The organism is Nostoc sp. ChiQUE01b (genome assembly GCF_034531255.1).
Lineage (GTDB): Bacteria > Cyanobacteriota > Cyanobacteriia > Cyanobacteriales > Nostocaceae > Nostoc.
Genome location: NZ_JAVRBM010000010.1, coordinates 57,672 through 114,957 on the forward strand (window position 1 = coordinate 57,672; position 57,286 = coordinate 114,957).

Sequence of the window (57,286 nt, forward strand, 5' to 3'; positions counted from 1 at the left end):
GTATCTTAATACAAAATTAATTCATGAAACACTTTTGTAATTTTATCACTTAAGTAAATTTAACACTAGTCTACAGTATTTAAACTGTGGGCAGAAAATAATATTCAGGAATCAGGATATTTATTTTAATTTTTAAGTATTTTTACTTGCAAAACCTTGGACAGTGGAACTTTAAGGCACAAATACTCTTACAGTGTTCGCTACAATTTTGTTACCAGATTTGAGTCATTACTAAGCGCGATCGCGTTGTCAGCTCAATATGAGTAAGTTCGACGAAAAAACTAAAAAAGATCGGGTAACTTCTTGAGGTAAATATCGAGTGATGGTTTTTGAAGTAAATTAGGTGTAACTTTTCAATCAATCAGACATTTTATGATCTCGATCTACTCGTAATTCTGGCAAATCTGTAATGCGTATTCGCTTCCATAAACTACCACAATTAATATGTGATATCAATTGTTAAAAAAGAATCCACCCCTAACCTACCTTTAGCAAGGCGAGAGTGCCCGTCAGTGCAAGTTGGGTTATCTGTCGTAAACATTTTTTGAATTGATACGAGCTACTTAAAGGAGAAAGCAAAATGGCGAATTACAATGATTGCAATCTCTGGCAGAACTTCAAGTTTCCACTTTTGTGACTAGAAGAAATATTAGGATTGCATTTACTGAAAGAAATTAAATCCGCATAAATTTGCGAATTTTCTTTATTTATTGGTTTACTCAGTCCTGAGAATATCAATTTACAGTATATTAACTGGTTATTCAATGCTTTCTTCAAAACATCCTACTTTTCCGACTTTTCCCACCTTTTACTTTAATCGTATTAATATCACTTGCAATAACTCAGTTGCATCTAGCAAAAGTAATAGTGGGAATAGTCTAAGCTTGTTTTAATATATTTTTTATTTAACTTTTTTAGGTAAACGATAAATATGCATTATCCATAACCCTTGTAGAGAGATAGCACTGCTACTTCTCTACAATAGACCTGCCTTAAAAATAGAGACTGGAGAAGGTGGGGCCCCCTCTGGGGAAAGGGGTAATGGGGATTGGGGATTGGGAAAGAGGTATTTTCATTGTTCCTTGTGAGCCCGCTCATGGAGTTTCTTGCAAAAGTCCCCCTAACACCCCACCCCCAACCCCTAAGAGCTTGCGGGGAGGGAAGAATTTGACGTAAGTCAAAGGCGGGGTGGGGTTCTTTTTTTGATTTATGCAAGAAGTCTAATCTTTTTCACTGATATAGGAATTATATTTGATTTCCGAAATTATCTACGTAGCTGGGGATGGTGGGGCCCCCTCTGGGGATAAGGGGTAATGGGGAGTAGGGAATAGGGCTGAAGGCTTTTCGAGTTGTGCGGAGTTTTTTCACGCAATCAAATCATAGTCCTATATTTTTATTCTGTTAATTAAAAAAGCCCCCTAGTGGGGGCTTATTAAGTTGTCCGCGTGGAATGAACAACTAGTTAATTAATACTCACAGTAGATACAGTAATCCGAACAAAATAATCCAAATTACGTCAACGAAGTGCCAGTAGATTTCGGCTGCTTCAATACCGAAGTGCTTTTCGTTACTATAGTGACCCGGAACGCGCGATCGCCACAACACAGCAACAATTGCCAAAACGCCGATAGTAACGTGCAATCCGTGAAAACCAGTCAAAACGTAAAATGCACTAGCAAATAAATTGGTAGTTAAACCAAATTCTAAATGGGTATATTCATATACTTGACCCACCAAGAAGATAGCACCCATTGCAGCCGTAATTGCTAACCAAATCTGGGCACCCCGCGCATCGTTCTTTTTGATAGCAGTATCGGCATTGTGCATGACAAAACTACTAGAAATTAGATTGATGGTGTTGACTCCAGGTAGCAATAGTTCTAACTCTGGGGTACCTGCTGGGGGCCATGCAGGTAAAGTAGCACGGAAAGCCAAATAGGCTCCGAACAACCCCAAAAAAATCATCCCTTCAGCAATCAGGAAGACAATTAGCCCAAACATACGATGGTCTGGATGTTCTTCGTGATGACCGACGGACGCTTGTGCCGCGTGGTGATGATTCAGTTCGGTTTTAGCTGGGTCAATAGTTTGACTTTGCATGAATTTTGATAAGTGGGGAATGAGGAGTTAAAAGTTAGGAGTTAAAAGTTAGGAGTTAAAAATTTTGAACTAACAACTTTATTAAAGTCATAACTCATCATTCATAACTCATAACTCCTAACTCTATTTCCGGTCTTCGGGATTGGCGGCAACCGCTGGGTCGGGTTCTGCTCTTAATACCGAGTTCGGGCCGCCAGACAAGACTGGATTAGGATCAGATAAGGGTACACCTTCTTTAGCCTTTTCCAAACCGTAGTCGTAGGGGCCTGTAGCCAGTACTGGGGTTTGATCGAAATTCTCGATCGCAGGTGGTGAAGTTGTCATCCACTCTAAGGTAAGTGCCTTCCAGGGATTATTACTAGCTTTCTCACCGTATAACCAACTCCAAATCGCATTGATGATGAAGGGGAGTGTCGAAACTGCTAGTATGTAAGCGCCATAAGTACAGATTTCGTTGATAAAGGTAAATTTGGGGTCATACTGGGCGACGCGGCGGTTCATGCCCATTAATCCCAGCTTGTGCATGGGTAAGAAGGTCATGTTTAGACCAACTATTGTTAAGGCAAAGTGAACCTTACCCCAAAATTCGTTTACCATCCGTCCCGTCATTTTCGGGAACCAGTGGTAAATCGCCGCATAAATACCGAGAACACTACCACCAAATAGGACATAGTGCAAGTGGGCAACTACAAAATAGGTATCGTGAACGTGAATATCAAAGGGCACTGCTGCCAACATCACGCCACTGATCCCGCCAATTACAAAGGTACCGACAAACCCCATTGCAAACAGCATGGCACTGTTAAGCCGGATTTTTCCACCCCACATGGTTCCTAACCAACTGAAAATTTTAATTCCCGTGGGTACGGCAATGATCATAGTGGTGATCATAAAGAACATCCGCAACCAACCGGGGATACCACTGGTAAACATGTGGTGTGCCCAAACAATTAGCCCCAAAAAGCTAATGGCAAGAGAGGAATAAGCGATCGCTTTATAGCCAAAAATCGGCTTGCGGGAATGCACGGGGATAATTTCTGAAATTGCTCCAAAGAAGGGCAAAATCATGATGTAAACGGCTGGGTGGGAGTAAAACCAGAACATGTGCTGATACACAACTGGGTCACCACCCCCAGTTGGGTTAAAAAATGTCGTCCCGGCAATTAAGTCAAAAGCCAGCAGAATTAGACCTGCTGCTAAGACTGGCGTAGATACCAGAGTCAGTGCCGAGGTAGCAAACATTGCCCAGCAGAACAAGGGCATTTGGTGAACCCCCATACCAGGGATACGCATCTTGAGCAATGTGACGAGGAAATTGATTGCTCCTAAAATCGATGACGTACCTAGTAGGAGGACGCTCATAATCCAAATTCCCTCACCTACTTGACCTGTTACCAAGCTCAGGGGAGGGTAGGAAGTCCAACCCGCATCCGGTGCATCGCCTACCACTAAACTAGCTATCAACAATAAACCCGCAGGGGGAATCATCCAAAAGGCAACAGCATTCAAGCGCGGAAATGCCATATCCTTTGCCCCAATCATCAAAGGAATGAGGAAGTTAGCAAAACCCGCACCAGCTGGCACTATCCACAAGAAAATCATGATCGTGGCGTGCAGCGTAAATAAACTGTTGTAGACTTCAGGGGTGACGAAATCGACTTCTGGAGTTCGCAGTTCTGTACGAACCAAGTCAGCCATCACCCCACCGATACAGTAAAAAATGAATGTAGTGACTAAGTATTGAATCCCAATCACCTTATGGTCGGTGTTGAAACTAAAATAGTCTTGCCATTTTCTGATCCCTGGCTCCTCAACAAGAGCAGGGACATTGGCAGTTTCTTGCACTTGAGCTTGGGTCATTTGTCATTTGTCCTTTGTCATTTGTTCTTTGTCATTTGTCCTTTGTCCTTTGTCCTTTGTCATTTGTCCTTTGTCATTTGTCGTTTGTCATTTGTATGAGTACTAATGACCAGTGACTAATGACTAATGACTAATGACTAATGACCAGTGACTAATGACCAATGACTAATGACCAATGACTATTTGTGAACTTGATGGAGGATTTCTGGCTGAATTCCCATGTCCTTAGTGTAAGGAGCGAGAAATTCATTTGGGGATAGATTGGCAGGGTTAACCCTTCGGGTTCGCGAGTTCCCCATCGCCGGAAACCGCCAAGACGGGGACTCGCTCACAGCAACGGCTTGATTTAGTGTTTCTTTGCTGGCAACTAGCTGCTCTTGCACCCATTTGTCAAAGGCTTCTTCTGGCTCAACGACTACTGTTGCTCTCATTGCACCGTGGTAGGGGCCACAAAGTTCAGCACAGATTAGGGCATAATCGCCTGCTTTTTTGGGGGTGAAGCGAATTTCACTTTGCCTACCGGGGATCGCATCTTGTTTCAGGCGGAACTCTGGCACCCAGAAGGCGTGGATGACATCATTGGCTGTCATATTGATTTCCACTTCTCGCCCGATGGGGACGTGCATTTCACCTGTAGTTATACCAGTTTCAGGATAGGTGAAAAGCCAAGCATATTGTAGACCAGTGACGTTGACCTGTAATTGTGCTGGTTTGCCTGCTTTATCAGGAGTTCCCCCAATTGTCGGAGCAACACTACCAACACCAGGAGCATTCCGCAGTTGGGGAATTTGGTCAGCATTACGAACTTCTGCTGTAGCTGGGTCTTGCATTGCCTCATCAGATTTTTCTTGATTGAGGTTGGGTTCAGTGCTGGGAGGAGTATCGCTTAAAGTTGCAGCGAGTGCGGTTCCCGCACGCTGCGCGAACGCACTCCCTGGCATTACCATTGACTCCTGATTCATCGGCGCTTCATGGATAGCATGGGGATCAAAGCCACCGATTTCGTTGTAGACATCAAAGCTGTAAACAGAAATACCGATAACGATAATTGCTGGGATCGCTGTCCAGAGGATTTCTAAAGGTACATTGCCCTCAACTGGTGGGCCGTCTTCATTGTCACCTGCACGCCGACGGTATTTAAATGCGGAGTAAATTAAAACACCTTCGACGATTAGGAATATACCTGTAGAAACGATCATCATCGCGTTGAACAGACCATCTACTAAGACGGCTTCATCCGTTGCTGCTGCTGGCAACAGACCGTGATTTTGACCGTACCAAAGGCTGGCTAGCGTTAGCACGATGCCAATGAGTAATGTCCAGATTGAACTTGGAATCTTCACGGCTTACTTAATTGAATTTACTACGTTATCTCAAAGCTGCCCACTTACTAAGGTAGTCTAGGCTGTCAGACATGGGGGAAAAAGGTCTGAAATTTTTATTAATTTTTTTGGCTATTTCACTAATTTTGAGTATGAGTTTACTATCATACAACGCCAAAAATAGATGCAAATCTGGAAAAAAATTTCAGGAAAAATTTAGAATGCTTAAATTAATTGTGATTAATCAATTTTTGACATCTTGAAAAATACCTAAAGCTTCAGGCAAAACCTTGCTGGAGTGATTCAAAGTATAAGTGAGTGCTGATCTATAAACCCATAGCCTATACGCTAGGGTGGAGATGGGACACTAAAAGAAAATTGAAAATTTTAACAGATCCACCAAGAGCGGGCAGAAGGTATCATTCATGAGCGAATTTGTCCTACAACAACAAAATGAAGCGGCGCTTCAGCAGCAAAAGCCCAAGGAAATGATTCGTCGCTTGGTGTGGAAAATATGCATAGCCACCTTAATTTTGATGGCAATAGGCAGTGCCACCCGCGTGATGAATGCTGGACTTGCTTGCCCAGACTGGCCTTTATGTTATGGGGAACTGCTGCCAGCCAAGCAAATGAATCTCCAAGTGTTTTTAGAGTGGTTTCACAGATTGGATGCGGCTTTAATTGGTGTAAGCGCGATCGCACTTTTCGGTTTGTCCTGGTGGCATCGTCGTTTCTTACCCTCTTGGCTACCTTGGGCATCCACATTCGCCCTGTTTTTAATAGTCTTCCAAGGCATCTTGGGGGGACTCACCGTTACCGAACTGTTGCGGTTTGATATTGTTACCGCTCATTTAGGAACGGCGCTGTTGTTTTTTACCACCCTCCTGATTATCGGCACAGCACTCACACCCTATCAGGGGAATGGAACCGTTGGTAAGTTGCCTTGGGTCGGTTTAACTGCTGCTGTTCTGGTTTACCTGCAAAGTCTCTTGGGTGCTTTGGTAGGCTCTCGCTGGGCGCTACACCAATGCCTTGGGGGTTCTCAACTTTGTACTGTAATGTACAGCCATATTGCTGGTTTGGTGCCGCCTTCCTTGGCAACCTTGGCAATGGTATTTATCTGTTGGCGGACACCAGCGCTACATCCAGCCTTGCGGCGACTGGCAAATATAGCTGGTGGATTGTTGATCTTACAAATCTTGTTGGGATTCGCCACCTTCAAATTACACCTCCAAGTCGAGCCTCTCACCGTCTCTCACCAAGCTATAGGAGCTACTTTACTAGGTACTTTGGTGGCTTTCACAGTTCTTGCCCTGCGTGATTCAGTTAGTGCTGAGTAGGGAGTGGGGAGTGGGGAGTGGGGACTGGGAAAGAGTTCTTTTAATCCTAATCTTTAGTTCTTAATTTCTAATCCCTAATCCCCATTCCCCACTTTCCACTAAACGACGAAAGCCGCAACGGCGAGTATTGCGACCCACGCAGGTGCAGAAAATCTGTGTTTTCGTTTGCCTGAAAAAGCCAGCTTGAGCGGGGGCTGCATATAAGTTTTTGAAAAATAAGGAAACAGAGCCAAAATGATTGAGACTAATGTCTCTCGCCACCACGAAACATTTTTACAGGTAGTTCAAAGTTATTATCAGCTAACCAAGCCTCGGATTATTCCGTTGCTTTTGATTACCACGGCTGGAAGTATGTGGATTGCTGCTAAGGGAGAAGTAGACCCATTGCTATTGCTAGTAACTCTCACTGGTGGCACTTTAGCTGCTGCAAGCGCCCAGACGATTAACTGTGTCTATGACCGGGATATTGATTATGACATGGAGCGGACGCGCCATCGTCCGATGCCTTCCGGTAAGGTACAGCCACGCGATGCTCTAATTTTTGCGATCGCACTGGCGACAATTTCCTTTACACTCCTAGCAGTATTTGCCAACCTGTTAGCCGCGCTTTTAGCTTTCTCTGGTATCGTCTTTTATATTTTGGTCTATACCCACTGGCTCAAACGTCACAGCACCCAGAATATCGTTATTGGTGGGGCTGCTGGAGCAATTCCGGCGTTAGTCGGTTGGGCTGCTGTCACAGGTACTTTAAGCTGGTCAGCATGGTTAATTTTTGCCATCGTCTTTTTGTGGACACCACCCCATTTCTGGGCTTTAGCTCTGATGATTCGGGACGATTACGCAAAGGTGGGGATACCAATGCTACCTGTGATTGAAGGTGATACGGCAACAGTGCGGCAGATTTGGTATTATACGCTGATCACTGTAGTTGCAACCCTGTTATTGGTTTATCCTTTAGGCGTAAGTGGAATTCTTTATGCTGCGATCGCCCTAATTCTGGGAGGATTATTTATCCACAAATCTTGGCGTTTGTTGCAAAATCCAGAGGATCGCACTGTAGCTAAAGAGTTGTTTCTTTATTCCATTTCCTACATGATGGTGTTGTGTCTGGGGATGGTAGTGGATAGCCTTCCCGTTACCCATAATCTAATTAATGCGGTGATTAATCATCTGCATTTTATTGGTTAGGGGATGCAAAATTTTGCGATCGCGTTGGTAAATTAACGCGATCGCATATCAACATTTCCATTCAGATTCAGGAATTTTTGCCCCTTGAAAGATACTCCGTAATGTACCGATAGGTAAAGTGCGGCCTAGATGTTCAGGGACAATTACTTGTAGTCCCAGGTCTTCACTTCTCCATTTGCGGTGGCTACCTTTTTGAGAAATCAATTGAAATCCATATTGTCTCAGGATAGTTTCAACTTCTCTAGATGTCATGCGCCGGATACGAGCGCTTATGAGACAATAATCTCTCGTGCGATCGCACCAGGGGCTAACTCAATTGATTCCGGTTGTAAATACAATTGAATTGCTTCTTTAATATTTTCCAAAGCTTCTTCTTCAGTTTCTCCTGCTGAAGTACAGCCAGGTAATTCTGGACACCATACAGCCCAATCGCCTGTTTCTAGGTCTGATTCAAGAATCATGCGCCATTTCATAGCTATTCCTCTGGGATGTAATTATTGTAAATTGGAACAGCGATGTCTACGATGGTCACTGAGCGGCTGGTGAGCAGAGTCGAACTCATTCATTAATCTTGCTGATATCTTGGCAATGTTGACAAATTACATTCGTACAGCAATGCACAAAGCAACCTACGAGTTGCTTGAGGATGGAACTTTCTATGGCGAAATTTCAGAGTGTCAAGGAGTGTGGGCAAACGCTGCAACATTAGAAGCTTGCCGAGAGGATTTGCAAGATACTCTTGAAGGATGGATTATTTTAGGATTGCGTTTGGGTCATACTCTACCGATACTTGATAGTATTGACCTGAATTTCACCAAAGAGGTCGCCTAATGCCACCCTTTGGATCGATTAATCGGCGGGATCTGATTCGTTATTTAAAAGATGCAGGTTTTGATGGGCCTTACTCAGGTGGTAAACATCAATACATGGTAAAAGGTGAATTAAAGCTGACAATTCCCAATCCGCATCAGGGAGACATCAGCCCAAGCTTATTAAATAGAATATTACGTCAAGCTAATATCAGCAGAGATGAGTGGGAGGCGTTATAAATTATATGCGCGATCACTCATGAGACAATAATCTCTCTACGCTCTTTAAGGTTTTGGGATTTAACCCAAGCGTATTGTCTCTAAAACTTAAAATCCAAAACTGAAAATTTTTAATACCTTATTTTACATTTACCTTATGTATAGGACTATGATTTGATTGCGTGAAAAAACTCCGTACAACTCGAAAAGCCTTCAGCCCTATTCCCTACTCCCTACTCCCTACTCCCTAGCTACGTAGATAATTTCAGAAATCAAATATGATTCCTATAGTACCAAATTATTCATTCCTAAACCCAGATTCAGTTTATTTTTGTACTAACGAAAGAATATAAAAAGACAATATACAATATGATTTGTTAGAAAATTATTAAAATAAAACTGAACCCCTTGCTATTTATTAAAATTTTAAGTATGATGCCAAACAAAGATACTACCAAAAAAATTACTTTTTGAAAAAGAGAAACTTCGTTAAATAATGTATAGTTTTTAAGCATTTGTTTGATGAGAAATATATTTACAAAATGAGCAGTAGCACCCATTTATTATTCTAATAACTTCTAAATAGCTTTTAAAGGAAATTTATGAAATTTACAAAAAATATATCACTATTCAGTTCAGGTATTTTAGGAAGTCTTTTTCTTTTGTATCCTCCAGCTTATGCTGCTATATTGGTAGAGCCAATTATTACCACAGCTAATAAAAACTTTCCTAATGGAGAAACACTAGGAGCAAATTTTCAACCATTGATAAATATCTTAGGAAGTAATGCTCCTGATGCTGGGAATCAAGATAATTTGTTAAATGATACAGGGTACACAATAAATAAATTATCCCTATTATTGTTAACACAATTTGATTTAGTCGCAGACGATGTATTCTGGGGTGATGTAAATGGAGATGGTAAAATCGGTATATCTAACATTTTTTCAAATATTACTATTGCTTCGGATTTAGCTCTTGGAGGTACTCTTGTCCCTAGACTAGATTTAACAGGGGGAACAATCTCTAATGGAAAGCGTTTCACTATTCAATTTCTTACCAGTCCAGATTTAACTCCTATTAATTCTCAAGAGTACGGGCCTCTTGTAACAGGTTTCTTTTATGATGGTTTCAAATCTGTGCCCGAACCTTCCAATCTTTTTGCTTTTGCCTTTGCAATCACAATAGCCATTTGGTCAAGAAAAAGCAAAGCCAGCTAAAACATAATATTCCTGCTCAAAGCATACTCAAAATATCTCATTTACAGTCTTTTCTCACTCATTTAAATCATTAGCAAATTATTGGAAATTGCTGGTTTAGAGTGTAAGTTTTATTTTGGCTAACGACACAAATATACTATGTCATTGCTTTTTAAAATACCTGATTTCAGAAACACCAACTGTGGCGTGATTATTTCTGCCTTGACTTATTTTTAATACACGCAAAGCAGGATTTGTATGAAATCGTCTCTTAACTCTGTCTGCAATACTAATCTTTATAGCAGCTAGAAAATTATAATTAGTATTTATGCCAGTCTAGAAGTATACTAACACTACTGTAGCTTGATTTTAGCAGTATTTTTAGATTCACGATACTAGCTCAGGGTAAGCATATCTTATCAATAAAAAGATATAGCAATCCTAAATGATTCATGAGAAAATACGGTAAGGTATTAATGTAATTTATGTAACTGGCTTTAGAGCTATGTCTTACGCAATATATATAATTTCAGCCACAAAACTCAGTTAAAAAGGAGTTTTAAAAGCTACGTTTGCAGGTTAAGTATTTTCTCACATTTGATTCCGGATTGCTATATTAATCTCAATAAAATCCAAAATAATCGCATTAATGCCTACTTATTGATACTATTTTAGGTCTATGTTATGTTTTTCCATTTTTTTTGCTTACTGGGTTTCACGAGTCTTGATATTTTTGAGCAGATTTATTTCTAGCGGCGTCTACAGTCTCAAGTTACTTTTGCTAGCGTAGTGATATAAGGTTTATCGCTCTCCAGGAAGCACCTGGAAGCAAAAGGATTAATATGGCTCATTTAAATCAGCGTCGTCCTCAAAATGTTAACGGCGATTTTTATGTAGATACTACCTGTATTGATTGTGATACCTGTCGCTGGATGGCTCCTGAAGTATTTTATGATGTTGATGACCAATCGGCTGTTTATCATCAACCAATCAATGAGGCCCAAAGATTAGCCGCGCTTGAAGCACTTTTAGCTTGTCCTACTAGTTCTATTGGCACAGTTGAAAAACCAAAAGATATCAAAGTAGCTCAAGAAAAGTTTCCAATATTAGTAGCGGAAAACGTTTACCACTGTGGCTATCATTCGGAAAAATCTTATGGTGCTGCTAGCTATTTAATTCAACTTCCCGAAGGTAACATTTTGGTGGATTCTCCCCGGTTTACGCCGCCTTTAGTCAAGCGTTTAGAAGAGATGGGTGGAATTCGTTATATGTACCTAACTCATAAGGATGATGTGGCAGATCATCAAAAGTTTGCCGAGCATTTTCAGTGCGATCGCATCCTCCATACTGATGATATTACTAGGGATACTCGCAATGTAGAAATACAGCTAACTGGTTCTGAACCATTTACCTTGACTCCAGATTTATTAATTATCCCAGTTCCCGGTCATACCAAAGGGCAAACCGTTCTACTCTACAAAAATAAGTTTCTGTTCACTGGCGACCATCTTGCTTGGTCAGAAAGCTTGCACCAACTGACTGCATTCCACGGTGCCTGCTGGTATTCTTGGTCAGAACAGACTAAATCAATGCGTCACTTGGCTAAGTATTCTTTTGAGTGGGTGCTACCAGGTCATGGGCGAAGGTTTCATGCTGATAGGGAAACCATGCACCAGCAGATGCACAAGTGTATTGAGTTGATGGAATCTTTGAATTGACCAAATAATTCATAATTATTCGGTTATATGGCAAAATCCACGAAAACCTAACCCCCTAACCCCCTTCCCAACACCGGAAAGGAGGAAAATTCAAAGTCTCTGACGCCACGTGCTTCTCCTGTCGGAGACGCTACGCGAACAGGTCGCAAAGCCGCCCAACGCAGTGGCTCCTCCTTTTAGGGTATGGTGAACACATAAGTATGACCAGTATAGGTTTCAACTCTTCTAGTAGTTTCGTAGGGTGCGTTATGGACACGCCGAAATAACAAATGAGTACCCCGAAATAACAAATGAGTTCTCCGAAATAACAAATGCGTTGGCGTAGCCCGCAATTCGACAAAGCAAATCTACCAGGCGATTAGAAATCGCGGCGACACAAACGTACCCCGTTGGGGAACCCGCAGGGTAGGTCGCCTACGCGGACTCTAAGAATTTGAAACCCACGTTTGCGTAGCGTTCTGTAGGAAAGGTGGCTAAAGTCTCGTATAGCCAAGCCAGTGCAGTCTTGGGGGTTTCCCCCATGAGCAACTGGCGTGCGAATTCCATTCGCCAGGGCAAACGTGTTTTTACACTCATTGAGATGCTTCCAAACTCTATTGCATACAAACCAGAAGCGCTATAACCTGGATTTTAACACCCTTTTAACCAAACACGGATTATGAAAAAGCTGATCAACAAGCCAGAAGACTTTGTGCGGGAAAGTCTAGAAGGTATGGCGGCGGCTCATTCCGATTTAATTAAACTAAACTACGATCCTGCCTTTGTCTATCGAGCCAATGCACCTATTCCGGGTAAAGTAGCAATTATTTCAGGTGGTGGCAGTGGACATGAACCAATGCACGCTGGCTTTGTGGGCAAAGGAATGCTTGATGCAGCTTGTCCTGGTGAGGTTTTCACTTCACCTACTCCAGACCAAATGTTAGAAGCAGCAAAGCTTGTAGATGGAGGTTCAGGTATCCTTTATATTGTCAAAAATTACAGTGGCGATCTGATGAACTTTGAAATGGCAACGGAGTTAGCCCGTAGTGAAGGCATTCGATCGCTAAATATTTTGATTGATGACGATGTAGCAGTGAAGGATAGCCTCTATACCCAAGGACGGCGGGGTGTGGGAACAACTATACTAGCAGAAAAAATTTGTGGTGCAGCGGCTGAGACTGGGTATGATTTGCCACAAATAGCAAATTTATGTCGCCGAGTAAATCTGAATGGGCGGAGTATGGGAATTGCTCTAACATCTTGTACAGTGCCCGCTAATGGAACGCCGACATTTGAATTGGGCGATCGCGAAATCGAATTAGGTATCGGTATCCACGGAGAGCCAGGAACAGAACGTACAGCTATAAAATCAGTAGACGAGATTACTGAAATTTTGACGCGATCGCTCCTTGAGGATGCAGCATACAGCCGCACACTGCGCGAGTGGGATGAAGACAAAGGAGAATGGTTAGATGTAGAGTTAACAAGTCTACCATTTGCCAAAGGCGATCGCTTATTAGCTTTTGTCAATAGTATGGGTGGAACCCCGATTTCTGAACTGTATATTGTTTATCGCAAACTCGCCCAAATCTGCGAACAGCAAGAATTGCAAATTGTGCGAAACTTGATAGGCCCTTACATTACATCTCTAGAAATGCAAGGCTGCTCCATTACCTTGCTGAAATTAGATGATGAGATGATCAGGCTATGGGATGCACCAGTAAAAACACCAAGTTGGTGCTGGGGAATTTAACTAATTACGAATTATGTTGACTCAAGCGCAGATATTACAATGGTTGCAGGAATTTGCAACCGAGATAGAGCAAAATAAAGCATATTTGACAGAATTAGATGCTGCGATCGGAGATGCTGATCATGGTGTAAATATGGATCGCGGCTTCAAAAAGGTAAGCGCTCAGTTATCAACTCAAAAAGACAAGGACATCAGCAGCATTCTCAAAGCTGTAAGTATGACCTTGATTTCTTCTATTGGCGGTGCTAGTGGCCCTCTCTACGGTACTTGGTTTTTACGAGCCAGTACAGCAGTAGTTGGTAAGCAAGAATTGACAGAACAAGATGTTTTAGGAATACTCCAAGCAGGCTTAGACGGGGTACTGCAACGTGGTAAAGCGCAACTAGGAGACAAAACAATGGTGGATGTGCTATCTCCGGCTGTAGCCGCATTTGGGCAAGCTATAGGAGAAAGTAAGGGGACGCTGGAAGCTATGCAACAGACTGTAGCAGCAGCGCAAAAAGGGTTGCAAGAAACTATACCGATGCAGGCGAAAAAGGGACGGGCTAGCTACCTGGGGGAGAGGAGTATCGGGCATCAAGATCCAGGAGGAACTTCTGCTTATTTGATGTTGAAGAGTTTGTTAGGGGTGTTGGAAAGTTCTAAGGAATAACGCTAGCTGTATCAAGGGAATAAATGGCTCACTACAAACGTTTTCACAAGCTACGTCTTCACATCTATCTTACGCGATGGCGGCTATCTCCATAAAGACCGTCTAAGATAACGTGAGTTCGACGGATCTAAAAAACTCCACTTCCATTCCTCTCCCCCACTCCTGAGAGGCTTTGAAACCATGATTTTCTCGTTGTCAACTAAGAATATTTCTGCCCCTCTCCGCGTCGGAGAGGGGTTGGGGAGAGGTTCATCGAACTGACGTTAAGATAAAACGAAAGTAGCGGTAATTCATGAATTAACGCTACGCAATAATAAGGTTTTCAGGCACATCTGCCTAAGTCCTGTAATAGATAAGTACTTCTATTTGTACTCTTGCAAAGCCCCTAACTTGCGAATTCCCGGCCAAATCATAGCTGTAGCAATCACTACTACAATTGTGCCAATTCCACCACCTACAACAGAAATTACCGGGCCAAATAAAGCAGCAGTCAAGCCTGACTCAAAGCCCCCTAATTCATTCGAGGCACTAATAAACACGCTATTAATAGCAGCAACCCGACCACGCAAATGATCCGGTGTTCTGATTTGAACTAATGTATGGCGAATTACAACGCTAATACTATCTAGTGCACCACCAAGCGTCAGCATCAACATAGACAGCCAAAAAGAACGAGAAAGTCCAAAGATAATTGTTACAACCCCAAAGCCAACCACTGACCATAATAAGGACGGGCCTGCTTTGCGTAACGGTGGTAAATACGCTAGGGTAATCGCCATAGTCAAAGCACCGATGGAGTGAGCTGCTTGTAAATATCCCAACTCCACTGGCCCCACATGTAAAATATCTTTGGCAAAGATGGGTAGCAACGCGATCGCACCACCCAACAATACAGCAAACATATCCAATGTAATCGCTGCTAAAATCAACTGATTCTGCCAGACAAATTTAGCACCAGCTGCAAGTGCTTTGATTGAGATTGGCTCAGTTGTGCGGATGGCTTTTTGCCCTTTAATCGGTACTGTTAAAATAAAACACAGCAACGCGGCGATCGCTGCTGCTATATATACTCCTGTAGCACTTCCCAACAGCGCAATCCCGAATCCTCCGAAGGCTGGGCCGATGACTGCGGCTAACTGAAAGCTACTACTATTCCAAGTTGCTGCATTGGTAAACGCACTCACAGGTATTAACTGCCACATCAAAGCATCACTCGCTGGTCTGAGGAATGCTCTAGCGACACCTGTTAATACCAAGCAGGCGTAAATTAGAAAAATTGCACCTTTAGTATAAGAAAGCACTGCCAAAGCTAGCGAACAGAGAGCTAGCAGCATCACTGACAGTAACATGATCAGTTTGCGCTCGCGGCGATCGGCCACATGTCCGGTAATCAAGGTGAGAGCAATCATTGGCAATACTTGCGCCAGTCCCACACCACCTAGAATTATCGCTGAGTTAGTCCGCTCATAGAGTTCCCAGCCGATAGCTACAGTTTGCATTTGCGACCCCACGGACAGTACCAGCCGTCCAATGGTAAATAGCCGATAGTCTCGAAACTTAAAGGCTGCAAAGGGATCGTGTTGTGCAACCTCAAAGTTATGGGGCTTTGAGTTCTGTTTTCTCGAAGACATTTTTTAGTAGAGTTAAGCCTTCTTCAATGTTGGAAATTTGGTCTTCTGTAAGACCTTTCAGCAGATCGGTAATATGAGCGCGAGTTTGATCTTGGGATTGCTTGAGATGGTGTTTTCCATCTTCAGTTAAATTGAGCAGTATCCGCCGCCGTTCTTGAGGATGAGCGCAGCGTTTCACAAAGTCGCGTTGTACCAAGCGTTCTATGGTTGCTGATGCCGTAGCAGAGGTGACACCTAAATGCTCTGCTAAGTCAGATAATGAAGCACCAGGATTCCGGTTGATAAATGCTAGCGATCGCAACTGAGGTATAGATAAAAAAGCGGCACTATGGGCACGCATATCCGCTCGGATAAACCGCATCACTAATGGAACTGTTTCCATTACTCTAGCGGCACATTCTTCGGAAGTTGCACCTTGATTAGGTTTATCCAAGGTCATGGGCTTGTTGTTCTCCTAGTTACATGGCCACCCGTGGATAAAGTTTTCCACCAATGATGGTCAAAATTATTAATGTTAATAAGAGAATTGTACAATCCAGACCAAAGCCATAGATGCTAGTGCCGTTTAACAACATGGTGCTGCGTAAGCCGTCAACCTCATAAGTCAGGGGATTTAAATGGGAAATGAACTTTAACCAACTGGGCATCAACGAGATCGGATAAATGGCATTGCTAGCAAAAAATAACGGCATGGTTAACAATTGTCCAATACCCGTCATCCTTTCTCGGCTTTTCACCAAACAGCCAATAATTAATGAAAAAATGCAAAATGTTCCCGCCCCCAACATGACTATCACTAGCACTTGCAGAATAGCTAGGGGATGAAGATTAAGTTTGACACCTAATAAAAATGACAATCCGTAAATGAATATTACCTGAGATAAGCACCGTACCCCACATGCCAAACCTTTGCCCAACACCATCGCTACACGGGGGGTAGGACTAGCTAAAAATTTATGTACAATCCCTAAATCTCGCTCCCAGATTAGCGTCATCCCACCACTGAAAATTGCTACAAACAAAATACTCTGAGCCAAAATGCCAGCAGAAATAAAGTCTAAATAGGGTAAGTTTCCTGTAGGAATCGCGCGAGTCCGGGAAAAAACTTGCCCAAATATCAGCAGCCATAAAGCTGGTTGTACAGCTCGAACTATTAAATCAGTGGGATCGTGGCGGAGTTTACGCACTTCCAACTCAGCGATCGCCAGAGTTTTTGTAACTAGCTCTTTAATTGCAGAGATCAAATTTACTCGGACAGTAGGTGGTGCTTTAACCCAACCGTTGAGCAGTACGTCTGGTTCTTGCTGTGTCACGGTAGTTCACTCCTGATATTAACTGGTCGCCTGTATAGTGAATAAAGACATCATCCAAAGTTGCATTTGGGTTATCCAAAGAAGCTTTTAAATTACTCGGTGTACCTGTAGTAACGACTTCACCTTGCTGCATAATTGCCACTCGGTTACATAAGCTATCTGCTTCTTCTAAAAAGTGGGTTGTTAAAAATATAGTTGTGCCGTAATCAGCACAGAGTTGTAGTACAAGCTGCCATACTTGAGTCCGGGCGATGGGATCTAGTCCGACAGTCGGCTCATCCAGAAACAGAATTTGGGGTTGATGTAGAACTGATATGCCAATTTCCAACTTGCGGATCATCCCACCAGAGTAGTTTCTTACCAAGCGTTTCGCCGCATCTTGCAAACCCATGTATTCTAGAATTTCATAGATGCGGCGATCGCGTCCTTTGGCAGGTATTCCATACAGCTTGGCGAAGATTAAGAGATTTTCGTAACCCGTGAGAGTACCATCAGCAGACAGCGCCTGGGGTACATAGCCAATAGCCCGTCTCACAGGATTAGATTGACGAGTTACGTCATAGCCAGCTAAGGTTGCTTTCCCTGCGCTGATAGGTAGCAAGGTTGTCAACATCTTAATAACTGTACTTTTCCCTGCCCCATTGGGGCCAAGCAGTCCAAATACTTCGCCTTGTTCTACAGATATGCTCAGGTTATTAACTGCGGTTAACTTCCCAAAACGGCGTGTGAGTCCCTGAGTTTCCAAAATCAACGGTTTTGGTTCGCTAGGAGGTTGCGATCGATTTATTTTTCCCGTCAGTATTGTCACAAGTTTGATGCACTCTATTAATTAGACTAACTAACTATTAGTTTCTCAATGTATTTACGAGAAGTCAATAGTCATATTTGATTTTTAAGGGAGCTAGGTACACCTTTATTCCTTCTTAAGAGTCCCCATTACCCCTTATCCCCAAAGGGGGCCCTACCTTCCCCGGTCTTTACGAATAATTCTCCGAATCAAATCGGATTGCTATATATTCTTACACTTAGTACAGCTTTGCATTAATTCGTAGCGGTTTTAAACGCATAGGCGCTTCTCTACGAGACGCTACGCGAACGCCTTCCCGCAGGGTAGGAACGCTGAGGGAAACGCAGAGGTACGCAGAGGGATTCGCTATGAACTTACGAAATTATGTACTTAGTTCTTCAGCTGCTTCATAAAAGTTTTTTAGTTTCTCAATAATTCTTCTATTACCTAGCAAGGCTTGTGCTATAGCTTGATATTAAAGGTGAATAACAATGCCTGCGGAGGGCTACGTCTACGCTCAAGTATATTTTACCTTTTTGATGCGATCGCACAAGATTTTTCTTCTTCAATATCTCAGCAAAAAAAATAGCAAAGCCAGCAGAAAAAGTAAAAAATTGCGTAATTACTCTATCTAACTGGCTACATCTCACTATGCTTTTGAGGATTTATTTTTCTGGCGGTAAATCTATACTGTAAAGAGTTTTCCCAGCCAAGTTACGCAATGTTACCGTCATCACTTTTGTATTTCCATCAATTTTAACTCCTCCAAAAAATTGCAAACCTTCACTTGGTGGTCGATTTGCTTTTGTATCTGGAGGAAGGCTTTGAAATACTAATTGTGGGCCAAAGGTATTTTCCAATTGGTTAGGGCCAAATGTACCAGAGTTAAGCGGCCCGGCGACGAACTCCCAAAAAGGCTTGAAGTCGGTAAACTGTGCTTTAGCGGGGTCGTAATAGTGGGCTGCTGCGTAATGTACATCAGCAGTTAACCAAACAACATTCTGGATATTTTTGTTTTTGACAAATCGTAGTAAATCGGCAAGTTCTAACTCTCTTCCTAATGCTGGGCCATCTCCATTCGCCCAAGCTTCAAAATCTGTGCTACCGTCTCGAACTATCAGCCCCAAAGGCATATCACTAGCAATTACTTTCCATGTTGCTTTTGATGATTGCAATTGCCTTTTCAACCATTGCACTTGTTTTCTGCTCAAAAAATCTGTTTCTTTACTTGGTACCGACTGATTATTGGGACTATTTGGCCCCCGGTAGGTGCGCTCATCCAGCATGAAAATGTCTAATAATGGGCCATAGTTGAAAGAGCGATAAATTTTCGCCTTATCTGGATTATTGCTTTCATATCCAATAGGCAGATATTCTAAAAACGCTTGTCTTGCTCTTTCGGCTAGCAAGTTAACATCCTTAATTGTATAACGGTCATCGTTGAGGATAATTTGCCCAGGATACCAATTGTTTCTGGTTTCGTGGTCGTCCCACTGTGCCAATATGGGAACTTCAGCATTGAAACGCTTGATATTTTTATCCAGCAAATTGTATATATAGTTGCCACGAAATTCTGTAAGAGTTTCTGCTACTTTGGATTTTTCTGGTGTGGTGATGTTTTTCCAAATAGTGCCGTCGTCTAAAGTCACTTCTGATTGAATCGGGCCATCGGCATAAATATTATCGCCCGAATGGATGAAAAAGTCGGGATGAAGTTGGCGCATAGTTTCGTAAATTTTCATCCCACCAAAATCAGGATTAATTCCCCATCCTTGACCAGCGGTGTCGCCACCCCAAACAAAGAATATATCTTGTCCAGATTTGGGGGGAGTTCGGAAAGTGCCTTTGATAGGAGCGCTGTAAGTGCCTTGATAATCTAAATCTTGGAAAATTACCCGATAAAATAATTGTTGGTCTGGTGGTAGATTCTTCAAATAAAGTCGTGCTGTGAAGTCGCTATTCTTTAAAGCATTGGGCCCGACAACTCGCTGGACATTTCTAAAAGATTGGCTAGTAGAATATTCTACGATCATTTTGGTGGGGCGATCGCTCCGACTCCAGATGACAATGCTATCGTTAGATATATCGCCGCTAGCTACACCATAAGGTATGCCAGGACGCATTTTCTCAGAGGTGATAATTGCAGGTGCTTTGCCAAAAACTGGTGATTTAGCTACAAGGTTTGTGGAAATAATTCCACCGGCTGTGATAGCCGAACGTAGCAAAAACTGACGCCGATTTAGCTTCACTGGGTGATGCAATTTCATAGTAAATAATAGCAACCTTAAACTAAAGTATTACAGGATAATTTTTTACCACACGTTGTTATGTCAACAAGTAAAGATTGAGTTATCTAAGGGTTAATAAAATATATTTAGTTTGATGTAATCAGAATGGTAGTCTTTATTATCAGCAAATTTATCCATGCCGAAACAGACTCATGATATAGAGCAACTAAATTTATTTATGAGCTTATTAATTTTTAATTTTTAATTCGGAGCATTCGCGCAGCGTCTCGTAGAGAAGCGACGTGACTGCTGCTGTCTTTTTAGAAAATGGTAAAAACCCTGTCTGGGGGTATGAAACAACGGTTGCAGATTGCAAGAGCTTTATTGCATCAACCGCAAATTTTATTTTTAGATGAACCAACGGTAGGACTATACCCCCAGACTAGGCGACGCCTCTGGGAAATTATTCGGGATTTAAATAAACAAGGGATGACGATGCTACTGACAACCCATTATATGGATGAGGTCGAATTTTTGTGCGATGCCTTTGGTTCTACCAAGCCAGGACGCATCAGTATTATGGATAGCGGTAAGCTGATTTCTTTGGGAACTTTACAACAGCTGCGTTCTGCTCACGGTGAAGGTTTGGTGATGAAACAATTAGTGTGTCTAATGTAGGAAGTGATAGCGCTTGTAATTGGGAATATCTGTTTTTCGCATCCTTGGATGCAGCAAATATCTACTTGAATGAACAGCCCGATAAAACCGGAATGATGGTGCGTCCCTCTAATCTGGAAGATATTTTTGTGGAATTAACGGGACGCCAGTTAGATTAATCTCATCCTCCTAACTGCCGCAGCATGGCTTCTACCCTTTCTACGCCATTTGAGTCATTGCGCCGCTTGTACAAGTCACGGGCTTTCTGAAGCAAGCTGTTTGCTTGTTTAGCTTGTCGTCGTTGTTTATACATCGAACCCATTAACTCATAAGTCTGGGCGTTGTTTTTATCCAAGTCGATTGCTTGTTGGTATGCCCAGGTAGCAGCAGTATAGTCTCCCATACGCGATTGCGTCACAGCCAATCCTAAATAGGCGTTGACATTGTTACGGTTCAGCTGTATAGCACGACGATAACCTTCCTTTGCCCCACGTGTATCGCCCAAATTGGCTTTGATGTAACCCACAGCGTAGTAAAAATCACTATTGTTAGGGTTGATAGCGATCGCCCGACGATAAGCTGTTAATGCTGCCTGGTAATTTCCCTGTTGAGCGTATAAATACCCAATACCTGAATGAATTTTAGCATTTTTGGTATCTAGTCTAGCTGCTTGCTGATAAACAGCGATCGCACCACCATAATCACCCGCATTCACTAATCTCCGTCCTTCCTCTAGCAATTGCTTTAACTCTGGGTTTTTGGCTTGCGCCACTAATACCTGAGCCTGAGCTACTGAAGGTATGGTGAAAGTAAAACATCCTAGTAACACCACACTAAACACGAATGATGTTGGTTTGTACACAGTAAATTTCCTGAAATTTTAGAGGACTTTTTTCTTGTACATTAAAACAAAAATATGGACTTTTGAAAACTGTATTTCTTCGTATTGATTAAGATGTTAATAGTTCATTCTCTTTTCCTTTACATTTAACACTACATAACAGAGTTTTTACTGAAGGATGAAGTGTCAGGGATCGAGGAGCAGGTGAAAATACCCTACATATAAACCAGTACTCTAGCAAAACAACACATATTTTCATCAGTAGTTATACGTGTTACTCAGAAAAACTCAACAGGCATCTGACTTAATCCTAGATTGTGATGCAGCAAGCTTATAGCCTTTGACATTTATTCCTATTTTTATTTCATTTAAGAATTTGCTGACTCTGTATCCAACTTTTCTGACATTTTTAATCCTTGATACTACCCTTTGAGAAGTTATCATTCAGGCATTTACATCCTTTTTTGCTCATTCAAAGGTAAGATAAATCTAAACTGGAAAATGCTCCATTAATCTGTTTAGGACAATACTAAAACCCAAAGCGCAATCTAAAATTGTCTGAAAAGATGTTTTTCAAACCTGTATTCTGTAATAATAGTTACAATCATGAAAGTATTTTGATAAATACTTTCATAAATATCGAGATATATCCTAATATAGGAGGTTAATTTATGATTATAACTACCACTGATGTAATTCAAGGAGCCGTGATTGAGTCATATTTAGGCATTGTGACAGCAGAAGTAGTCTACGGCAGCAATTTCTTGCGGGATTTTTTGGCTGGTATTCGAGATATTATCGGTGGACGCACTGCTAGCTATGAGCGTCTATTTGAGCAGGGTCAACGCAAGGCACTAGAAGAATTAGAACAACGCGCACAACGTTTAGGAGCAAATGCTGTAATTGGAATTGAAATTGATACTGGCACAATAAATATTGACCAGTCAGGAGTGCTTTTGCTGATTACTGCCACAGGCACTGCTGTGAGGATGCGTTAGTTTTTGATGATTTTTACTTTTGACAATTATTACCTAATTACATACATAGTTAAAGCTACTTTCTGATAGCTAGCTAATAGTTATATTTTAAATTAAGAATTTTTATATGGAAAATTTAGAAAATAACACATAAACAAATACTAAATTATACTAAAAATTGTTAAGAAAATCTGGTTTTTTACTACTAAAGATAGACATATTAAATCTTTCTATTGATAGAGATTCAAACAGAACATTTAGTTATTTAATTTTAAGCATAAACATGAATATACCTAAGCAGTAACTTTGCTAAAACAGCACTGGAGAACATAAGCTATGTCATACGTAAATCGGACAGGTAATGACGTTACATCTACTGATACTGTGGTAGCAGGTCGAGTAGTTGAATATCACGATCTTGTTCGCTGGGGGCCGATTATTGCTGGTTTGTTGGTTGCTTTAGCTACTCAATTAATTTTGAGCGCTATCATTGGTGCGGTTGCAGCAGGCACAGTTGAAGGTTCGGGTGCACCCAGAACAATTGCTCCTAACGCTGCGGGTAATGCGGGGCTTTGGTCAACTATCGCTTTACTAATTTCCCTATTTACTGGTGGTTGGGTTACAGCCCGTGCTTGTGGGCCGATGAACCGCAATACAGCTCTTCTTAACGGCGCAATTCTTTGGGCAACGACTTTAGCAGTTAGCTCATGGCTTTTAGCAAGTGGAGTATCTGGTGCTTTTGGTGTTGCTGCTTCTAATGCCGGAGAAGTCATAAACCAGGTACAACAGCAAGGTGGTGTTAATGTACCACAAGCAAACGTAAGTGCCCAACAAGCTCGTGAAGCAGCAGCTAATTTACGTTCGGGATTGTGGTGGTTTGTGTTTGGTTCTTTGTTGGGTTTAATAGCCTCAATGATTGGAGCCGTAACTGGCGCTCGTAGTCCTCGGACTAACACTTACAACACCTAAATAATTGTTTGAAAAATCAAATGTTATTTATTTTTAAATAAAAACACCTTGAAAAAGGTGTTTTTTGTTTATTATTTAAGATTGGCGTTTCTAGCGTCCGATTAATTCTTATATAGTCAAATTACTCTTTACTAATACCTTTAGTTGTATATCCGAAGTTAAGTATCAGTATCGAATGTTTATTTCTAAGTCTAAGTTTTATCAAAGAAGGCAGGAGGCAGATAGCGCAGCGTTAGCGAGTCTGCGAGCGTCGGGCAGGAGGCAGGAGGAAAACTGCCCTCTGTAACAGCCCGCGACCATAGGGAGTAAGGGTTTAAGACCCCCACCAAATTTTCAATTTGGTGGCTCCCGTTCAGGAGGGGTCTGAATCCCATAAGTGAACCTTCTGCCTCCTGCCTCCTGCCTCCTGCCTCCTTCAACATCTGTTGATGTCCTAATCACCAAGGCTTGTGCTATAAAAGGTTCTCGCTCCAATATTGGAGTTTAGGCAAAATTGTCAACATATCTTATCTGTGAATATCGCGCTTCTAAGAAACATTTCTGTTTTTTAAAAGCGCGATATTTTTATGGTTATTTTTTCTAAGTAAATACAATGAAAATTTTACTACTGCATATCACCATTTCAGGTATGAACCTTCAATTCCCTGTTCACGTCGAATTTTGCCATCTTTTTCAAACCAGGCAATTACTTGCTGTGCTGTCAAATCTTCAATAGTAATACCGTACTCTTGAGCTATATGCTTTAAAAGCTTAAGTGATGAAATTGTCAATCTTGTTAAAAACTTTTCTGGGGAAGATAACAAAGCTGCATCTACTTTTGCTGACTCTTCCAGAGTTAAAAATTGTGCTGATGGTTGCTGTGGTGGTACATCCATAAATACTATCTCAAAGTTAGTTGGGTATAGGGCATTGGGCATTGGGCATTGGGTATTGGGTATTAGAAAATGACTAATGACTAATGACTAATGACTAATGACTAATGACGAATTTGTACCAAATAGCCACAACGATGTTCGCCATCGATAATCCAGTGGGTGCGTTTTACGGTACAATCTGGTAAGACGGCTGCAAACATTTCTAATTCGTGACCACAAATGCTGGGGAAGGACTCGGCAACGTTGGAAATGGCGCAGTTATGCTCCATTAAGATAAAGCGATCGCTCTCAAAGGAGTCATTCACATCAACAGGGTGACACTCTGCCATGAAGCCTTCCGCTTTTCTCAACTCTACTAAGTTGGCTACACGTTCTCGCAGTGAACCGTTACCCACACGATCGCGATATTCTTGAGCTTTGCGCTCCCACTGTTTTTGTAAAATCGATTTAAATTGATCGTCTCCTACCGTTTCGGCTAAGGTGTCTAGCAGCGAAACCGCAAAATTTCCGTGGCCATCACCAAAGCGATCATTCATTGTTCGGTGCAAGCGATCGCGTCCCTGACGACTCAGTTGATAAAGGTGCTGCGGACGCCCCATCCCCGCCGCTTGCACTGATGTTGCATACAAAACTAGCCCTTCCGTCTCCAAATCTTTGAGATGGCGACGAATCGCTTGTGGGGTAACGTCTAAAAGTTCAGCTAGCTCTAAAGCCGTTGCTTTTTCGTGTTTGTGCAGATATTCTAGGATATCTTGCTTGGTTGAGGACTGGTGGGTAGTCGCCATCTTCTGGTGCGAGACGTTCAGCGAACGTCCCAAAAATTTCTTGGAAAATTTGACCGTACCGATTTTGGATTTTGGATTTTGGATTTTGGATTAAAAAACTTTTTGGTACATGCCTTGATGCCACTTAACTTTATGCCTATGGTAAAGAAGAGGGTGCGTTATCGTCAATCTAAAATCCTTGAGCCAAGTACCCTTGTGGTCTCTTTAAATCCCTTCGGGTTCAGCAGTCGCTCATGGGGGAAACCCCCAAGACCACGCTGCTTCACCAAAATTGCAAATCTAAAATCCAAAATTGTTTGACTTTGACAACATTGTTGTTGTTAATTTAGCGTAAAATGAAGATAGATTAAACAACATAACTGTTGTTTTGCTCTCCACTACTATTCTAGCAGCCGTGTAACCATTCCGTAACGGGACATGGGAATCGGCTAAAGAAAACCCGTCTCCCATCCTTATAGAGAGATTCAAGTTCCGAACACGAGAGATTATTACTGATGAGTGCCACTGTCAAAACCTTAGTCAACCAACCTTACAAGTACGGCTTTATCACCGATATTGAAGCCGACACAATTGCGCGTGGACTAGACGAGGACGTTATCCGCTTGATCTCCTCTAAGAAGAACGAGCCGCAGTTCATGCTGGACTTTCGCCTCAAGGCTTATCGCCAGTGGCAAAAAATGACGGAACCAACTTGGCCGAATGTCAAGTATCCGCCAATAAATTATCAGGATATCATTTATTACTCAGCGCCGAAACGTAAGAAAGAAAAACTAAACAGTTTGGATGAAGTTGATCCAACCCTTTTAGAAACCTTCGAGAAGTTAGGCATTTCCCTATCTGAACAGAAGCGACTGGCAAATGTCGCCGTCGATGCGATTTTTGATAGCGTCTCTGTCGCCACTACATTTAAAGAAAAGCTAGCGGAAGACGGCGTTATTTTCTGCTCAATTTCGGAAGCGTTGCAGGAACACCCAGAACTAATCAAAAAATACTTGGGTAGCGTTGTTCCTGTAGCTGATAACTATTTTGCCGCCTTGAACGCCGCCGTATTTAGCGATGGTTCTTTTGTCTATATTCCTAAAGGCGTAAAATGCCCAATGGAACTGTCTACCTACTTCCGCATCAACTCTGGTGACACGGGACAATTTGAGCGGACTTTGATTGTCGCCGAAGAAGGTAGTTATGTTTCTTACCTGGAAGGTTGCACCGCACCGATGTATGACAGCAACCAGCTACATGCCGCCGTTGTGGAACTCGTCGCTCTCGACAACGCCGAAATTAAATACTCTACTGTCCAAAATTGGTACGCTGGCGATGCTAATGGTAAAGGCGGTATTTACAACTTTGTCACCAAGCGCGGTTTATGTCAGGGCATAAATTCCAAGATTTCTTGGACTCAAGTAGAAACAGGTTCGGCAATTACTTGGAAATATCCTAGCTGTGTGTTGGTGGGTGATAACTCTGTGGGTGAGTTTTACTCGGTAGCGCTGACAAATAATATGCAGCAAGCCGATACGGGTACAAAGATGATTCACGTAGGTAAGAATACCCGCAGTACAATTATTTCTAAAGGAATCTCCGCAGGTAATTCTAGTAATAGCTACCGGGGTTTAGTGAAAGTTAATCCGACAGCGATTGGGGCGAGAAATTATTCCCAGTGCGACTCGATGCTGATTGGGGATAATGCTCATGCTAATACTTTCCCTTATATCCAGGTGCAAAATAATACTGGGAAGGTGGAGCATGAAGCTTCTACTTCTAAGATTGGGGAAGATCAATTATTCTACTTTGCTCAACGGGGTATTTCAGCAGAAGATGCTATTTCGATGATGGTTAGCGGCTTCTGTAAGGATGTTTTCAATCAGCTACCGATGGAGTTTGCTGTGGAAGCTGATAAGTTGTTGAGTTTGAAGTTGGAAGGCAGTGTTGGATAAACAATTCGCAATTCGCAATTCGCAATTCGCAATTCGCAATTCGCAATTACGTTTTGTGAAGGGGTTTTAAACCCCTTTTAGTAGGATAAATGGAACCAGAGATGAACGCAGATAAACCAGCGTTCATCTTTGGAAGAATAATTAAATACTCCAGGTGTCCAGAAAGAGAAGGGAGAGAAGATGATTATTGAAAATAGTGAAGTTGTGCTGTCAGTAAGGAATCTGACGGCTAATGTTGATGGAACACCAATTCTTAAGGGTGTGAATCTGGAGGTGCGATCGGGTGAAATTCATGCGATTATGGGGCCGAATGGTTCTGGTAAGAGTACTTTTTCTAAGGTGTTGGCTGGGCATCCGGCGTATGAGGTGACTGGCGGTGAGGTGATTTTTCAAGGACAAAATCTGTTGGAGTTGGAGCCGGAGGAACGCGCCAGAAGTGGTGTGTTTTTGGCGTTTCAGTATCCTTTGGAAATTCCGGGTGTGAGCAATTTGGATTTCTTGCGGGTGGCGTACAATTCCCGTCGTAAGGCGCAAGGTTTAGAGGAAATAGACGCTTTTGATTTTGACGATTTGATTGAGGAAAAGCTGGATGTGGTAAAGATGAATGCCAGTTTTCTCAGTCGGAGTTTGAATGAAGGGTTTTCTGGTGGTGAGAAGAAGCGGAATGAAATTCTGCAAATGGCGCTGCTGGAACCAAAGTTGGGAATTTTGGATGAAACTGATTCGGGTTTGGATATTGACGCGCTCCGAATTGTGGCGAATGGGGTAAATCAACTGGCAAGCCCAGAAAACTCGACAATTTTGATTACCCACTATCAAAGGTTACTTGATTATATTGCGCCAGATTTTGTGCATGTGATGGCACAGGGGCAGATTATTACCAGTGGTGGTAAGGAACTGGCGCTGCAATTGGAGTCTCGCGGTTATGACTGGGTGCTGGCAGAGTTTGCAGCTGCCGAGGTGAGTGTGTAATGAGTATTCAAGTATCTCCTAGTTCAATTCCTAATTCAAATGCAGTCAGTTTGACATCGACTCTGTTAGATAGAGATGATTGTCTGACTGGGTTGTTGAATCAAGTAACGGCAACGAAAACAGAAGGTTGGTTGCAGGAATTACGCCAAGGTGCTGCTAATTGGGTACGTCATTCGACTATTCCCACCACCCGCGAGGAGGAATGGCGGTTTACTGATTTGTCGTCTCTGCGAAAGCTGCAATTTAATGTAGAGGCGGGAAATTTTGCGTCTTTACAATTTGATATTTTGCCAGAAGCGGCTAATAGTCGTTTGGTATTTGTTAATGGCGTTTTTGCGCCGGAGTTATCAGCAGTTACAGATTTGCCATCTGGAGTTGTGGTGAGTAATTTGGCTGGTTTGTCTGTGGTTGAGCAGGAAGGTGTACGGCAGTATTTAGCTCAAGCTGAGGGAGCGCAGGAGGTTTTTACTGCTCTGAATACGGCTGGGATAACTGATGCTGCTGTGGTGTGGGTGAAGAAGAATGTGGTGGTTGAAACGCCAATTCATCTGGTGTTTATTTCGGTTGTGGGTGAGACGGCGATGATTTCGCAGCCACGTTGTTTGGTGGTGGCGGAAAGTGGTTCGCAGGTAACTTTGGTTGAAGAGTATACGAACCGCAGAAGCGCAGAGAAAGAGGGAGTATATTTCACCAATGCGGTTACGGAAATTTGGGTGGGTGACAATGCCCAAGTGAGCCACACTAGGATTGAGCAAGAAGGTGCAGAGGCTTTTCATATTGGGAAAACTGCGATCGCCCAAGCTCGTGATAGTCGATATACTTGTCATGCCATAACTTTAGGTGCGAAGTTGTCGCGGCACAATTTAGAAATTTTGCAAACTGGTGAGCAGACACAAACTACTCTCAATGGTTTGACGGTGATTACTGGTAAGCAGTTGGCGGATACTCACAGTGCGATCGCACTCAATTATCCTCACGGTACAAGTGAGCAATTGCATAAATGTATTGTAGGCGATCGCGCTCATGCGGTGTTCAATGGTAAAGTTTTTGTACCCAAACCAGCGCAGTTGACTAATGCAGCCCAGTTGAATCGCAATTTGCTACTATCGTCTAAAGCCAGAGTTGATACCAAACCCCAATTGGAAATTACTGCCGATAATGTCAAATGCGCTCACGGTGCTACCGTTAGCCAATTAGAAGATGATGAAATATTTTATCTGCAAAGTCGGGGAATTGATGAAAACGATGCTCGAAAGTTGTTAATCAACGCCTTCGCTGCCGAAATCATCAACCAAATACCAGTTCCCTCTCTGCGAGAAATCCTTTTAAACACAGTCAATAATCTTAAGTCCATATCGCTTGAATCTTGACTACTAAATTTTAGATTTTAAATTTTGGATTTTGGATTGAATATTCAAAAGCCAAACCAAAATTTAAAAGAATTTAAACCCCCAATGCGAATTTTAGATTTTAGATTGGACAATTTAATCTAAAATCTAAAATCCAAAATCCAAAATTCCTAGAATCTACCAATGACTTTCACCTCTACCAAAACCCTTGCTGATAAAGTTCGCGCTGACTTCCCGATATTACATCAGGAAGTTAACGAGAAACCTTTGGTTTATCTCGATAATGCTGCGACATCGCAAAAGCCTTTGTTCGTGTTAAATACCCTACGGGATTATTACGAACAATATAATGCCAATGTGCATCGCGGTGCCCATACCTTGAGTGCTAAAGCTACCGATGCTTATGAAGGTGCGCGAGATAAAGTTGCCAAATTCATTAATGCTGCATCGCGTCAGGAAATCGTCTATACGCGCAATGCAAGTGAGGCGATTAACCTAGTAGCCTACAGTTGGGGAATGAATAATTTGCAGCCAGGAGATGAAATTATTCTCTCGGTGATGGAACACCATAGTAATATTGTGCCTTGGCAATTGGTGGCGCAAAAAACGGGTGCAGTACTGAAATTTGTAGAATTAACACCAGAAGAGACTTTTGATTTGTCACAGTTTAAAAAACTGATTTCCGACAAAACAAAGTTGGTGTCAGTGGTGCATATTTCTAATGCTTTGGGTTGCATTAACCCAGTGGCAGAAATTGCTGCGATCGCTCACAAATATGGTGCTAAATTCTTAGTTGATGCTTGCCAGAGTGTTCCCCACTTCCCTGTCGATGTGCAGCAGATAGATTGTGATTGGTTGGTAGCTTCTGGTCATAAAATGTGTGCGCCAACTGGGATAGGATTTTTGTATGGCAAGTTAGAATTATTGGAATCAATGCCACCATTTTTTGGTGGTGGTGAGATGATTGCAGAGGTGTATTTAGACCATTCCACCTATGCAGAATTACCGCATAAATTTGAAGCTGGTACACCTGCAATTGGAGAAGCGATCGCACTTGGCGCTGCGATCGATTATCTTAGCAGTATTGGTATGGATAAAATCCACGCCTACGAAGCAGAATTAACAGCTTATTTGTTTCAACAATTAGAGCAAATTCCCCAAATACGGATTTACGGCCCCAAACCAAATGCTAAAGGGGAAGGGAGAGCCGCTCTTGCTTCGTTCACAGCCGGGGAAGTCCACGCTAACGATTTATCTACATTATTAGATCAAGAAGGCGTTGCCATCCGTTCTGGACACCACTGTACTCAACCATTACACCGTTACTTAGGTCTTGCTGCAACCGCACGAGCAAGTCTATCTTTTTACAACACCCGCGAAGAAATTGATATTTTCATCAAAGCACTGAAAGAAACTCTCGACTTTTTTGCAGGTTTCCTTGCTTAAAGTTACAAAATATTCAGATACTAATTGTGCCAAATATCAGCAACGTATCTTGCTAATAGTTGGCACAATTTAATTATCTAGATTTTTTATAGGAGCAACTAAAGTGTCATACACTGACTTTACTTTAGACAGAGTTAGAAAAACCTTTGGCTTAACTATTTCTGATAAAATTGATATATTTCCATCTGTACATGAAGTAGAGTGTCCACCATTACTTGCAGAAGTATTGCAGGAAAATGTACCTTTAGCTCTTGCTAGTAATACTGAAAAATCCCGTTCAGAGATGATTATTGCGCCTATTTTAATTGCTGTAAGAAAATATTTAAATAATCAAATAAGTTTATTTTCTGGTATCGACTTTACTGTTGATTCAGCACAAGGTTTAAATGGAAATTGCGATTTTATTATTAGCCGTTCGCCAGAATTACTAATTCTGAATGCACCAGTTGTCACAATTGTAGAAGCTAAAAAAGAAAATATCAATGCAGGATTAGGTCAGTGTGTAGCAGAGATGTTAGCAGCTAAATTGTTTAATGAACGTGAGGGTAATAACATTCAGACAATTTATGGAACTGTCACCACAGGAACCATCTGGAAGTTTTTGAAACTCATTGGGCAAGTGATTGAAATTGACTTGGGCGAATATTATATTAATGACATAGGTAAAATTATCGGGATTTTATCTACCATTATGACGGAAAAAGTATTGTAATATGCTTGTAAAGTCAACGCCTGCTGAACAAAGAACAGTGCTACATAACGTTAGCTGGGAAACCTTTGAAGCCTTACTGAGAGATACGGGTGAGGACAGAGGCTCTAGATTTGCTTATGACTGCGGTGTTTTAGAAATCATGACCCCACTTTTTGAACATGAAAACCCCAAAATTCAGTTTGACCGATTTATTCTAGTCTTAGCTGAAGAATTAGGAATCGAAATTATAAGTGCTGGTTCTACAACATTGAAGCGGAAAATCTCAAAGCGGGGAATAGAGCCAGATACTTGTTATTATATCCAGAATGAACTAGCTATTAGAGGTAAGGGAACTTTAGATTTAGAAAATGATCCGCCGCCTGACTTAGCAATTGAGATTGACATTACCAGTAGTTCAGTTAACAAATTAGGGATTTATTCAGCGTTGGGTGTAACTGAACTTTGGAGATATGATGGACAAAATTTAAAATTTTATCAGTTGATAGAAGGGCAATATGTAGAGTGTAAGTTTAGTATTGCTTTTCCTATAGTATCAGTCAGTGAGATAAGTAGATTTATTGAGCAGAGTAAAAGTATGGGAGAAATTGCTTTGTTAAAATCCTTTCGGACTTGGATGAGGGAGAAGATAAGGTAGTTTCCAAGAGCTACTATAAACTAAGAAAATTAACACTAGCTTTGATAAAATATTGTGAAATAATACAAATTTAGGATATTTTAATAGTTAGCTATTAATTTGAAAAGTTATCATGATAAAACTCAACATAGATATTAACTGGATAATAGAAGTATTAAAAAACTATAATGAATTGGGTGAATTGATTATAGATATGGAAAGTAAAGTCATCCACCTATCTAGGGATAATGAAATTAATGATTTAGATTTTGAAGAATTAGAGTCTGGTAATCGGTATCTCCAAATACCAGATTTATGTGATGGTAGCAATGACATGGAACTTTTCATCGAAAATATTGAAGATCCTACACTACATTTACAGGTGGAAAATGCATTTCATGGAGGAGGAAGAGGACATTTTAAACGAGTCAAATATATTGTTGGTGATACTTGGACAGAATTTGAAAATGAACAAATAAAAAAGCGGTTAATAGATTGGTTAGAATCAGTAGGTATTGAGATAATCAATGATGATGCCTTAGATAAAATAATAATTCCTAGCAGCATTTCAAATAACAGTCAAATTCAAGAAGAAATTCCAGAACCTAATAATACTGACACTTTAGATAATATTATTGATAATTTTGATCCAGAAAATATTCAGGATGCTAGAAAAAAAATCGCTACATCAATTACTCGTCGCCAAGGTCAGCCTAAATTTCGTCAGCAGTTGCTTGTAACTCATAACGGGAAATGTGCCATTTCTGGGAGTGATGTAGAACAAGCCCTGGAAGCAGCACATATTATTCCTTATCTTGGTTCAGAGACTAATCACCCTTCCAATGGTTTGCTTCTTCGGGCAGATTTACACACTCTATTTGATCTGAATTTGATTGCAATTGACCCAGAAGAAATGACGGTACTAATTGCTCCAAGTCTACGCGGTAAATATTGTGAGGAATTTATAGGTAAAAAAATTTATATTCCTGAGAATCCAATGTATGCACCGAGTAAAAAGGCATTGAGAAAGCGGTATGAGCAATGTGAGTGGCTCAAACAAGTAATTACTCTACCATCTGAATGTGTTGCTGTAGCATGGCGATTTACAGGTGATTATGAAGGAGAATATTGTATAGTTATATTTTCGTATGTTCGGCTTCTTGGCTACGAGTCTCTTTATTGGTGGACTAATAAATTTGTCGGCAACCAATCTACAGACTTTGAAAAAGTGAAAAAACAATCGATTGAAATAGCCGAAACTAATAAACTTCCTTTACTGTGGGGTGTAGGTCACTTGGTTCGAGCTGGAGAAGGGGTTTGTGCATCTGCTAGTCATCAGCCTATGTCACCTAAAAATGGTTTTGATTCCCGTATATGTAATTTTTATCCAGTAGATGAGCAAGGTAATCAACTTGAATTAAAGTCAGCCACAACATTAAAAGATGAACTGGGTTTAACCTCACAACAAATCAGGCAGTTGGGAGAGCCAGATGGGATCAGAAAAAATCCATATTACAAGAATGGACATCCAATGAAATTGTATTCGGTAGATAGAGTTAAAAACCTATTTTCCATTTCATGAGAGGTTTACTCTACATTACTACTCAATATCAATATCAATCCAACGCATTCCAGCGCTTACAGGGTCAAACCCTTGAGGAAATTTAGTGAATCTGTTGTAACAAGCATCTTGAAATTTGGTATCGAAAATTATTGCTTCTTTAAGACTTGCAGAACTTAAATCTGCTCCTCTTAGGTCTGCACCAGATAATTTTGTCTGTAATAGTTCTGCACTATTTAAGGATGCTCCCTTTAATGTTGCTCCTTGTAGGTTAGCTTTCTCCAAATGTGCTTCAGTTAAGTCTACCCCTGTTAAATCTGCCTCACTTAAATCGACTTCAAATAGCAATGCTCCGACTAGGTTTGCCCCTTGAAGTGAAACTTTAGGAGCAATTAAATACATTCCAGCACTAACTGGGTCAAAATCTTCAGGGAAACGAGTTTTTTCGTTATAAAAAGCGCTTTGAAAAACTGCATCTTGAAGTTCGGCGCTACTCAGGTCAGCTTCAAATAAACGTGCTGTTTTCAGGTTAGCTTTTCTCAGGTTAACTCCTTGCAGGTTTACCTTCTCTAGGTTTGTCGTCTCTAAGTTAGCGCCTTGCATATCTGCTGCAAGCAAGTCTGCCATACTTAAGTTTCTAATACCTCCTAAATCTGCTTGTCTCAGATTTACCTCTTGTAGATTTACTCTACGTACTTCTGTCCCGATCAATTTTGCCCCTTGCAAGTTTGCTTTTCGCAGATAAGCCCCTTCTAAATTTGCTTCTGATAAGTCGGCTTTTTTTAGGTTAGCTCTCTCCAGCTTTGCTCCTCTCAGGTCTACTTCCTCTAAAAATGATAATTGTAGATTTGCTCCTCTCAGATTCACCTCTGACAAATTTACGGCTATGAGATCCGCTTGTTTTAAGTTTATATTTTGAAAATCTCTTTTTCCTTCTGCATAGAGTCTCAGTAACTTATCTACATTCGTCTCTGGAGTAAACCCTTGTCCCATACGTGTATCTTTAAGTCTTTTGTAATGGTATTAAATATATTTAACCATTTACAAAGCGATAAACTTCTAAAGGTGGTTTTCTCCGGCGTTGGGGATTGTAAACAACATAATACAAAACCTCTATATCCTCTTAGTCTCTCGATTTTGACAACTCATTTAGGATTGCTATAGTTAGAAAAACCTTTAGCTTAACAGAGTAAAAAAGATAAGATCGGCAAAAATGTTAATTGCTGAGTTGGGATGTGCAATCAGACACCAGGGGTCTTTCTAGAAAATTGCTGCAACTGTGATTTTGGGAATGTTTTGTGCTATGGCATTCACGGCATCCATGCCATAACTCATAAAGAAATCTACCGTATCCCCATCAACAATTAACTCCCACTGAGCGGCTAAAGACCACTCATTTTGATAGTTACATTTTAAACTGTAGTCTTTGACCAGTGACATAGGCGTAGACTGTCGTAGACATCGTTTAGTAAAATCCACCATGTTCTGCTTGTACTATCTAGTTTGTACTAAAGTTAGCTTTATTCAACCGAGAATTGCTAGTTGACGGTTGGTTGCTGTTAGTACAAGCAGCAATAACGCTGCTATTAATTCAGATAGAAACGTATTGAATAAAACTATGGCGACTAAGGCGATGAATTGTTGTTGATGAGGATGATAACGGATTCATAAAATAGTATAATACTCTCTCCTATCTGCGATTGTAGCTGAATCTAAATGTACATTCTAGAATCAGCTTTTGATTCACTAGCGAATACGGCTGAATTTCTAAAGCACGTTGAAAAGCTTGGATAGCTTGACCATACTCTCCTATTGCTGCATAACATAAGCCCATACCATGAAGCGCCCCAAAATGTATTGGATTTATCTGTACAACCATCTGACAATCTGCCAGAGAGTTTTGATAATCACCAATACTGTAATAGAGGAAAGCTCGACGATTCCAAGCTTCGGCAAAATCTGGCTGGTCTTTAATTAATGCCGTCAGCGCTGTTTCAGCTTCAGCAATTTCACCTGCATCCAGTAACTTTTGACTGCGGTCAATTATTTCCAGCCCATAGATTCCCTTTTGCTGAAACCAGATCCGCCAGATTTTTCTGGTTGCCTTGTCGCGCACTGTGGCATCCGGGTTTTTCAACTCTTCAAGTAAGGAATTGATAAATAAAGAATCCATGAATTTGAGATCAGTGAATATACCTTTGTATTAACTTTCTCACAAAAGATATCGATTAAATCATTTTTAAAGTCATCTTTAAATTAGCCGTGATTAATCGCTAATTATGAAATTTCTGTGTAATTTATTGTGTTCAACAATATCTTTATTAGAACCTAAATTTATCTGCTTACTAGCTGCACCGGAAGGTTTAGAGAGTCTTGTAATGTACATTACATTATGATGTGGCATTGTATGTATCTGTCATTGATGACCATTTGGATGAACATGGCTAATTAAGTATTTGGTTGTAAGAACAGGCACGGCGGGTTACGTCTAAGCTTATATAGCAGAAAATAAGCTGATTACCCATAAGCAAATGACGATCAAATCCAGTTATTAACCTAACACTGCACAAATCGTGAGTTAACAAATTCTACTTGATCAAATTTGGAAATATTCTTAAATAAATGCATACTAAATACATCACATTGATACAGTAACTTTATATAAAATAGTGATTAATTTTCTCAGCTATTCTATAATGTTGGATACTTTAGTTCCCCGATGAGAACGATAAATATTACATAGTAGGTGCTAATGATCCAACCGACTATCGGACAATTAGAAACAAAAATATCACAGCGGATTATAAATTTATATAATGAGCGACTAGGAAAGTCTCCTAGCCAAATCATTTGTCATTTTTTTGATACTGAAATCGTAATCTCTATAGAAAACTCTGTTACCCAAGCTGAACAAACTTTACTGAAAGGAGGTTATGCTACTTTAGCTGAACAAGTACGATTATATTTAGAGAAAATAATTAAACCAGATTTAAAAAATTTGATTGAGGAAATTATTGGCCAACCTGTCCTCTACCTGATGACAAACACAAATTTAACAACAGGTCGTACTGGAATTGTTATAATTCTCAAGGAACTACCTGAAGTTCGTAATCCCGAATATATTCCCAAAGTAAATGTTAGGAATTTAGCTGACTGATGTGGCGATTGATTACCACTTCTAATTGATTAAAATCATAGGGTTTAGTAATGCAATCATCAAATGCTGTGAGCATCGTGGAGTCATCATCTTGTACCGTTATTAGAGATGTGACTGCGATGACTGGAATGGTAGCAGTTTTTGAGTCATGTTTGAGATCGTCAATGACTTGATTCGCACTCGAATTAGATAGCTTCAAATCTAGCAGGATTAAATCTGGTTGATGAGTTTGTGCCAACATCACAGCCCTCACCCCTTGTTTAGTACAAATACATGAAAAATTTAATATTCCTAGATGAGAATTAAGTAGCTCTAAATCATGTAAACTCTGTTCTACAACCAAAATTAAAGGCTGTTCATTCATAAGCAGTTAGTCCTATCCAAGAAAAGCTGGGTATAAAAACTTTATCCATCAGGAAAACCTGAAAGTCTTTGTTTATAGTATGTATTTAATTCAATGTACGAACGACCAACTCAGGTATAAAATGAATAAGTTAGTGTATAGTTCATTCGGTTATCCATTGGCGCTAAATTTTAGTAAATAACATCGCAAAGCAGTCATAACATCAAGCAAATATTAGCATAAGTGATGTATGTAATTGCCAGGATTGACTATAAAAATCGGTATTTTATGGTAAGTAGGGGATATTTAAAGTACTTGAAGTTGCAGATTTACCAGCCTTAGCCAGGATTGCCAAAATTGCGTAGGCATCGCCTTTGTTACATTACTATAAATTAATTAAGTATATTTAACCATTAATTAACAGACGTGCATAAGCGATCGCCTCTGTTGGTGTTGAAACTTTCCCCTCAGCTTGTGCTATGGCAATTTCTGTCAACAGTTGACCGATGATTGGCGAAGCTGGAATATCTAATGCTATAATCAACTCCTTCCCGCTTACTAGTGGAGTGGGATGAGCGATCGCATCATCAGGGTTGAGGTAGCGGTCGATCAAAGGTGCTAAGACTTGGTAGCTCATTGCTTCAGTTTCCACTGCTGTGTTTAGTGGCTTGTCACTAGATATTGCCTCTACCAAATTATTAATTGCTACAGCTAGCACTGCCGTAGCGGGGAACACAATATCTGCGTCATGAAACAAAAAGTATTGTTCTCGCAAGGACATCTCAACTACTTGAAACTGCGGTAACAGTTTCAGAGCAGTAGTTACACCTCGGATTTCGGCACGACTATAAGTTAGTTCCTGTAGCTCTATTTCTGCTAATTCTGAATTTGGGTTGACAAGACAAGCAAGTTTGGCAATACCTAGCCAAGTAGTTTTAATACTATTGCGGACATATTCTTGCAGTTGTATCCCTAGTTGTTGCCACTTTTGTGTGAGCAAGGCGGCGGCTGTGTCAACTGCTGCTAGTTTGAGTAAGCTTTCACGGGTGGCATTTTTGAAAAAAGGGGCAAGTAAACCATCTTCCCAAGCCATTGTTATCCAAGGAGTACCCTGAGAATTTGCCAGTAGATAGCCAATTTCTACCCTAACTCTTTCGGCTGCAACTTTGCTGATATGTGATGCCAAAGAACGAATTGCGGCTTGGGTAGCTGGTTCAATAGTAAAACCTAGTTGGGCGGCTTGGCGATAACCTCGCATTAACCGCAAAGGGTCATCTTCTAGGTTCGCGGATGATACCATTCGCAAAATGCCTTGTTGTAAGTCTACATAACCTTGCAGAGGATCGATAATTTCTTGCGTATGGGGATTATAGGCGATCGCATTTACTGTAAAGTCCCGTCTGTGCAAATCAACTTCTAAACTATTTCCTTCCTGTTGGGCAAAGTCAGCTGTAGCGTGGGGAAAAACCACACGCGCAATTTGTCGTTCGGCATCGAGTAACACAAAACCAGCTTTGTAATGATGAGCGATCGCTCTCGCTACCTTTACCGCTTTGGATGGTATAACAAAATCTAGATCCAGATATTCGCGAGTTCTGCCAAGAATCGCATCTCGGACAGCGCCACCTACCATGTAAGCTGGTTCTGGCAAGAATTCCAAGCTGAAAGGCCAATTTTCGGGAGCTAGGGTAGAAGGAATTGATTCGTCCATTGTAATAAAAATCAACCCAGCAACTCATGAATAACAGTTGGGCTTAAGTTAGATTAACAATAAAGGCCCCTGGAGTTGGTTCTATTATGTGTATTTGCGTGAACTGCCACTATGTAGACCGATGTGTTACCTATCATGCCGTAGAAGGGCAGCATCAACAGCCTCACTTGACCGAAACACCAAATTTCGATCCGAATGAACCTTCTATCAATGTCAACATTCGGACTAAAGATGATGTGATTGAAATGGAATGGGATGTTGTTGGCTGTCTGAGCTTCAAGCGGGAAACAGGTAAGTGGTCGAAATTGCGTCCTGGTGAATTAGTGCCCACTTGATAGAAAATGATTGGTGTATCTTACAGTTATTTTTAGGTAAATAGACCACGTGGTAGGTGTACAGCAATGCTCATTGGTGTCAACTTAAGAAGTTGAAGAAGAATTCAGAAGTCAGAATTCAGGAGCGGAGCCGGAGACGCTCCGCCTCCGGTCAGAATCAAGACGCTCGCGGACTCGCTAACGCTTCGCTATCAGTCAGGGATTCAGACCCGCGACTTTCTTGTGACCACCAAATCGTAGATTTGGAGGGGGTTTTAAACCCGTTTATTTATCCACCCAACGGGAAAGGCAGTCGCACAAAATTCAATTTCTTTTTCTGGCGACTGACTCCTGAATTCTGTTTGATAAAGCCCAAAGAAAGTTGAGTGTAAGCGTCAATGTCTTGATGACGCTTACGCCTGGTTTGCTTTCCAGGTTGCCAAATCAGCTAAAGAGCGATCGCGGTAACGTCCATAACGCTCTGGTTTACTTTTGATTTTCACTCCTAAATCGGGAAAAATCCCAAAGTTGGGTGGCATTGGTTGGAAATGCTTGGGCGAAGCAGAACTAATAAATTCTAATAACGCACCGATCATTGTTGTTGGTGGTAAAACCAAAGCTTCTTTACCCAAAGCTAATCGCGCTGCATTAATTCCCGCCAAGCAACCACCCGCAGCCGCAGCAGTGTAACCTTCAGTACCAATCAATTGTCCAGCAGCTAATAATGTCGGACGCTCTTTAAATTGCAAGGTAGGATGCATTAACTGGGGAGCATTAATAAAAGTATTGCGGTGCATCACTCCCAACCTGACAAACTCTGCCTTTTCCAAACTGGGAATTAATTGAAAGATTCGCTTTTGCTCCCCCCAACGCAGATTAGTTTGAAATCCTACCATGTTCCACAGTTGACCAGCTTTATCTTCTTGTCGTAACTGCACCACAGCATAAGGGCGTTCCCCTGTGCGAGTATCTGACAATCCCACTGGCTTTAGGGGGCCGTAGCGCATGGTATCTTCTCCCCGCTGTGCTAGTTCTTCTATGGGTAAACAGGCTTCAAAAAATTTCGCAGTTTCCCGTTCAAAACCCTTGAGTTCTGTTTGTTCAGCTTTACAGAGTTCTTCTCGAAAGTGCAAGTACTGCTCTTTATTCATTGGGCAGTTAAGATAAGCAGCTTCACCTTTGTCATAACGTGATGCCATAAAAGCAATGTCACGATTAATCGATTCTCCCACGATAATCGGACTAGCTGCATCAAAAAAGCTGAGGTATTCCATCCCCGTAAAGCGGCGTAAATCTTCTGCCAAATCGGGACTGGTTAAAGGCCCGGTTGCCAAAACCACAATCCCTTCAGGAATTGCAGACACTTCACCCCGACGGAATTCAACTAAAGGATGACTCGCTAAAGTTTCAGTTAAATCTTGGCCAAATTGTCCCCTGTCTACGGCTAATGCCCCACCAGCAGGGACGGCGTGTTCATCAGCTTTTGAGATGACAATTGAACCGAGTTGGCGTAATTCTTCATGCAATAATCCTGCCGCGCGATCGCTTGCCATTGCCCCAAAGGAATTACTACACACTAATTCTGCTAAATGTTCTGTATGATGAGCAGGACTAAATCGCTTTGGACGCATTTCATACAGAATTACTGGCACTCCAGCTTGCGCTATTTGCCAAGCTGCTTCTGTTCCAGCTAGTCCACCTCCAATTACTTGTATCGGTTGTATTTCCATAGTTAAATTTTTAATTTCCATATTATAAGTATCCATCAGCATTACAGAAGTAAAATTAAATAAAAAATCATATTATACCACAACAAGTGCAAATAAAGTATTGGGCCAATTGTAACGTTGAGACTATACTCTCAAGGTTTTTTACAATCGATTTTGCCGTCACATGAAAAGCCCTCGGCAGCGGTGGGCTGAACATTTTCCAACTGGCACACTACCAGGAAGTGCGATCGCGTCCTCAGCCCTTGCCTAATTGCATTAATCAAAAAAGTAGCAAAATTAGTTATCAAACTAGGATATTTTGTATAAACCCTTGATTTCTCATTTTTTTAAGTGATACATTAAGTATGTATTCAATGATTAGTTAACAATGGGTTAATTAAAACGTGATTTATGACTAAAAACAAAATTAAAAATAATGTCGAGTTCAATCAAACTCCAGTTATGTTTATTGAGGAAGTAACGGATGATGAGGTATTGAAAAGTGTATGGGGTGGCGCAACGCCTCCTATTTCACGACTAAGCCCTGAGATTATTGCTGCTCTAGTAAAGCGCGGTATTAAAGTGATTTACGATCCTAACAACCCAAATACATTAACCGAAGAGGCGTTGTCTGCTTTAAAAGAAGTTTTGGGTGATCAGACGTAGTAGATATAAACGATTTCCATTAACTGTAGCGATATGCAATATTAGGACGTGTTTTCAAACACGCTGTATTTTAAAAATAGACTGATCTCAGTAATCCTGGAATTATTATAATGGCTTATCAAAGTTATTTGATATTGTAATCAAATCTTTGGCACTATGAAATAACAGCATTTTTCACTAGTCCATGCTTGGGAGCGTGTTCAACTTTGGCAACAGACTAATCAACCCAACAAATGAACAAACACAAGCTTGTCTGAAAGAAAAGCGATCGCTATCCCCAAAAAAAACTTAACATTAACCTTAGAAGTGTTAATTTTCCATCACATAAACTCATGGGTTACTACATCGCTCCCCGCTTTTTGGACAAACTTGCTGTCCACATCACCAAAAATTTCCTAAAGCTTCCTGGCGTGCGAGTTCCCGTGATCTTGGGTATTCATGGACGCAAAGGAGAAGGTAAAACATTTCAATGTCAATTAGTTTTCGAGAAAATGGGTATCGAAGTAACTCACGTATCTGGTGGCGAATTGGAAAGTCCAGATGCTGGAGATCCAGCGCGGTTGATTCGGTTGCGCTATCGAGAAACAGCAGAACTGATCAAAGTACGCGGCAAAATGTGTGTACTGATGATTAACGATTTAGATGCCGGTGCTGGACGCTTTGATGAAGGGACTCAATATACTGTAAACACGCAGTTGGTGAATGCCACACTGATGAATATTGCTGATAATCCCACAGATGTGCAATTGCCGGGAAGCTATGATTCCACACCTTTACATCGTGTGCCGATTATTGTCACAGGTAATGATTTTTCCACCCTCTATGCACCGTTAATTCGAGATGGACGGATGGAGAAATTCTACTGGGAACCAGATAAAGATGACAAAGTAGGAATTGTCAAGGGGATTTTTGAACAGGATGGACTATCACAAAAGGAAGTTGAACAGCTAGTTGATACTTTTGTCAATCAGTCCATTGACTTTTTTAGCGCTTTGCGATCGCGCATTTATGATGAACAAATCCGCAACTACATCCATAAAGTAGGTTTTGAGCAGATAGCTTTGAATGTGGTTAACAGTGTTGAAGGCCCACCAGAGTTTAAAAAGCCAGATTTCCGGCTGTCTCACTTAATCGAGTCTGGTAACTTCCTGGTTGGCGAACAAAAACGGGTGGAAAGTTCCCATTTGGTTGATGATTACAATCGACTAAATCGAGGTAGAAATTCTCAATCAGTACCACCTGCTGTTGTAACACCAATTAGTCAGCCGTCAAATGGCGCAAACCAAGAAGTAAAAACTAATCAATTCCAGAAACAGCAAGCATCAAGTGCACATTTAACTTTAGAGACACAAGAACAGATTCGGCAATTATTGTCTCAAGGTTACAAAATTAATATTGAACACGTAGATGAGCGCCGTTTTCGCACAGGTTCTTGGCAAAGTTGTGTTCATAGCCACATTGATGCCGAGTCTGATGCCATCTCAAATTTGGAGGCAACTTTGACAGAATATAGCGGTGAGTATGTGCGCTTAGTAGGTATCGATCCTAAAGCCAAGCGGCGGGTGGTGGAGACAATAATTCAGCGTCCAAATGGAAACAATTAGGGGCAGATACAGCAGAATCCGGGAGTTAGGAATCGAAAGTTAAATCGACGGTTATAAACTGTGTCTACACAGACAAAACCCGCGCGTGCGGGTTTAAAAAAGCTTTAGATGTCTTACCCGTACAACCATGACAACACATTTACAGCGGTTTTCAGTTGAGTAGACTACAGATAAGGGTAAAATAGAGACGCAATAAAAATACTTGCTCGTAAATGCCTGCCCCTTACTCAACGGATCTACGCCAACGTGTGGTTGATGCTCATCAAGCAAAACTTGGGTCCCAAAGACAACTAGCTGACCGCTTTCAAGTGAGCTTATCGTTTGTTCAACGACTTATACGTAGTTATAAAAAGACAGGAAAAGTAAATGCCTTGGCTCACGCAGGTGGAGCGTTAGCGTAGCTCGCCGAAGGCATCGCTAAAATAAAAATTGAAAACTTACCTGCTGTGCAGCAGTTAGTAGATGAACAGCCGGATGCCATACTCTCGGAATTATGTGAGCGTTTAGCCGAACGCAGTGGCATCAGTGTAAGCATATCAACTATGCACCGTGCAGTTCAACGGTTAGAATTGACCAATAAAAAAAACTTTGTATGCCAGTGAGCAAGACAGCCCACGAATCAAACAGATGCGTTTTGATTATCGGGATTGGGTTTTGAGCGTTGACCCTCACAATTTAATATTAGACCTCTTGCAAAAGTCCCCTAACACCCCACCCCCAACCCCTAAGAGTTTGCTCTTAGGGCAGAATTTGACGTAAGTCAAAGGCGGGGTGGGGTTCTTTTTTTGATTTATGCAAGAAGTCTATTGATTCATAGTTCTCAGATGCGTGGAAGCGTTGGGCAATCACGCGATGGCTATGAACACTGACTTGACTGGAAAAAGCACAGTGAAAGTCAGGCTCAAACGTCGTGTTACCTGCGGGTACTAGCAAGCCAAGACGGATTTGCCTACTAGAGTCAGATTTCGAGTACATAAGAATACCTCTTTTTGACAAGCCTGATTATGTCTAGATATTTATTTAGTTACACTAATAATTAGGTATGCATATTTTCATAAAGACTGTATAATATTTAAAATACGCTAAGTCGACCGACAAAGTGTAATATATCATCTAACTGACGTAGAAACCTGCCAGTCAATTATTTAACTGCACTAATTAACACATCTCGCTTCTGTCTTATTGCAATAGTAAGAGTTGTGCAATCTCAAATAGTCTGCATATCACGATAATTACAAGGAAAAGATTTCATGAGCAACATACAACTGTACTTCGCCAAAGCCTCTACCTTCTCTCAACGGACTCGTGTAGTCTTACTGGAAAAAGGCATTGACTTCACCCCGATAGAAATTGATTTACAAAATAAACCAGATGGGTACACGCAGATTTCTTACTATGGCAAAGTTCCAGCTATCAAGCATGGAGATGTTGAAATTTACGAGTCCGCTATCATCAATGAATATCTAGATGAGGTTTTTCCCGAACCAGCTTTATTACCCCGCGATCTGGCAGCTAAAGCGATCGCTCGGATTTGGATAGACTACGCCAATACTCGCCTTGTCCCAGCTTTTAACAAATTTCTGCGTGGTAAAGATAGCACCGAACAGGAACAAGGACGAAAAGAGTTCACAGAAGCACTTCTATATATTGAACAAGAAGGATTAGGCAAAGGTGATTACTTGTTAGGAGATCAGTTTAGCCTAGTTGATATCAGCTTCTATCCTTGGTTTGAACGTTTACCACTCTTAGAACACTTCCGCAAATTCACACTACCAGCAGAAACACCTCGTTTGCAGACATGGTGGAACAGCTTAAGCGATCGCTCCTCAATTCAAGCAGTTGCAAATCCTGCGGACTTCTATTTGGAAAGATTCGCCAAAATTCTCGGTGAACCTGTTCCCGTTGGTGCATCTCAAAAATAGGACACATGACCAACAATTAACCAAAATTCAAAATGGTATAACCTATGAGCATAAATAACCAAGTTATAGACAGACCGATTTCCCTGGATCTGCCATCTGTAGAGGCTAACCTCACTTACCTGATTCCAACAGCAGAAAAACCTGTTAACTATACTTATGAACCGCCAGCCGGGATTCTCCGCACGAATGCAACTTATCAGACGCACAAACTGCCAATTTACAATGCTCGTTCTATCTCAGAGAACATCTCGTTAGATCGAGAAGGATTCGCCTTTACTGGACATAATACTAATGTCCGCAACTTTTACGATGAAGACGAAGTACGCCGTGTCTACTATCCAGAAGCCGAGCAATTGTTAAAAGAAGTGACAGGTGCAACGAAGGTAGTGATATTTGATCACACCCTGCGTAATGCCAGTCAGTCAAAGCCAGGGGAGAATAATATTAAGGAACCTGCCAAGCGCGTACATAACGACTTCACCGCCAAATCAGGCTACACTCGCGCCCATTTGGAACTAGCAGCGCAGGGGATAGATGATATTGATGCGCTACTAAAACAACGATTTGCCATCATCAATGTTTGGCGAGCGATCGCCCAACCAATCCAAGAGTCACCATTAGCCCTATGTGACGCACAAAGCATTGCAATAACAGACCTTGTGGCTGGTGATTTAGTGTACCGCGATCGCATCGGTGAGACATACGGAGTCACGTATAACCCCCAACATAAATGGTTCTACTTCCCACAAATGCACAGAGACGAGGCACTATTTATCAAATGTTTCGACTCCGCAGAAGACGGACACGCACGTTTTGCAGCCCATACAGCTTTTGAAGATCCTACCAGCCCAGCCAACGCTCCCCCACGAGAAAGCATCGAACTACGAACATTGGTCTTTTACCCCGCATAAATAGCAAAAACTTGTCTCAAACTCCTACTCTCTGCGCCCTTACGACAGGTGTGGTCTATTTACTTTTGGTTTGCTAATCTAGCGATCGCCCACATAAACTCAAAATGAGCCAAATTGTAGAAGAAGTTCTAGCAGCTAATCTTAGTTACACTGATAAATTCGGTGATAAAGGTAATCTCACTATACCCCCATCTCGTCGGTTTGCAATTCTTACGTGCATGGATGCTCGACTTGACCCAGCTAAATTTGCTGGACTAGCTGAAGGAGATGCTCATGTAATTCGCAATGCAGGGGGACGTGCTAGCGATGATGCGATTCGCTCTTTAGTAATTTCTTACAAATTACTTGGTACGCGTGAATGGTTTGTAATTCATCACACTAATTGCGGGATGGAAACCTTCACTAATGAAATCATCAGTAATTTACTTTCTAGTAGCCTCAAAACAGCCAAGCTAGATGAAATAGGTTGGTCAGATATTGGATCTGGGTCGGGATCAAGTGAAGGCAAGTTTATCAATTGGTTGACTATTGATGACCTTGCCAAAAGCGTCTATACAGATGTACAACGGATTCGTTTGCATCCATTAGTTCCGAATGAAATTCCTATCTATGGCTATATCTACGATGTCAAAACAGGGCAATTAATTGAAGTTCTTGAAGCTACTAAACTTGGTCAAGCTGCGTAGTTTTATCGTGTAACGTAAAAGTAGTATTTAATGAAGTAGCTATTTGTGTAAAAACCTCCTTTGCTGGTGAAGCGTATTCGCTGATCGCAATCGGATTTCCAGTATCACTACCACTACAAATGCGGGAATCAATGGGAATTTGTCCTAACAGAGGCGCTTGTAATTCTGCTGCCAATTGTTCACCGCCACCACTACCAAAAATCGGTGTGCGTGAACCACAATCACCACAAATTAAATAACTCATATTTTCAATGATGCCAAGGACAGGAACACCCATTTGGCGAAACATATATATATTACGTCGTACATCTGCAACAGCCACTTGTTGAGGAGTTGTCACTAAAATGACTCCACAAATTGGGCTTTCTTGGATAATTGTAATTTGAGCATCACCTGTACCGGGAGGTAAATCTATCAATAAATAATCTAATTCACCCCATTCCACATCCTGCAAAAATTGCGTGATAATTTTATGCAATACAGGCCCTCGCCATGCCAAAGGACGATTTGCTTCTGCAAGTAAACCCACTGACATTATTTTTATTCCCTGAACTTCTAGAGGTAAAAACTTATCACCTGTGGGAGTATTAATCACTTGAATATCAGCTTGTCCTAAACCCAACATCTGAGGGACATTGGGGCCATAAACATCAGCATCTAATAGTCCTACTTTTGCACCTTGTAATTTTAAAGCTGCGGCGATATTAACGGCTGTTGTGGATTTGCCCACACCACCTTTACCACTAGAAACTGCAAGAGTTATTTTAACACCGGGAATTGTACAAATTTGAATATAAGTTTTTTTACACCAAGATAGAGATGATAATAAGAATTGAATTTCTGGCTGTAATTGGTGCTGATGAGAACCAATATATAAACGTAAATAAATATAGTCATCAACTATGCGGAGATTTCGCACCATTCCCAAACTAACGATGTCATTTTTTAAGGTAGGTTCAATGATTTGTTTAAGTAGTTGGACGACTTCTTGCTGATGCACTGTAGTCATATATTTTGAATATTATAAAGGATATTTCTGTATCTCATGTTGGTGTAAGCTCTGTCTTCGACACGCTGTTCGCGTTCGTAGAGAATTTGAAATCTGCTGTATAACCTTTAATAATTTATCAGTATGTCTTACGCACTCGTACATTACCCCAATATTAACACAGAGAATATCAATCAAATAAGGCAGAAATATGACCCACAATTTGATTTAATTGAACCACATATTACACTAGTATTTCCCATAATCGAATCTATTAATAAAAACCATCTCATTTTTCATATCGATAAGATATTAAGTAATTGGAAAACATTTCCTATTCATCTCCAAGGATTGCAAAAATCATGGGATGAATATCTGTTTTTAATGCTTGAATCAGGAAAGGTAGAGATGATAAAATTACACAATGAACTATATACAGATATATTAGCCAAATATCGTAAAGATAATTTACTATTTGTTCCGCATTTAACACTAGGAAAATTTATAAAAGATACGGAGATGCTTTTGCAAGATTTAGCAGAGGCACAACGTTTAAACTTAAATTATCGTTGTTTTGTCGATAAGCTCCACCTGATAAATATTGCTGATGAGCAGAGGTCAATTATTTGGAGTCAGGAATTTGCATTGCAAAATTAGTAAAGCTTTAATCGTGTTAGCATTACTGAGTTGCTAAGAATGATCGCTCTCATTTAGCTCCTGTGCAAAACTTCTCTCACCCAAGCTTCCTCTTCGGGCGATTGCACTATCTTTAAAGGTTGTGAATAATCAATTGCCAAGTCAAATCTAGCACGTTCGTAAACTTCATTTAATAACCTTTGCAAGTCAACTATAGGTTCAGGTTCTTCGTCACGCAAAGGTACAGGAAAAACAGGAATTGGATTTTTTAAATCGAAAGTATATAAATCTGCGTCAGGTCTGTTGTAGCTACGACTGACCAAGATACTATAACTATAATCTGTGGTTGATGCTCCGAAAATAGGCATTGGCTGCCCTTGTCTGGTGAGGTCAATTTCTACTAAGTTGGTTGCAGAAGCCAAAATTTTCTGTCGTTTGCTTTCGTAGGCGGCTCTACCTTCTTTGGAGCGTTTATTTTTGGGAGAAAGTATTTCAATCACAGCCACTACTTCTTTGCTTTGAGTCGATCGCACCTCTAAAAATCGCTCAGTTATCTGTTCAGGTACAGGAACTTTCACTTTACTGGGTTCAGCAAGTTTTGCAGCAGTCAAAGTTGTACTGTTATCTGTAGTGTTACGTTTGGCAACTGCTATATCAGCAATTCCTACGAGTAAGATATTATCTACACTAGTGTAAACTCGCTCTTCAATGGAAACTCGGTATTTAGGGACGATTTGGGGAGTTAGGTCATCAGCGATCGCTACAATCAAACGATTGTGAACTTGATGCCAAAGTTCAGGCTGTTCCAAATACGGGTTCATTCCAGGAAATGGATTGTCCATTGCACTTTCCCTTAGTTATTTACTGCTCCCTTGTGACTATTCTATCTGTTTGAATCTTCTGAATTGCCCGTTGTGCTTGGATAGACACTTCTTTGTCAGGGTCATCTAAGGCTTGTTGTAGGGGGTTAATAACGTCGGGATGAGCTAAATTCCCAAGTGCGATCGCAGCTTCTTTGCGGACATCTGCATATTCATCTGTTAATGCTTGAATTAATCTTGGCATAACTTGAATATCTGGAATTTTTTGCAAAGCTTGTGCTGCTGATTTCCGCACTTGCCAATGTTCATCATTTAAAGCTATTTCTAATGCTGAAATTGCTTGATTATTTGCATGAATAGCCAGAGATTTAGCTGCATTCCGGCGAACTTGCCAGTCACTATCATTTGTAAGTGCTTGACAAAGTATTGTAATCACTTCTGCATCTTGTAAATGTTCTAAAGTTAAAGCAGCAGCACGACGTACACTTGCTTCCTCATCAAAAATCAAATTTAAAGCTTGCGGACATTTTTCTAGTTGATTTATATATCGCAGTGTCGTAACGGCTGCTTCTCTTAACTCAGGATTTTTTGATTCTAAAAATGGTAAAATGTCGGGTAAAGATTGAATATCATGTATCTTCCGCAAAAGCACCAAAATATTTAATTGAATATTTACATCATTACTTTGGAGCTTGTCTAGTAAAAGTAACAATTCGTCTTGTGTAATTAACTCGCTTAATGCTGATGCGGCTTCAGTGCGAATATCTGTATCTACTGAACCGAGGCATTCAATTAAGGCAGGGATGGCAACAGGATTAGCAATTTCCCAAAGGGCAGATATTGCTATTTTCTGAACAGTAATATATTCGTCTTTTAAAGCTATAATTAAACCATCGATTGTTTCGTCATCGCCTAGATGTTGCAAGGTTTTTACGGCTACTATACGATCATTTACGTCAGGCGATCGCAACATTTTTAGCCAATGTTTGAGGTCATCATTCATTAATTTTACTATAGATAGTTAACGTAACAAAAAGGGAATTTGTACTGTAATTGCATTAGTTGGACATTCTTTTTCACAAGGCAGACAAAACCAACACTCATCATATTTCATGTAAGCTTTGCCTGTTTCTGGATTTTTTGCCAATACATCCAAGGGACAAACTTCAATACAAGCTGTGCATTTTTCTAGACATTTCGATTCATCAACGATGACAGGAACATCTATTCTCTGATTGATTAAAGCCATAAAACTAATCCATTATTTTTTATTAAACTATTAAACGGTACAGTAAATGGGGTAAATTTGCATGGATAATATCACGCTCGTATTTAAATCCCAACTTTTCCATGACTCTTTGTGATGCTTTATTATTCGTTAGAATAAAGCAAACTATTTCCGGTAAATTCAATAGTTCAAAACCAATTTTCAATATTTCCTCACCCATTTCTGTTGCTAACCCTCTACCCCAGAATTTAGCTGTAAGAGCATAAGCTAATTCTACTTGTTCATTGCCTTCTACATCAGTATTCCGAAGACCAGCACGACCGACAAACTGATTATTAACTTTGTCTCGAAATACCCATAACCCAAATCCATAACGCTGCCAATGGTTCAAGTTATTTAGAATGAAAAGTCGTGTTTCTTCATCAGAACGAACACCACCTAAAGTTGCCATAACTTGTTTATTTTGGTGCATTCGATAAAGTTCATTCAAATGTTTAGATTGTAGGCATTCGGCAAACAGGCGATGAGTTGTAAATGTATCAATTAGCTGCATCTTATTTTATTAAATCAATTGTTTATAAAAAAATAATGATTGTTTTATATTGGTATAGCCAATTTTCTCATAAAATAAATGTGCTTCTTTACGTTTAATATTAGAAGTTAACAAAATATTCTCACATCCAACCGAAAAAGCACACTGCTCAATTTGTTGCATTAAACAACGTCCAATTCCATAACGACGATAATCTTTATCTACAAATAAACCTAAAATAATTGCTGAAATTGGTCTAATTATCGAGTCATAAATATGAGCGTGTGTCCAACCAATTACATATTCATTTGTCAAAGTGGCAACATAAACGACGTGAGAATTATTATTTTTAATTTTATCAAGACGTTGCTCTAATTGTTGAGTTGTCACAGTAAATCCAAGTTGTGTGCAAAGACTAGCAATTCGCTCTGCATCTTTAATCTCAGCTTGTTTAATTTTAAATTGCTTATCCATTGTAACTTTATTTGTCATAATTTAATTTTAAATTACAATTATTTAGTTATCCAGCGTTGCACGGATAAAACGATAGCCTATATCAATCTCTGCCAAATTGTGAATATCACCATATTTTTTTGTCCATTCCTCACTACTTAAATCTGCTGTAAGTAACTTTACTCCTTGCTCTGCTAAATCTTGATTTGCTAATGCAAAAGATGATATTCCCGCGCGTACTTCTGCTTGAAGATATAACTCTGGTCGTCTCCAGCCTGCTGCTGCGAATAAATCAGATAAATCGTATGGTAACAAAAGAGGTATGGCTTCAACATGCCTTTTAGTATTACTCTGAATTAAATTAACCTGTTCGTTAAGTGGTAAAAATCGTAACGCATCTTCCCACAAAAACGGAAAATAATCATAAAGCCATATCTTCTGAGCTAATCTAATATCAAAAGTTAACAAAATTATTGCCCCATCTCTAATTATTCTGTGCATTTCCTGAAAAGCTTTTTCGAGATGAGAAAAGTGATGAGTTGCCAGGATACTTACAACAGCATCAACAGACTTATCTGGTAGAGGTAAATTTTCTGCATAGCCAGTAAACCACTTAATCTGCTGATGTTCCACTGCTTGTTTTTGCATAACTACAGAAGGTTCAACAGCATTAACAATAAATCCTTTATTAGCTAGCGCTAGACTGTAACCACCACTACCAGCGCCGATATCAGCAATAATCCTACCTTTGGGTAAATTGAGTAAATCGATTATTTTATTGACAATACGGAAATCAGGAACGCGAGTTTTTGAGTATTGTTGACCAATTGAATTATATATAGACATATTAGAAAATTCCTCAAAATAATTTACAACAACCTATTTAAAATTTAACTTTAGATGAATAAATAAAAAATCTGTTAGTTAAACAATTCCAGCAAATTTAAGAGTTCACTTATCATAAATCTTGGTTTTGCTTCTTGTGGTAAATTTTTATTTTTTCTGTTGTAATAGCAAAAATCCATTTGGACTTGTGTTGCTCCCGCATAGTCGTGCTTTAGAGAATCTCCAACATAAATAACTTCTGCTGGTCTTAAATTTAACCTAGATAAAGCATGATGGAATATCTCAGGAGATGGTTTAGCAAAACCAATTGCTTCAGAAACTACAACTGCTTCAAAAAAATGCTCAATTCCAGCAGCTTGCATTCTCGGTAGTTGCGCTGATACAAACCCGTTTGTAATGACAGCCAAACGATAATTGTGTGCGAGAGCAGTTAGTACTTCATTTACATCAGGTTCCATTACGCCTGAATGATTAAAAATTTGCCAAAAACTTTGACTAAGATTGCTAATTTGCTCTGTTTGTATATCTAATTGAGCAAGTGTACTTCGATAAGACATCTCGATTAACTCACTAGGAGAAAAGATATCTCGGTGTCTCCAATACTTGGAATTATAAGTTTCAAAGACTTGAAGAAAAATAGTCTCACTGACTCCATTTAAATCTAAAGCTACTGCACAATCTTCTAATGCTCCTAGAATAGCTTGGTGTTCACATAGCTCAAAATTCAACAGTGTATTATCGAGATCAAAAATTATTGCTTCATAGAGCATTTTAATGGACATTCATTTAACAGCAACATTGTAGACTTCTTTGACTGTATCTATTTTCACGATGTAAGGATCTACAGGACGCTTAAACAATACCATTTCCCCTAACTCATCTTTCTTTAAGTTGACATGACAAAACCACTCCTCATCATTCTTTTCGGGGTAATCTAAACGGTAATGATAAAGACCCCAACGAGTCTCTTGGCGATATAATGATGCTCTGGCTGCCATTTCTGCACAGTCGCGAATAAAGTGAACTTCTAGACTACGCATCAATTCATGAGGGTCACGAGCGCCCATTAAATCTAATGTTTCTTGATATTGCACAAAATGTTTTAAACCAATCTCGATTTTATTACCTGATTTTGGTGGTTGCAGATAATCATTAACTAAGCGTCTTAATTTATATTCTACCTGGGTGTGAGGTACACCATTCGGACGAGTTAAAGGTGCATAAATTCTGAATTTTTCAGCTTCTAAAAAATCTGTATCTGGTTCAATAAAATCTAAATTTTGGATATATTCAATGGCATGAGTTCCGGCTATGCGACCAAAAACAAATGCCCCAATCATATAATTATGGGGAACGCTGGCCATATCTCCGGCTGCATATAAACCTGGGATGGTTGTTTGAGCATTTTCATTTACCCATACACCAGAAGCACTATGACCGCTACATAAGCCTATTTCGGAAATGTGCATCTCTACACCGTGGGTGCGGTAATCTTCATTTCTACCTTGATGAAAACGTTCTCTACTTGGTCGTTCATTTGCCCAAAGTATAGATTCAATTTCAGCGATTGTATCTTCATCAAGATGGGTCATTTTCAATTGGACTGGTCCTTTTCCAGAATTTAATTCTTTCCAGATTTCTAACATCATTTGACCACTCCAATAGTCACAGCTAATAAAGCGATTTCCTTCGGCGTTAGCAGTATGTGCGCCAAAAGGCCCGGCAACATAGGCACAGGCGGGGCCGTTGTAATCTTTGATTAAAGGATTAACTTGAAAGCATTCAATATTACTAAGTTCTGCACCTGCATGATAAGCCATTGAATAGCCATCTCCAGCATTGGTGGGATTTTCATAAGTGCCGTAGAGATAGCCGGAAGCAGGTAATCCTAATCTGCCACAAGCACCTGTACACAGGATGACTGCTTTAGCTTGAATGACAATATAATCTCCGTTTCTGACATCAAATCCTACCGCACCAATAGCACGTCCTGCTTTGACTAAGACGCGGGTTGCCATGACGCGATTTGTCACTTTGACTTTGTGGCGTTTGACTTGGCGGGTAAGAATTGTTTTGAGGTCTTTTCCTTCTGGCATGGGTAAGACATATTTACCCACACGATGCACTTGTTTTAAGTCATAGTTGCCCTGGGCATCTTTTTGAAATTTCACACCCCAACTTTCTAATTCTTGGATAACTTCATAACCTAATTTGCCTGTTTGATATACGGCTTTTTGGTTGACAATGCCATCGTTAGCTAGGGTGATTTCGCGCACGTATTGTTCTGGTGTGGAATGACCGGGAATAACTGCGGTATTCACGCCATCCATACCCATTGCGATCGCACCACTCCGTCGAATGTTAGCCTTTTCTAAAATCAGCACCTCTGCATCGGGATTCGCTTGTTTGGCTTTAATTCCAGCCATTGTACCGGCTGTACCGCCACCAATGACAAGTACATCAGTTTTTATTTGTTGGATGTTGATGTCCATAAGCTTTTGCGAGTAGGGAGGAACTTCTAAGATTTATTACCGTTCCAAACGATATCTTTAACTTGGATTTGCTTGGGAACTAGTTTGATTTTGTAAAAAGTATCGGCTATGTTTTGTTGCTGAGTGATTACTTCATCTGTTAGCGGTAAAACGCCATATTTTCGTCGTTTTTCGGCAATTTCTAATGCTGCTGCGGAAATACCTAACTCTGGTTCTAAAAACTTGGCAACTTCTTCTGGATTATTTGTTGCCCATTTGTCTACTTTGCTGACTTCATCTAACAGGGTTTTCAACAAATCTGGATGAGAATTAACAAACTCTTGACGCGCAAGATAGTAACCCCGATTCGGTGCTAAATTTGTCGCATCTGTTAATGTCCTAACCTTTGTGTCGTGTTCAACTGCTGCTAGGTAAGGGTCCCAAATTGCCCAAGCATCAACGTTACCACCAGTAAATGCTGCACGGGCATCTGCTGGTGTTAGATGTGCTGGTTGAATGTCACTATAGTTTAATCCGGCAGCTTCTACAGCTTTGACAACAAGATAGTTAGTGTTCGAGCCTTTAGCAAAGGCTACTCTTTTCCCTTTAAGGTCAGCAACCGTTTTAATTGGTGAATCTTTCGGTACAATAATTGCTTCGGCTTTGGGACTCCAAGGATCATAAGCAACATAAAGCAAGGGAGTACCTCCGGCTTGGGCAAATATTGGTGGTGATTCACCTGTATAGCCAAAGTCAATACTACCTGCGTTCATTGCTTCTAGCATGGGTGGGCCTGCGGGAAATTCTGCCCATGTCACCGAAGCACCAGCAGTCGTTAAAGTTTGCGCTAAATTGCCTCGGTTTTTGAGGGTACTGAGAATAGTCGCCGCTTTTTGATAGCCGATACGAACTACCACACCTTGATTTGCTGTCTGTGTTGCTACAGAGTTACCTGTATTGTTGGCAGAACACGCAGATATCACAAGAGTCAAACTTAACCCACAGGTAAAGAATAAGGCAAATATGCCAATTCTGGATATTTCATAATTTTGAGGAAAGCTGCTGACAATCCTCATCAGTCGATGTGGTAAATACTTACTGAACATACGTACATTAAACTACAAGCAATATCAATACTACGATAAATAAAGCAGCTTACCGTATTTTACTAATAGAATATTCACATAGATAAGCCGCCAATGCAAGATCCGAAAAAGTATGCCTATAAGGAAAACTATTATGGTTATTAGGAATAAGGGCATCACCGTGCCAAAACGGGAAAATTGTACGTAAAGCTGAAAGCCTTCCCCCATAAGCATCTTAGCCACCCATTTTTCAATAACACCCGTAAGTGATATTGAGCCGAGATCGGTGTAATTTGGCGTAAATATAGCGAAGCTGATACTGTTGGCGAATGTACTACATATTTGTAAAGACAAGTATTACGTAAGCTCAAACCTTCAATATGTCGTTGCGGCTTTTAGTTGTAATACTTTTGTTTATGCGTTTGTAACACTTTCGCCAACAGTATCGGATACGCGGCTGTACCCCTACAAAGCCAATCCTAAAGTATTTGTGAACAACAAGATACCCAACTTCTTGGAAAAGTTAGGTATCTGAAGCTGCAAATTCGAGTCGCTAGGGTTTTTGTTAATTCTCAAACAACCGGAAACAATATGCTTCCTCAATTTGATAGCTGAATTTTTCCCTTTTAACTACAAGTATTTGCTGAAGCTGAGTTCATATTTCTTAAATCACCTGTAAATGTGGCTGTGTATTGATAAGGTGACGATCCAGTGCAATTCATGGAATTTGTATAGGTGTTACGGGGATTCCACCATGACGTTGCGTTCACAGTCAAATTTGCGCCATTCCATGATAGATAATTGACAAGTAAAGAGTTAGTTTGTCCATTATCTGGCTTTTTACCAGATAAAAATGTGGCATAAGAAACCTGGCCATTATCTGGATTAATCCGGGCTATAACTGCGGCTTTTGGCCCGCCTCCACTACCATAGCTAGGCAACCACCGACCACTGGCAAAGCGGCGAAAATCATTACCTGTCTGACTGCCTGTGGCAGAGTAAATGCCATATAAAACATCACTTCCATTCCAATACAATCCGTAACCTGTACCATCGTCATTTGTTGTCTCGTAATCATTACGACACCATGCTTTTATCGCATTATTGAAGCGGATAGTTACAGGGTTTTTGTTATTTGAAAGTTGCTGATAACCAATGTAAATTCTTGCTGTTCCATTAACTACTTTGGGGCCATTTTTAGCTGCGATCGTCGCTTCACTATCATTGCAACTGAATGTCACAGCATTACCAATCGATGTATTTATGGTTTCGGCTAAAACTGAAGCAGGTTTTTGGGTAAGAACTAAGTCACCTACTAAAATTACAGACAAAGAAATGCCCGCAAAGTACTTTTGTAATTTGCCAGAATAAATCATGTTATGAATCTGCCGAGACAAGGAACTGAAAACACCGT

Annotated in this window: 58 protein-coding genes and 1 pseudogene; 28 read left to right on the top strand and 31 right to left on the bottom strand. The window is 40.7% G+C overall.

What is annotated here, in order from left to right; translation table 11 throughout:
• Nucleotides 1-1,473: 1,473 nt before the first annotated feature.
• The 3 genes from RMY63_RS09335 to RMY63_RS09345 form a co-directional block, all read right to left on the bottom strand.
• Nucleotides 1,474-2,100, bottom strand: a complete 627-nt coding sequence (locus RMY63_RS09335) for a heme-copper oxidase subunit III (RefSeq protein ID WP_322728445.1) — start codon at nucleotides 2,098-2,100, stop codon at nucleotides 1,474-1,476.
• 123 nt (nucleotides 2,101-2,223) lie between these two features.
• On the bottom strand, nucleotides 2,224-3,960 hold the full coding sequence (gene ctaD / locus RMY63_RS09340; RefSeq protein ID WP_322728446.1) for a cytochrome c oxidase subunit I: 1,737 nt from the start codon (nucleotides 3,958-3,960) through the stop codon (nucleotides 2,224-2,226).
• 179 nt (nucleotides 3,961-4,139) lie between these two features.
• On the bottom strand, nucleotides 4,140-5,303 hold the full coding sequence (locus RMY63_RS09345; protein ID WP_322728447.1) for a cytochrome c oxidase subunit II: 1,164 nt from the start codon (nucleotides 5,301-5,303) through the stop codon (nucleotides 4,140-4,142).
• Between the two features lie 404 nt (nucleotides 5,304-5,707).
• Between RMY63_RS09345 and RMY63_RS09350 the strand changes: the two genes are divergently transcribed.
• Together RMY63_RS09350 and RMY63_RS09355 are read left to right on the top strand one after the other, a co-directional pair.
• A complete protein-coding gene (locus tag RMY63_RS09350; RefSeq protein WP_322728448.1) occupies nucleotides 5,708-6,622 on the top strand; it encodes a heme A synthase in 915 nt (304 codons plus the stop codon).
• Nucleotides 6,623-6,856: 234 nt separating this feature from the next.
• Entirely contained in the window at nucleotides 6,857-7,810 is a 954-nt protein-coding gene (locus RMY63_RS09355; RefSeq protein WP_322728449.1) for a heme o synthase, read from the top strand.
• A gap of 48 nt (nucleotides 7,811-7,858) precedes the next feature.
• Here RMY63_RS09355 and RMY63_RS09360 read toward each other — a convergent pair whose 3' ends face one another.
• Both RMY63_RS09360 and RMY63_RS09365 read right to left on the bottom strand, forming a co-directional pair.
• On the bottom strand, nucleotides 7,859-8,062 hold the full coding sequence (locus RMY63_RS09360; RefSeq protein ID WP_322728450.1) for a type II toxin-antitoxin system HicA family toxin: 204 nt from the start codon (nucleotides 8,060-8,062) through the stop codon (nucleotides 7,859-7,861).
• Nucleotides 8,063-8,079: 17 nt separating this feature from the next.
• A complete protein-coding gene (locus RMY63_RS09365) occupies nucleotides 8,080-8,283 on the bottom strand; it encodes a type II toxin-antitoxin system HicB family antitoxin (RefSeq protein WP_322728451.1) in 204 nt (67 codons plus the stop codon).
• Nucleotides 8,284-8,398: 115 nt separating this feature from the next.
• On the opposite strand from RMY63_RS09365, the gene RMY63_RS09370 reads away from it, so the two are divergent.
• The 6 genes from RMY63_RS09370 to dhaL all read left to right on the top strand — a co-directional run bounded on the left by RMY63_RS09370 (nucleotide 8,399) and on the right by dhaL (nucleotide 14,139).
• Nucleotides 8,399-8,641: a type II toxin-antitoxin system HicB family antitoxin gene (locus RMY63_RS09370; RefSeq protein WP_322728452.1), complete on the top strand. Its 243-nt coding sequence runs from the start codon at nucleotides 8,399-8,401 to the stop codon at nucleotides 8,639-8,641.
• Entirely contained in the window at nucleotides 8,641-8,859 is a 219-nt protein-coding gene (locus RMY63_RS09375; RefSeq protein ID WP_322728453.1) for a type II toxin-antitoxin system HicA family toxin, read from the top strand. Before RMY63_RS09370 ends, RMY63_RS09375 begins: the two co-directional genes overlap by 1 nt.
• Before the next feature lie 581 nt (nucleotides 8,860-9,440).
• Complete coding sequence (locus RMY63_RS09380; RefSeq protein WP_322728454.1) at nucleotides 9,441-10,058, top strand: PEP-CTERM sorting domain-containing protein; 618 nt, start codon at nucleotides 9,441-9,443, stop codon at nucleotides 10,056-10,058.
• A gap of 821 nt (nucleotides 10,059-10,879) precedes the next feature.
• Nucleotides 10,880-11,755 carry an MBL fold metallo-hydrolase gene (locus tag RMY63_RS09385; protein ID WP_322728455.1) on the top strand — a complete coding sequence of 292 codons (876 nt, stop codon included), beginning with the start codon at nucleotides 10,880-10,882 and terminating at the stop codon, nucleotides 11,753-11,755.
• 658 nt (nucleotides 11,756-12,413) lie between these two features.
• Entirely contained in the window at nucleotides 12,414-13,487 is a 1,074-nt protein-coding gene (gene dhaK, locus RMY63_RS09390; RefSeq protein WP_322728456.1) for a dihydroxyacetone kinase subunit DhaK, read from the top strand.
• A 13-nt stretch (nucleotides 13,488-13,500) separates the two neighbouring features.
• Complete coding sequence (gene dhaL / locus RMY63_RS09395; protein ID WP_322728457.1) at nucleotides 13,501-14,139, top strand: dihydroxyacetone kinase subunit DhaL; 639 nt, start codon at nucleotides 13,501-13,503, stop codon at nucleotides 14,137-14,139.
• A gap of 362 nt (nucleotides 14,140-14,501) precedes the next feature.
• Here the strand turns inward: dhaL and RMY63_RS09400 are convergent, their stop codons facing one another.
• The 5 genes from RMY63_RS09400 to RMY63_RS09420 all read right to left on the bottom strand — a co-directional run bounded on the left by RMY63_RS09400 (nucleotide 14,502) and on the right by RMY63_RS09420 (nucleotide 20,137).
• Complete coding sequence (locus RMY63_RS09400) at nucleotides 14,502-15,770, bottom strand: MFS transporter (protein WP_322728458.1); 1,269 nt, start codon at nucleotides 15,768-15,770, stop codon at nucleotides 14,502-14,504.
• Nucleotides 15,736-16,209, bottom strand: a complete 474-nt coding sequence (locus tag RMY63_RS09405) for a MarR family transcriptional regulator (RefSeq protein ID WP_322728459.1) — start codon at nucleotides 16,207-16,209, stop codon at nucleotides 15,736-15,738. The genes RMY63_RS09400 and RMY63_RS09405 overlap by 35 nt, the downstream gene beginning before the upstream one ends.
• 19 nt (nucleotides 16,210-16,228) lie before the next feature.
• Nucleotides 16,229-17,083 (bottom strand): ABC transporter permease, encoded by an 855-nt coding sequence (locus tag RMY63_RS09410; protein WP_322728460.1) that lies wholly within the window; start codon nucleotides 17,081-17,083, stop codon nucleotides 16,229-16,231.
• On the bottom strand, nucleotides 17,040-17,891 hold the full coding sequence (locus RMY63_RS09415; protein ID WP_322728461.1) for an ABC transporter ATP-binding protein: 852 nt from the start codon (nucleotides 17,889-17,891) through the stop codon (nucleotides 17,040-17,042). Before RMY63_RS09415 ends, RMY63_RS09410 begins: the two co-directional genes overlap by 44 nt.
• Before the next feature lie 644 nt (nucleotides 17,892-18,535).
• Nucleotides 18,536-20,137 (bottom strand): alkaline phosphatase, encoded by a 1,602-nt coding sequence (locus RMY63_RS09420; RefSeq protein ID WP_322728462.1) that lies wholly within the window; start codon nucleotides 20,135-20,137, stop codon nucleotides 18,536-18,538.
• Nucleotides 20,138-20,425: 288 nt separating this feature from the next.
• Here RMY63_RS09420 and RMY63_RS09425 point away from each other — a divergent pair.
• A pseudogene (locus tag RMY63_RS09425) lies at nucleotides 20,426-20,934 on the top strand (ATP-binding cassette domain-containing protein); the annotation flags it as partial.
• Nucleotides 20,935-20,936: 2 nt separating this feature from the next.
• Here the strand turns inward: RMY63_RS09425 and RMY63_RS09430 are convergent.
• Nucleotides 20,937-21,617: a tetratricopeptide repeat protein gene (locus tag RMY63_RS09430; RefSeq protein WP_322728463.1), complete on the bottom strand. Its 681-nt coding sequence runs from the start codon at nucleotides 21,615-21,617 to the stop codon at nucleotides 20,937-20,939.
• Between the two features lie 650 nt (nucleotides 21,618-22,267).
• On the opposite strand from RMY63_RS09430, the gene RMY63_RS09435 reads away from it, so the two are divergent.
• Together RMY63_RS09435 and RMY63_RS09440 are read left to right on the top strand one after the other, a co-directional pair.
• Nucleotides 22,268-22,594, top strand: a complete 327-nt coding sequence (locus RMY63_RS09435; RefSeq protein WP_292867781.1) for a YbjQ family protein — start codon at nucleotides 22,268-22,270, stop codon at nucleotides 22,592-22,594.
• Nucleotides 22,595-22,909: 315 nt separating this feature from the next.
• A complete protein-coding gene (locus RMY63_RS09440) occupies nucleotides 22,910-23,542 on the top strand; it encodes a hypothetical protein (RefSeq protein WP_322728464.1) in 633 nt (210 codons plus the stop codon).
• A 614-nt stretch (nucleotides 23,543-24,156) separates the two neighbouring features.
• Here the strand turns inward: RMY63_RS09440 and RMY63_RS09445 are convergent.
• Nucleotides 24,157-24,417, bottom strand: a complete 261-nt coding sequence (locus RMY63_RS09445; protein WP_322728537.1) for a hypothetical protein — start codon at nucleotides 24,415-24,417, stop codon at nucleotides 24,157-24,159.
• A gap of 101 nt (nucleotides 24,418-24,518) precedes the next feature.
• A complete protein-coding gene (gene sufR, locus RMY63_RS09450) occupies nucleotides 24,519-25,202 on the bottom strand; it encodes an iron-sulfur cluster biosynthesis transcriptional regulator SufR (protein ID WP_322728465.1) in 684 nt (227 codons plus the stop codon).
• Nucleotides 25,203-25,696: 494 nt separating this feature from the next.
• Between sufR and sufB the strand changes: the two genes are divergently transcribed.
• From sufB to RMY63_RS09485, 7 genes are all read left to right on the top strand, one after another.
• Entirely contained in the window at nucleotides 25,697-27,136 is a 1,440-nt protein-coding gene (sufB, locus tag RMY63_RS09455) for a Fe-S cluster assembly protein SufB (protein ID WP_322728466.1), read from the top strand.
• A 180-nt stretch (nucleotides 27,137-27,316) separates the two neighbouring features.
• Nucleotides 27,317-28,108 (top strand): Fe-S cluster assembly ATPase SufC, encoded by a 792-nt coding sequence (gene sufC / locus RMY63_RS09460; protein ID WP_322728467.1) that lies wholly within the window; start codon nucleotides 27,317-27,319, stop codon nucleotides 28,106-28,108.
• On the top strand, nucleotides 28,108-29,478 hold the full coding sequence (gene sufD / locus RMY63_RS09465) for a Fe-S cluster assembly protein SufD (RefSeq protein ID WP_322728468.1): 1,371 nt from the start codon (nucleotides 28,108-28,110) through the stop codon (nucleotides 29,476-29,478). Before sufC ends, sufD begins: the two co-directional genes overlap by 1 nt.
• A 162-nt stretch (nucleotides 29,479-29,640) precedes the next feature.
• A complete protein-coding gene (locus tag RMY63_RS09470; protein ID WP_322728469.1) occupies nucleotides 29,641-30,903 on the top strand; it encodes a cysteine desulfurase in 1,263 nt (420 codons plus the stop codon).
• A 103-nt stretch (nucleotides 30,904-31,006) separates the two neighbouring features.
• Entirely contained in the window at nucleotides 31,007-31,615 is a 609-nt protein-coding gene (locus RMY63_RS09475) for a hypothetical protein (RefSeq protein WP_322728470.1), read from the top strand.
• 1 nt (nucleotide 31,616) lies between these two features.
• Nucleotides 31,617-32,249, top strand: coding sequence for a Uma2 family endonuclease (locus RMY63_RS09480; protein WP_322728471.1), 633 nt, complete (start codon nucleotides 31,617-31,619; stop codon nucleotides 32,247-32,249).
• A gap of 112 nt (nucleotides 32,250-32,361) precedes the next feature.
• On the top strand, nucleotides 32,362-33,810 hold the full coding sequence (locus RMY63_RS09485) for a UPF0158 family protein (RefSeq protein WP_322728472.1): 1,449 nt from the start codon (nucleotides 32,362-32,364) through the stop codon (nucleotides 33,808-33,810).
• 18 nt (nucleotides 33,811-33,828) lie between these two features.
• Here the strand turns inward: RMY63_RS09485 and RMY63_RS09490 are convergent, their stop codons facing one another.
• The 3 genes from RMY63_RS09490 to RMY63_RS09500 all read right to left on the bottom strand — a co-directional run bounded on the left by RMY63_RS09490 (nucleotide 33,829) and on the right by RMY63_RS09500 (nucleotide 35,962).
• A complete protein-coding gene (locus tag RMY63_RS09490) occupies nucleotides 33,829-34,782 on the bottom strand; it encodes a pentapeptide repeat-containing protein (protein WP_322728473.1) in 954 nt (317 codons plus the stop codon).
• Nucleotides 34,783-35,049: 267 nt separating this feature from the next.
• On the bottom strand, nucleotides 35,050-35,229 hold the full coding sequence (locus tag RMY63_RS09495; RefSeq protein WP_322728474.1) for a hypothetical protein: 180 nt from the start codon (nucleotides 35,227-35,229) through the stop codon (nucleotides 35,050-35,052).
• A gap of 250 nt (nucleotides 35,230-35,479) precedes the next feature.
• Nucleotides 35,480-35,962: a tetratricopeptide repeat protein gene (locus RMY63_RS09500; RefSeq protein WP_322728475.1), complete on the bottom strand. Its 483-nt coding sequence runs from the start codon at nucleotides 35,960-35,962 to the stop codon at nucleotides 35,480-35,482.
• 579 nt (nucleotides 35,963-36,541) lie between these two features.
• Here RMY63_RS09500 and RMY63_RS09505 point away from each other — a divergent pair.
• Nucleotides 36,542-36,946, top strand: coding sequence for a DUF2294 domain-containing protein (locus tag RMY63_RS09505; protein WP_322728476.1), 405 nt, complete (start codon nucleotides 36,542-36,544; stop codon nucleotides 36,944-36,946).
• Here the strand turns inward: RMY63_RS09505 and RMY63_RS09510 are convergent.
• Together RMY63_RS09510 and RMY63_RS09515 are read right to left on the bottom strand one after the other, a co-directional pair.
• Entirely contained in the window at nucleotides 36,927-37,310 is a 384-nt protein-coding gene (locus tag RMY63_RS09510; protein WP_322728477.1) for a response regulator, read from the bottom strand. The two genes, RMY63_RS09505 and RMY63_RS09510, sit on opposite strands and share 20 nt — an antisense overlap.
• A gap of 385 nt (nucleotides 37,311-37,695) precedes the next feature.
• On the bottom strand, nucleotides 37,696-39,000 hold the full coding sequence (locus RMY63_RS09515; protein WP_322728478.1) for a CCA tRNA nucleotidyltransferase: 1,305 nt from the start codon (nucleotides 38,998-39,000) through the stop codon (nucleotides 37,696-37,698).
• 86 nt (nucleotides 39,001-39,086) lie between these two features.
• Between RMY63_RS09515 and RMY63_RS09520 the strand changes: the two genes are divergently transcribed.
• Nucleotides 39,087-39,335 (top strand): Ycf34 family protein, encoded by a 249-nt coding sequence (locus RMY63_RS09520; protein ID WP_100899275.1) that lies wholly within the window; start codon nucleotides 39,087-39,089, stop codon nucleotides 39,333-39,335.
• 392 nt (nucleotides 39,336-39,727) lie between these two features.
• On the opposite strand, the gene trmFO is transcribed toward RMY63_RS09520, so the two are convergent.
• Nucleotides 39,728-41,044, bottom strand: a complete 1,317-nt coding sequence (gene trmFO / locus RMY63_RS09525) for an FADH(2)-oxidizing methylenetetrahydrofolate--tRNA-(uracil(54)-C(5))-methyltransferase TrmFO (protein WP_322728538.1) — start codon at nucleotides 41,042-41,044, stop codon at nucleotides 39,728-39,730.
• A gap of 390 nt (nucleotides 41,045-41,434) precedes the next feature.
• On the opposite strand from trmFO, the gene RMY63_RS09530 reads away from it, so the two are divergent.
• From RMY63_RS09530 to RMY63_RS09545, 4 genes are all read left to right on the top strand, one after another.
• Entirely contained in the window at nucleotides 41,435-41,689 is a 255-nt protein-coding gene (locus tag RMY63_RS09530; RefSeq protein WP_322728479.1) for a hypothetical protein, read from the top strand.
• Nucleotides 41,690-42,021: 332 nt separating this feature from the next.
• Nucleotides 42,022-43,293 (top strand): ribulose bisphosphate carboxylase small subunit, encoded by a 1,272-nt coding sequence (locus RMY63_RS09535; protein WP_322728480.1) that lies wholly within the window; start codon nucleotides 42,022-42,024, stop codon nucleotides 43,291-43,293.
• Between the two features lie 212 nt (nucleotides 43,294-43,505).
• On the top strand, nucleotides 43,506-43,694 hold the full coding sequence (locus tag RMY63_RS09540) for a helix-turn-helix domain-containing protein (RefSeq protein WP_322728481.1): 189 nt from the start codon (nucleotides 43,506-43,508) through the stop codon (nucleotides 43,692-43,694).
• A 45-nt stretch (nucleotides 43,695-43,739) separates the two neighbouring features.
• Complete coding sequence (locus RMY63_RS09545; RefSeq protein ID WP_322728482.1) at nucleotides 43,740-43,895, top strand: hypothetical protein; 156 nt, start codon at nucleotides 43,740-43,742, stop codon at nucleotides 43,893-43,895.
• Nucleotides 43,896-44,031: 136 nt separating this feature from the next.
• Here RMY63_RS09545 and RMY63_RS09550 read toward each other — a convergent pair whose 3' ends face one another.
• Nucleotides 44,032-44,268 (bottom strand): hypothetical protein, encoded by a 237-nt coding sequence (locus RMY63_RS09550; RefSeq protein ID WP_322728483.1) that lies wholly within the window; start codon nucleotides 44,266-44,268, stop codon nucleotides 44,032-44,034.
• Nucleotides 44,269-44,543: 275 nt separating this feature from the next.
• On the opposite strand from RMY63_RS09550, the gene RMY63_RS09555 reads away from it, so the two are divergent.
• The 3 genes from RMY63_RS09555 (at nucleotide 44,544) to RMY63_RS09565 (ending at nucleotide 46,812) form a co-directional block, all read left to right on the top strand.
• A complete protein-coding gene (locus tag RMY63_RS09555) occupies nucleotides 44,544-45,215 on the top strand; it encodes a glutathione S-transferase family protein (RefSeq protein ID WP_322728484.1) in 672 nt (223 codons plus the stop codon).
• Between the two features lie 44 nt (nucleotides 45,216-45,259).
• Nucleotides 45,260-46,126 (top strand): CmcJ/NvfI family oxidoreductase, encoded by an 867-nt coding sequence (locus RMY63_RS09560; RefSeq protein WP_322728485.1) that lies wholly within the window; start codon nucleotides 45,260-45,262, stop codon nucleotides 46,124-46,126.
• Nucleotides 46,127-46,230: 104 nt separating this feature from the next.
• A complete protein-coding gene (locus RMY63_RS09565) occupies nucleotides 46,231-46,812 on the top strand; it encodes a carbonic anhydrase (RefSeq protein ID WP_322728486.1) in 582 nt (193 codons plus the stop codon).
• On the opposite strand, the gene RMY63_RS09570 is transcribed toward RMY63_RS09565, so the two are convergent.
• Nucleotides 46,790-47,821: an Mrp/NBP35 family ATP-binding protein gene (locus tag RMY63_RS09570; RefSeq protein WP_322728487.1), complete on the bottom strand. Its 1,032-nt coding sequence runs from the start codon at nucleotides 47,819-47,821 to the stop codon at nucleotides 46,790-46,792. The two genes, RMY63_RS09565 and RMY63_RS09570, sit on opposite strands and share 23 nt — an antisense overlap.
• Nucleotides 47,822-47,944: 123 nt before the next feature.
• Between RMY63_RS09570 and RMY63_RS09575 the strand changes: the two genes are divergently transcribed.
• Entirely contained in the window at nucleotides 47,945-48,457 is a 513-nt protein-coding gene (locus RMY63_RS09575) for a 2'-5' RNA ligase family protein (RefSeq protein ID WP_322728488.1), read from the top strand.
• A gap of 53 nt (nucleotides 48,458-48,510) precedes the next feature.
• On the opposite strand, the gene RMY63_RS09580 is transcribed toward RMY63_RS09575, so the two are convergent.
• From RMY63_RS09580 to RMY63_RS09625, 10 genes are all read right to left on the bottom strand, one after another.
• A complete protein-coding gene (locus tag RMY63_RS09580) occupies nucleotides 48,511-49,278 on the bottom strand; it encodes a DUF4058 family protein (RefSeq protein WP_322728489.1) in 768 nt (255 codons plus the stop codon).
• A gap of 19 nt (nucleotides 49,279-49,297) precedes the next feature.
• Entirely contained in the window at nucleotides 49,298-50,260 is a 963-nt protein-coding gene (locus tag RMY63_RS09585; protein WP_322728490.1) for a HEAT repeat domain-containing protein, read from the bottom strand.
• Between the two features lie 18 nt (nucleotides 50,261-50,278).
• The gene (locus RMY63_RS09590; RefSeq protein ID WP_012408944.1) at nucleotides 50,279-50,506 is read right to left on the bottom strand and encodes a 4Fe-4S dicluster domain-containing protein; all 228 of its coding nucleotides are present in this window, start codon (nucleotides 50,504-50,506) and stop codon (nucleotides 50,279-50,281) included.
• A gap of 22 nt (nucleotides 50,507-50,528) precedes the next feature.
• On the bottom strand, nucleotides 50,529-51,038 hold the full coding sequence (locus tag RMY63_RS09595) for a GNAT family N-acetyltransferase (protein WP_322728491.1): 510 nt from the start codon (nucleotides 51,036-51,038) through the stop codon (nucleotides 50,529-50,531).
• A 9-nt stretch (nucleotides 51,039-51,047) separates the two neighbouring features.
• Nucleotides 51,048-51,509, bottom strand: coding sequence for a GNAT family N-acetyltransferase (locus RMY63_RS09600; RefSeq protein ID WP_322728492.1), 462 nt, complete (start codon nucleotides 51,507-51,509; stop codon nucleotides 51,048-51,050).
• Between the two features lie 24 nt (nucleotides 51,510-51,533).
• Nucleotides 51,534-52,316 (bottom strand): class I SAM-dependent methyltransferase, encoded by a 783-nt coding sequence (locus RMY63_RS09605; protein WP_322728493.1) that lies wholly within the window; start codon nucleotides 52,314-52,316, stop codon nucleotides 51,534-51,536.
• Nucleotides 52,317-52,390: 74 nt separating this feature from the next.
• On the bottom strand, nucleotides 52,391-53,098 hold the full coding sequence (locus tag RMY63_RS09610; protein ID WP_322728494.1) for an HAD family hydrolase: 708 nt from the start codon (nucleotides 53,096-53,098) through the stop codon (nucleotides 52,391-52,393).
• Nucleotides 53,099-54,808, bottom strand: a complete 1,710-nt coding sequence (locus tag RMY63_RS09615; RefSeq protein ID WP_322728495.1) for a fumarate reductase/succinate dehydrogenase flavoprotein subunit — start codon at nucleotides 54,806-54,808, stop codon at nucleotides 53,099-53,101. It abuts the gene before it with no gap.
• Nucleotides 54,809-54,834: 26 nt separating this feature from the next.
• A complete protein-coding gene (locus tag RMY63_RS09620; RefSeq protein WP_322728496.1) occupies nucleotides 54,835-55,893 on the bottom strand; it encodes a sulfonate ABC transporter substrate-binding protein in 1,059 nt (352 codons plus the stop codon).
• 605 nt (nucleotides 55,894-56,498) lie between these two features.
• On the bottom strand, nucleotides 56,499-57,248 hold the full coding sequence (locus tag RMY63_RS09625; RefSeq protein ID WP_322728497.1) for a hypothetical protein: 750 nt from the start codon (nucleotides 57,246-57,248) through the stop codon (nucleotides 56,499-56,501).
• Nucleotides 57,249-57,286: the final 38 nt, after the last annotated feature.

Excerpts from the sequence above, each read along its gene's own strand:
- RMY63_RS09610 (WP_322728494.1), bottom strand. The coding sequence starts at position 53,098 with ATGTCCATTAAAATGCTCTATGAAGCAATAATTTTTGATCTCGATAAT.
- RMY63_RS09355 (WP_322728449.1), top strand. The coding sequence starts at position 6,857 with ATGATTGAGACTAATGTCTCTCGCCACCACGAAACATTTTTACAGGTA.
- RMY63_RS09585 (WP_322728490.1), bottom strand. The coding sequence starts at position 50,260 with ATGAATGATGACCTCAAACATTGGCTAAAAATGTTGCGATCGCCTGAC.
- RMY63_RS09360 (WP_322728450.1), bottom strand. The coding sequence starts at position 8,062 with ATGACATCTAGAGAAGTTGAAACTATCCTGAGACAATATGGATTTCAA.
- sufR (WP_322728465.1), bottom strand. The coding sequence starts at position 25,202 with ATGGCGACTACCCACCAGTCCTCAACCAAGCAAGATATCCTAGAATAT.
- RMY63_RS09520 (WP_100899275.1), top strand. The coding sequence starts at position 39,087 with ATGTGTATTTGCGTGAACTGCCACTATGTAGACCGATGTGTTACCTAT.
- RMY63_RS09370 (WP_322728452.1), top strand. The coding sequence starts at position 8,399 with ATGTTGACAAATTACATTCGTACAGCAATGCACAAAGCAACCTACGAG.
- dhaK (WP_322728456.1), top strand. The coding sequence starts at position 12,414 with ATGAAAAAGCTGATCAACAAGCCAGAAGACTTTGTGCGGGAAAGTCTA.
- RMY63_RS09490 (WP_322728473.1), bottom strand. The coding sequence starts at position 34,782 with ATGGGACAAGGGTTTACTCCAGAGACGAATGTAGATAAGTTACTGAGA.
- RMY63_RS09500 (WP_322728475.1), bottom strand. The coding sequence starts at position 35,962 with ATGGATTCTTTATTTATCAATTCCTTACTTGAAGAGTTGAAAAACCCG.
- RMY63_RS09515 (WP_322728478.1), bottom strand. The coding sequence starts at position 39,000 with ATGGACGAATCAATTCCTTCTACCCTAGCTCCCGAAAATTGGCCTTTC.
- RMY63_RS09380 (WP_322728454.1), top strand. The coding sequence starts at position 9,441 with ATGAAATTTACAAAAAATATATCACTATTCAGTTCAGGTATTTTAGGA.
- RMY63_RS09365 (WP_322728451.1), bottom strand. The coding sequence starts at position 8,283 with ATGAAATGGCGCATGATTCTTGAATCAGACCTAGAAACAGGCGATTGG.
- RMY63_RS09570 (WP_322728487.1), bottom strand. The coding sequence starts at position 47,821 with ATGACTACAGTGCATCAGCAAGAAGTCGTCCAACTACTTAAACAAATC.
- RMY63_RS09560 (WP_322728485.1), top strand. The coding sequence starts at position 45,260 with ATGAGCATAAATAACCAAGTTATAGACAGACCGATTTCCCTGGATCTG.
- RMY63_RS09605 (WP_322728493.1), bottom strand. The coding sequence starts at position 52,316 with ATGTCTATATATAATTCAATTGGTCAACAATACTCAAAAACTCGCGTT.
- RMY63_RS09485 (WP_322728472.1), top strand. The coding sequence starts at position 32,362 with ATGATAAAACTCAACATAGATATTAACTGGATAATAGAAGTATTAAAA.
- RMY63_RS09505 (WP_322728476.1), top strand. The coding sequence starts at position 36,542 with ATGATCCAACCGACTATCGGACAATTAGAAACAAAAATATCACAGCGG.
- RMY63_RS09385 (WP_322728455.1), top strand. The coding sequence starts at position 10,880 with ATGGCTCATTTAAATCAGCGTCGTCCTCAAAATGTTAACGGCGATTTT.
- RMY63_RS09445 (WP_322728537.1), bottom strand. The coding sequence starts at position 24,417 with ATGGATGTACCACCACAGCAACCATCAGCACAATTTTTAACTCTGGAA.
- RMY63_RS09400 (WP_322728458.1), bottom strand. The coding sequence starts at position 15,770 with ATGTCTTCGAGAAAACAGAACTCAAAGCCCCATAACTTTGAGGTTGCA.
- RMY63_RS09375 (WP_322728453.1), top strand. The coding sequence starts at position 8,641 with ATGCCACCCTTTGGATCGATTAATCGGCGGGATCTGATTCGTTATTTA.
- RMY63_RS09420 (WP_322728462.1), bottom strand. The coding sequence starts at position 20,137 with ATGAAATTGCATCACCCAGTGAAGCTAAATCGGCGTCAGTTTTTGCTA.
- sufC (WP_322728467.1), top strand. The coding sequence starts at position 27,317 with ATGATTATTGAAAATAGTGAAGTTGTGCTGTCAGTAAGGAATCTGACG.
- RMY63_RS09405 (WP_322728459.1), bottom strand. The coding sequence starts at position 16,209 with ATGACCTTGGATAAACCTAATCAAGGTGCAACTTCCGAAGAATGTGCC.
- RMY63_RS09480 (WP_322728471.1), top strand. The coding sequence starts at position 31,617 with ATGCTTGTAAAGTCAACGCCTGCTGAACAAAGAACAGTGCTACATAAC.
- RMY63_RS09565 (WP_322728486.1), top strand. The coding sequence starts at position 46,231 with ATGAGCCAAATTGTAGAAGAAGTTCTAGCAGCTAATCTTAGTTACACT.
- RMY63_RS09335 (WP_322728445.1), bottom strand. The coding sequence starts at position 2,100 with ATGCAAAGTCAAACTATTGACCCAGCTAAAACCGAACTGAATCATCAC.
- RMY63_RS09600 (WP_322728492.1), bottom strand. The coding sequence starts at position 51,509 with ATGACAAATAAAGTTACAATGGATAAGCAATTTAAAATTAAACAAGCT.
- RMY63_RS09495 (WP_322728474.1), bottom strand. The coding sequence starts at position 35,229 with ATGTCACTGGTCAAAGACTACAGTTTAAAATGTAACTATCAAAATGAG.
- RMY63_RS09510 (WP_322728477.1), bottom strand. The coding sequence starts at position 37,310 with ATGAATGAACAGCCTTTAATTTTGGTTGTAGAACAGAGTTTACATGAT.
- RMY63_RS09580 (WP_322728489.1), bottom strand. The coding sequence starts at position 49,278 with ATGGACAATCCATTTCCTGGAATGAACCCGTATTTGGAACAGCCTGAA.
- RMY63_RS09470 (WP_322728469.1), top strand. The coding sequence starts at position 29,641 with ATGACTTTCACCTCTACCAAAACCCTTGCTGATAAAGTTCGCGCTGAC.
- RMY63_RS09440 (WP_322728464.1), top strand. The coding sequence starts at position 22,910 with ATGTCATACGTAAATCGGACAGGTAATGACGTTACATCTACTGATACT.
- sufD (WP_322728468.1), top strand. The coding sequence starts at position 28,108 with ATGAGTATTCAAGTATCTCCTAGTTCAATTCCTAATTCAAATGCAGTC.
- RMY63_RS09625 (WP_322728497.1), bottom strand. The coding sequence starts at position 57,248 with ATGATTTATTCTGGCAAATTACAAAAGTACTTTGCGGGCATTTCTTTG.
- RMY63_RS09595 (WP_322728491.1), bottom strand. The coding sequence starts at position 51,038 with ATGCAGCTAATTGATACATTTACAACTCATCGCCTGTTTGCCGAATGC.
- RMY63_RS09435 (WP_292867781.1), top strand. The coding sequence starts at position 22,268 with ATGATTATAACTACCACTGATGTAATTCAAGGAGCCGTGATTGAGTCA.
- ctaD (WP_322728446.1), bottom strand. The coding sequence starts at position 3,960 with ATGACCCAAGCTCAAGTGCAAGAAACTGCCAATGTCCCTGCTCTTGTT.
- RMY63_RS09350 (WP_322728448.1), top strand. The coding sequence starts at position 5,708 with ATGAGCGAATTTGTCCTACAACAACAAAATGAAGCGGCGCTTCAGCAG.
- RMY63_RS09540 (WP_322728481.1), top strand. The coding sequence starts at position 43,506 with ATGCCTGCCCCTTACTCAACGGATCTACGCCAACGTGTGGTTGATGCT.
- RMY63_RS09535 (WP_322728480.1), top strand. The coding sequence starts at position 42,022 with ATGGGTTACTACATCGCTCCCCGCTTTTTGGACAAACTTGCTGTCCAC.
- dhaL (WP_322728457.1), top strand. The coding sequence starts at position 13,501 with ATGTTGACTCAAGCGCAGATATTACAATGGTTGCAGGAATTTGCAACC.
- RMY63_RS09555 (WP_322728484.1), top strand. The coding sequence starts at position 44,544 with ATGAGCAACATACAACTGTACTTCGCCAAAGCCTCTACCTTCTCTCAA.
- sufB (WP_322728466.1), top strand. The coding sequence starts at position 25,697 with ATGAGTGCCACTGTCAAAACCTTAGTCAACCAACCTTACAAGTACGGC.
- RMY63_RS09530 (WP_322728479.1), top strand. The coding sequence starts at position 41,435 with ATGACTAAAAACAAAATTAAAAATAATGTCGAGTTCAATCAAACTCCA.
- RMY63_RS09590 (WP_012408944.1), bottom strand. The coding sequence starts at position 50,506 with ATGGCTTTAATCAATCAGAGAATAGATGTTCCTGTCATCGTTGATGAA.
- trmFO (WP_322728538.1), bottom strand. The coding sequence starts at position 41,044 with ATGGAAATACAACCGATACAAGTAATTGGAGGTGGACTAGCTGGAACA.
- RMY63_RS09550 (WP_322728483.1), bottom strand. The coding sequence starts at position 44,268 with ATGTACTCGAAATCTGACTCTAGTAGGCAAATCCGTCTTGGCTTGCTA.
- RMY63_RS09575 (WP_322728488.1), top strand. The coding sequence starts at position 47,945 with ATGTCTTACGCACTCGTACATTACCCCAATATTAACACAGAGAATATC.
- RMY63_RS09615 (WP_322728495.1), bottom strand. The coding sequence starts at position 54,808 with ATGGACATCAACATCCAACAAATAAAAACTGATGTACTTGTCATTGGT.
- RMY63_RS09620 (WP_322728496.1), bottom strand. The coding sequence starts at position 55,893 with ATGTTCAGTAAGTATTTACCACATCGACTGATGAGGATTGTCAGCAGC.